The organism is Citricoccus sp. CH26A, from assembly GCF_000224415.1.
GTDB lineage: Bacteria > Actinomycetota > Actinomycetes > Actinomycetales > Micrococcaceae > Citricoccus.
The window spans coordinates 1-44,501 of sequence record NZ_AFXQ01000023.1 but is presented as its reverse complement, the minus strand read 5'-3'; the positions used below and the strand labels follow the sequence as shown (position 1 = coordinate 44,501).

The window sequence follows — 44,501 nt, the reverse complement described above, 5'->3', positions numbered from 1 at the left end:
ACCGTCCGGGCTGCGGCGGGATGCGGGGAAGGAGGATGCGTCAGGCATCGAGAGGGCGGCTCCGTCTCGGGAAGGCAACAGTCCGGTCGTCCGGACCACCCTCATTCTACGATGGGCCTATGACATCACCCGAGGACGCCGTCACCCCGTCACGAGGGCGCCTGGCCTCCCGGTTGCTGGCCGGGGGCAGGGAGCCCGACCCGCGGTTCACGCTGGCCAACGAGCGCACGTTCCTGGCCTGGATCCGCACCTCCCTGGCCCTGCTGGCCGGAGGGATCGCCGTCGAGGCCTTCACGGGGTCCGTGTTCGACCCGCTCACCCGAAAGGTGGCCGGGTCCGGGCTGCTGCTCATCGCGGCCCTGCTCGCCACCACGGCAGGATTCCGTTGGATGCGCGTGGAGCGGGCCATGCGCCAGGGACGTCCGCTGCCGTTGCCGCTGCTGGTGCCGGTCCTGGCCACCGGCGGGGCCGTCGTGGCGGTGGTGCTGTTCGTGTTCATCCTGATGCGGCCGGCCTGAGGCCGGCGGGACCACCGAGGTGACACTCTTCAGCGCCACCGCCCTGCACCAGGACCCGGGGCTGCAGCCGGAGCGGACCGTGATGAGCTGGGACCGCTCCCTGTTGGCGCTCATCGTCACGGCGGCGATGTTCCTGCGCTGGTACGGGGCCGTCGGCCCGTTGGCCCTGGCACCTGCCGTGCTGAGCGCGGTGGCCGCGCTCGTCATCCACTGGACCCAGCGGCACCGCTACGGGACACAGTCCGCCGGGATCGCCCGGGAACGGGTGCGGGCCGATGCCTGGGCCGTGCTGTGGCTCATGGCGCTCGTGACGGCCCTGGCCGTGCTGGGCATCGGGGCGATCTGGTGGGCCTGAGCGGTCAGGAGACGGTCACCCCCGGACGGAGCTCCTCGGTGGCGCCCTCGGTCCGGCGACGGCGCCAGGCCTCCAGCACCGAGGGGTGCGTCGGGCGGGTCAGCAGGCTGACGACGACGTAGACCAGGGCCGAGGACGCGAGCCCGACGTAGATCGGCTCGTTGGCGTAGACCCCGCCGAACGCCTCGGTGGCCTGGACCTCGAGGACGATCATGGTCGTCAGCGTGCCGACCGTGCCGGCGGCCATCGACCAGGCGGCCCCCGGTCCGGTCCCACGGGACCAGACCAGCCCGCCGAGGATGGCGACCAGCAGGCCGCCGACCAGGATGTCGTAGGCGATCGTCAGGGCCGCCACGACGTCCGGGACCAGGATGGCCAGCACCAGGACGAACAGGCCCAGCCCCAGGACCCACCAGCGGTTGGAGTTCACGTCCTCCTCGAAGTGCCGGGACTGCTCGGCCTCCTGCTCGGCCTCCCGGACGGCCTGCGCGGCGTCCAGTCGTTCCGGCCGCCGGCCGGCCGCGAGGTCGCGGACCAGGGGCACGACGTCGGCCCGGGCCACGGTGGCGGCGGCGATCAGGGCCCCGGAGGCGGTGGACATCATGGCGGCCACGGCGGCGGCGAGCGCGAGCCCGCCGATGCCGATGGGCAGGACGCCCAGGGCGACCGTGGCGAAGACGTCGTCCCGGACCTCGACCTGCGGCATCAGCACCGCGGCGGCCATGCCGATCACGGCCCCGGCCACGCCGTACAGGATGCAGTAGACGCCGGCCGTCGTGCCGCCCCAGCGGGCGACCTGGGGGGATCTCGCCGTGAAGACCCGCTGCCAGATGTCCTGGCCGATCAGCAGGCCGAGGGTGTAGATGACGAAGTAGGTGATGATCGACTGCAGGCCCATGCCGCCGAGGTCGAAGAACTCGGCGTCCAGCCGGGCGGTGAGCCCGCTCCAGCCGCCGGCGTTGGCGAGGGAGATGGGCAGCATCAGGGCGAACATCCCGACGGTCATGATGATGAACTGCGCCATGTCCGCCAGGGTGATGGACCACATCCCGCCGATCACGGCGTAGGCCAGGACGATCCCGCCGCCCACCAGGATGGACAGCCAGCGGTCCCAGCCGAACAGCACCACGAAGATCGAGGCGTAGGCGCCCGTGGAGGTGGCCGCCAGCATCAGGGTGTAGGCGAGCATGACGATCGAGGAGGCGCGCGTGGCCTCCGAGCCGTAGCGCAGGGTGAGCATCTGGGAGACCGTGTAGATCCGGAGCCGTTGCAGGGACGGGGCGAACAGCAGGCTCAGCAGCAGCACGCCGACGCCGATGGCCGTCACGAGCCACAGGCCCGAGATGCCGAACTCGTAGCCGAGCCCCACGCCGCCGACGGTCGAGGCCCCGCCCAGGACGACGGCGCTCATGGTGCCGGTGTAGAGCATGGGGCCCAGCCGGCGGCCGGCCACCAGGTAGTCCGAGGTGCCGCGGGTGCGTCGCCGACCCCACCAGCCGAACAGCAGCATGCTGGCGAGGTAGGCCGAGATGATGACGATGTTCAGGGTCTGCATGGGGTTCCTCGCGGCTCAGGAGTGTTGCGGGTCACACGTGTGGGGACTACGGTAAACACATGTTGCTCCACAGACAACCTCGGGGCCGTACCCGGCGCAGGAGACGGCCGTGAAGTCCCTGCCGATCCAGCCCACGGTCCCGGACCGTGCGATCGGCGGACGCCTGCGCGCGCTGCGGCAGGAGCGGCGGCTGACCATGGACCAGGTGGCCGAGTTCTCCGGACTGACCAAGGGCTTCCTCTCCCGCGTGGAGCGGGACCTCACCAGTCCGTCCGTCGCGAGCCTCGTGGCCATCTGCCAGGTGCTCGGCGTCTCGGCGGGGGAGATCCTGGACGCCCCGCAGACCGCCGTGGTCCGGCTGGAGAACGCACCGAGGGTCAACCTGGGCGGGGACGGCATCTCGGAGCAATTGCTGACGCCTCCCGGTCGGCGCGGGCTGCAGTTGATCCGCGCCGTGATCGCCCCCGGGGGCCGGGGGGACGCCGAGCTCTACACGGTGGACTGCGACGTCGAGTCGCTGCACGTGATCAGCGGCAGCCTCGTGTTCATCACCACCGGCGGCGAGGTCCGGCTCGAGGCGGGGGACACCGCCTCCTTCTCCGGCTCCGAGCCGCACAGCTGGTCCAATCCCGGTGAGCGCGAGGCCGTCGTGCTCTGGGCGCTGGCGGGCCGCCGCCTGAGCTGACGACGCCACCCTCCGCACGCCCCGCCAACCGCTCCCCGCTGCCACCCACCGCATCCACCGCCACCCACCGAGAGGTCACACCATGCTGGAGATCCCCCGCGTCACCGAGAACGGCAACATCGGCCCGGTGAACTCTGCCCTCGTGCCCCGCTTCGGCGGGGCCGCCACGTTCGCCCTGCTGCCCACGGACCAGGAGGCCGCCGCTGCCGGCCGGACCGCGGCCGTCAAGGTCGTCGGCGTCCCCTTCGACTCGGGGGTGTCCTACCGCCCGGGGGCCCGCTTCGGCCCCGGGCACGTCAGGCAGTCCTCCCGGCTGCTGCGGCCCTACAACCCCGCCACGGACACCTCCCCCTTCGCCCAGGTCCAGGTGGTGGACGCCGGGGACATGGCGGTGAACCCGTTCAACATCCACGAGGCGATCGAGGCGATCCAGGCCGACGCACTGGCACTGACACAGGACGGCGCCTCGCTCCTGACGATCGGCGGTGACCACACCATCGCCCTGCCGCTGCTGCGGGCCGCCGCCGAACGCGCCGGGCGGCCGCTCGCCCTGCTCCACTTCGACGCCCACCTGGACACCTGGGACACCTACTTCGGCGCCGAGTACACGCACGGCACCCCGTTCCGCCGCGCCGTGGAGGAGGGGATCCTCGACACGGACGCCCTCAGCCATGTCGGTACCCGCGGACCGCTGTACGGCCGCAAGGACCTCGAGGACGACCGGCGCTTCGGCTTCGGGATCGTCACCAGCGCGGACGTGTTCCGCCTGGGGGTGGACGAGGTGGTGGCCCGGCTCCGCGAGCGCATCGGCGACCGGCCGCTGTACGTCTCGGTGGACATCGACGTCCTCGATCCCGCCCACGCGCCGGGCACCGGCACCCCGGAGGCCGGCGGGATGACGAGCCGGGAACTGCTGGAGATCCTGCGCGGACTGCGCGGACTCGACCTGGTGGGGGCCGACGTCGTGGAGGTGGCTCCGGCCTACGACCACGCCGAACTGACCGGGGTGGCGGCCGCGCACGTGGCCTACGACCTCGTCGGGCTGATGGCCGACCTGCGGGCCTCGCGCGAGGGCACGGCATGACGCCCGGTCCCGGAGCCGGGAGCGGGGCGCGGGACGGGACCGCTAGGCGCAACGGCGGGGACCTGGTCGTCGAGACCCTGCACGCCCTGGGCGCCCGCACCGTCTTCGGGATCCCGGGCCAGCACGCCCTGGGCCTGTTCGACGCGCTGTCCCGTTCGGAGCTGGAGTTCGTCTCCAACCGGGTGGAGAACAACGCCGCGTTCGCCGCCGACGGCTACTCGCGGGCCACCGGTGAGGTCGGCGTGCTGTTCCTGTCCACCGGGCCCGGCGCGCTGACCGCCCTGGCGGGGCTGCAGGAGGCGTACGCCACCGCGGTGCCGATGGTCGTCGTCGCCTCCCAGATCCCCGTCTCGGGGCTGGGTGCTCGCCGGAAGGGCATGCTGCACCAGCTCGACGACCAGAAGGCCTCGGCGCAGAACGTGACGAAGGCTCAGGTCACCGTGCACCACGCCTCGGGCATCCCCTCGGCCATCCAGGACGCCTGGGCCCAGGCGATCACCGTGCCGCAGGGTCCGGTGTGGGTGGAGGTGCCCCAGGACGTGCTGCTGGGGGAGGTCCTCGTCCCGCCGGTGCAGGACGCGCTCGCCATCCCCTATGACCACCCGCCGCGGGAGGAGCTGGTGGCGGAGTCGGTGCGCTGGCTGGCCTCCTCGGCCCGCACCGCGATCGTGGCCGGCGGGGGAGTGCGGCGGTCCGGGCCCGGGGCGCTGCACGAGCTGCGCCGCGTGGCCGAGCTGCTGGACGCCCCGGTGGTGTGCAGCCCCGGTGGCAATTCGGCCTTCCCCGTGGACCACCCGCTCTCCCTGGGCTCCTGGGTGGAGGACCGGTACGTGACCGAGGTGCTCGAGGACGCCGAGGTGCTGCTCGTGATCGGCTCGTCCCTCGGTGAGGTCACCTCCAACTACTTCACCCTGGAACCGCGCGGCCGGCTCATCCAGGTCGACGCCGAGCCGCGCGTGCTCGAATCGAACTTCCCCACGCTCGGCGTGCGGGCGGACGCCGGCCAGGCGCTCGCGGCCCTCGCGCAGGCACTGGAGCGGTCGGCGGCGACCGTCGGGGGCCAGGAGACCGGCGCGCCCGGCGGCTGGGCCCGGTCCGACTGGCACGGCCGCGGCGCCGCACAGGTGGTGGCCGAGGTCAACCGCCGCGTCCAGGAGCGACTGGACGGCCAGGACCTGCACCGGGAACGGCGGTTCATGGCGGATGTCCGCGCCGCGGTGCCCGAGGCCATGCAGACCTACTGGGACATGACCATCGCCGCCTATTGGGCCTGGAACGTGTGGGACGCCAGGTCCGGGCAGTTCCACTCGGCCCAGGGCGCCGGCGGGCTGGGATACGCCTTCCCCGCCGCGTTCGGCGGGGCGATGGGCCTGGCGCGGCAGGGCAGGCGGGGGGCCGACGCGCGGGTGCTCGCGGTGGCCGGTGATGGTTCCGCCATGTACTCGATCGCCGAGCTGGCCGCGGCCCGCCAGCACCGCGCGCCGGTGACCTGGCTGATCGTGGACGACGGCGGGTACGGGATCCTGCGCGCCTACATGGAGGACACCTTTGGTCAGGCGACCGCCACCGAGCTGGACCGTCCCGACTTCGTGGCCCTCGCCGGGTCCTTCGGCATCCCGGCCGAGCAGGTGGCGGTGGAGGAGGTGGGCCCCGCGCTGGAACGCGCCCTAGCCGCGGAGGGGCCGAACGTCGTCGTGGTCCAGACCCGGTTGCGGATGTGGGCGCCGAGCCACGTGGAGGACGCGACGGGCTGATCCGGGCCCCGGACGCACCTGACCCCCGGCTAGCGCGTCAGCTGCCGGGGGTCAGGTGTTTTGGTGTCCATCCGGCTGCTACTCGAAGCGCTCTGGATGCTCACCGAAGACGAAGTGCCGACCGGTGACCCGGTTGACGTTGACCTCTACGTAGAAATCCTTATACGTCGGGACCCAGGGGTCAATACTCAGGGACTCGGCAAATTCGATCTCGTCGTCCTTCTCGAGCACCCGGGCGTGGCCGCGGGCCAGCACCGACCAGGCCTCGTCCGAGAGGATGCCGTCCGCCTCGAAGATGACCTTGGGGTTGATGGTCAGCTCCGCCAGCTTGTTGCCGGGTGCCGTCCGGAAGTAGATCCGCTTGTCCCGGGCCACGAAATTCACCGGGACCAGGTCGAGTTCGTCGTTCACCCGCAACCCGAGCCGGCCGTGCCGGGTGTTCTCCAGGACCCTCCAGCACTGATCCTCGTCCAGCACCAGGATCGGCTCGTCGTCGGCATGTTCGAACATCATGGCCCGGTCTCCTTCTTCCCTCTCGGGGTCAGCGCCCGCCCGGTGTCGTCCGGAGGGACTCTCAGGTCCCTGTCAGCGAGCACTTTCATTATCGTGCGCGGGCGGTTCCACGGCTAGGGCCGCGGTCACTCTCCGACCGGCCGTGGGCCAGGTCGGTCGTCCCCGTCCTGTTCACGGTCATGGCACACCCTAGGCACGCCGGACCGTCCGGCATCAAGGGGTGGATGCCCGGTCGACCCGGTCGGCCCGGACGCCGGCCGTCCGGTGGCCGGCCGCCCGGCGGGCCGTGACGGTCTCCTCCAGGACGCGCACCGCGGTCGGGGCCGTCCGCCCGGGGGCGACCGCCACGTAACACGGTGCCAGGTGGGGTTCGCGCCGCTCCGGTCCGTCGGTGTCGTAGAAGCGGGCCAGGTAGTGGCCGCCCGCCCGGCGCACCAGGAGCTGGCCGACGCCCACGTCCCACGGATTGGTGTCCATCCCCATCGTCACGTCCGCCCAGCCGATGGCCGTGTAGGCCAGTTCCAGGGCGCCGGAGACGGTGCGCCGCACGGTGGCGTAGGCGTCCACGAGCCGGCCGAAGCGCTCCAGCGCCACCGGTCCGTCGACGTCCAGCGCCTCGGCGGAGGGATAGGACGTCACCAGGTTCAGGGCATGCTCGTCCGGGGCGGGGGCCCCGACCGGCGCGACCGCGTCCTGCCCGCCGGGGCCGGCCGCGGGGGCCCCGGAACCCCGGGACCCGAACCGCTGCCCGTTGAGGTAGGCGCCGTCGTCGTCCGCGGAGAACTCCAGCCCGTTCACGGGGTCCAGCACGACGCCGGCCACCACCACGCCGTCCACGGCGGCGGCGACGGAGATCGAGAACATGGCGAAGCCGTGGGCGAAGTTCGCCGTGCCGTCGATCGGGTCGATGATCCACTCCAGGGTGTGCGTCGCGGCCGCCGCACCGGCCTCGACCAGCGTGAGGGCGTGATCGTCCACCCCGTCCGGCCCGCGCGCGCCGCCCTCCTCCCCGACGAACCGGCTGCCCGGGACGGCTGCGCCGAGCAACCGCACCAGCTCGTTCTCGGTCGCCCCGTCGTGCACGGTGACCAGGTCGTGGGTGTTCCGCTTGGTGGAGAGGTCGAGGTCGGCGGGAGTGGAGCGGAAGGCCCGGACGAGCCGTGGTGCGCAGGCGGCGGCCGCCTCGACGGCGACGCGGCGCAACTCGCGGGGGCGGGGACTGAGGTGGGCATGGCGCCAGCCTAGCGGGGGGCCTCCCGAGGCCCCGGCGTCCCTGCCCGCACGTGGTGAACCGCACGTGCGCGGGTGAGGGATACTGGATCCTATGGCCGATCGGACTCCTGCATCCCCGCCTGCCCCGGACGCCGTGCCGTCCCCGCTGATCGAGGACCGGGAGACCCTGGTCACCGAGCACATAGCGACGCTGGTCCAGGACCGGTGGCACCGCTTCCGCTACGCCGGCGCCCTGCGGCGCGGGCACGAGCCGACCGTGCTGTCCTTCACCGGGTACGGCACCACCTCCTGGATCCGGGTGTTCTCCCGCGTGGTGATGGCGCCGGACGACGCCTTCGAGAACGGCCGCCGGTTGTCCAGGGTGGTCGAGGACGGCCTGCGCGGATGGCACAATTTCACCTCCCCGCCCGTGCCCTACGCCGAGGTCAAGGTGCTGGCGGGCGGGAAGTCCTTCACCGTGCGCGCCGACCGCGGTGGCGTGGTGGACGCCCTCGTGGAGGTCGAGATGGAACCGGGCTGGCAGACGGTCACCCTCACCTCGGACGGCAGCGAGCCGGCCACCTCGGACGTCTACATCGTCGAGGACGGCACGGTCACCGGCGTGGTCTCGGACATCGACGACACGGTGGTGGTCACCTACCTGCCCCGGCCGATGCTGGCGGCCTGGAACTCCTTCGTCCTGGACGAGCACGCCCGCACCGCCACTCCCGGGATGGCCGTCATGCTGCACCGCCTCCTGGAACAGCAGCCCACCTCCCCGGTCGTCTACCTCTCCACCGGCGCGTGGAACGTGGCCCAGACCCTGTCCCGCTTCCTGTCCCGCAACCTGTACCCCTCCGGCCCGTTGCTGCTGACCAGCTGGGGTCCCACGGAGGACCGCTGGTTCCGCTCCGGGCTGGAGCACAAGGTCACCCAGCTGGACCGGCTGGCCCGGGAGTTCCCGGAGGTCCGCTGGCTGCTCATCGGCGACGACGGCCAGCACGACCCGGAGATCTACGCGGACTTCGCCCGCCGCCACCCGGACAGGGTGAAGGCGATCGTGATCCGTCAGCTGACGCCGTCCCAGGCCCTGCTGGCCGGTGGTCGCGCCACGGACACCCGCGAGACCACTCCCGGGGTGCCGTGGTGCTACGGCCCGGACGGGGCGGCGCTGTCCCGTCAGCTGGAGGAACTGGGCATCCTCGAGACCGGGCGCGCCGCGCTGCTGACCTGGCCGCGCAACGCCCAGGACCCAGGCCTGGACGCCGACTCCCGGGAGCTGGACGATGCCCGCTGAGCCGGGCCACGGGATGACCGGCCGGATCGAGGACCGTCCCGACGGTGGCGGGCCCGCCGTGCGCGTGGACGTGCCCGTGCGCTGGGGGGACATGGACGCCTACGGCCACGTCAACAACGTGCAGGTGGCGGCGATCCTCGAGGAGGTGCGCATCCTGGCGTTCGGGGTGCCTGCCGGGACCGGGGCGCCGGGCGCAGGGGCGCCGGTGAACCTGCTGGACGGGATGCCGGACAGCGTGCAGGTGCTGATCTCGGAACACCGCATCCGCTATCGGCGTCCGCTGGAGTACCGCAACGTCCCGGTGCGCGCGTGGGTCTGGGTGGCCGCCGCGAAGGGGGCCTCGATCGAGATCGCCTACTCGCTGCGCGACGGGGTGGACGGCACCGAGTGCGTCACCGCGACCTCCACGATGGTCTTCGTGGACTCAGCCACCGGCCGTCCGGTCCGGCTGAGCGAGGACCAGAAGCACACTCTCACGCACCTGGCCCCGTAGGGCCCCGGGGCTGCTCACGAGAGCGGCGGCCGGGGACTCCCCGGGTCTCGCGGTCAGCCGCGAGTGTCCCGGGGAGCCCCGGCCGCCGGTGGTCCGACCGTGCGAGGGTCAGATCACGCCCTGGGCGAGCATCGCGTCGGCGACCTTGACGAAACCGGCGATGTTCGCACCGACCACGTAATTGCCCGGGGTGCCGTAGCGGTCGGCGGTCTCGAGGCAGCGGTCGTGCAGGTCGGTCATGATCTGCTCGAGCTTGTCGTGGGTGTACTCGAAGCTCCAGGTGTCCCGGCTGGCGTTCTGCTGCATCTCCAGGGCGGAGGTGGCCACGCCGCCGGCATTGGCCGCCTTGCCCGGGCCGAACAGCACCCCGGCATGGATCATGTGCTCGGTGGCCTTCTGGGTGCAGGGCATGTTGGCGCCCTCGGCCAGGGCGACCAGCCCGTTGTCGATCAGGGTGAGCGCCGACTTGTCGTCCAGCTCGTTCTGCGTGGCCGAGGGGATGGCCACGGTGCCGGGCACGTCCCAGACACAGCCGTCGGCCACGAAACGGGACCGGCCGCCGCGCTCTTCGGCGTACTCGGCGATCCGGCCACGCCGGACCTCCTTGACCTGGCGCAGCAGCTCCAGGTCGATCCCGTCCTCGTCCACCACGTATCCCGAGGAGTCGGAGGCGGTCAGCACGGTGGCCCCCAGCTGCTGGGACTTGGCGATGGCGTTCAGCGCCACGTTGCCCGAACCGGAGACCAGGACGGTCTGCCCGTCCATGGAGGCACCCCGGGTGCGCAGCATCTGGTCCGCGAACATCACGGCGCCGTAGCCGGTGGCCTCCGGACGGACCAGGGACCCTCCCCAGGACATGCCCTTGCCGGTGAGCACGCCGGACTCGAAGCGATTGGTGATGCGCTTGTACTGGCCGAACAGGTAACCGATCTCCCGGGTGCCCACGCCGATGTCACCGGCAGGGACGTCGGTGTACTCGCCGATGTGGCGGTACAGCTCGGTCATGAAGGACTGGCAGAAGCGCATGATCTCGGCGTCCGTGCGGCCGGCCGGGTTGAAGTCGGACCCACCCTTGCCGCCGCCGATCGGCATGCCGGTCAGGGCGTTCTTGAAGATCTGCTCGAAGCCCAGGAACTTGATGATGCCCAGGTAGACCGAGGGGTGGAACCGCAGTCCGCCCTTGTACGGCCCCAGCGCGGAGTTGAACTCCACGCGGAAGCCACGGTTGATCTGCACGTGCCCGTTGTCGTCCACCCACGGCACGCGGAAGATGATCTGGCGCTCCGGTTCGCACATGCGGCGCAGGATCCCGGACTCGACGTATTCGGGATGGCGGTTGACGACCGGCCCGAGTGCTTCGAACACCTCGGTGACGGCCTGGTGGAACTCGCTTTCGCCGGGGTTGCGGCGGAAGACCTCGTCCCGCAGTTTCTCCAGACCAGGCTCCATGTCCGTCCTCGCTTTCCTCAGTGGCGTCCCCTCACCAGGAGGGCATCCCCAGGTAGGGACAGGCCGGGACTACTGTACCGGCCGGTTGGGCGGGGCCGGAAAGCATGACGATGCCGTCCCGGCGGGCGGCCCCATCGTGCGCCCGGCCCCCGGACGGGTCACCGCTGGACCAGCCAGCCGTCCCAGCCGGCCGACTGCTCCAGGTAGGTGCGCACGAACACGTCGTTCTGCCGGTCACGGACCCGGACGGCGCGCTCGTAGTATCCGACCAGTTGCTCGCACAGGACGGGCCAGGTCCGGCCCTGCACGGCCTGGTGCGCGGCCTCGGCGAACGCGGAGCGCTTGATGTCGTCGTAGACCAGGTCCCGGACCCGGTCCCGCAGCCCGGCCAGGTCGCCGGGCCGGTACAGCCACCCGGTGCGGGAGGGGTCCACCAGGTCCAGCGGTCCGCCGCGTCCCACCGCGACCACCGGGACGCCGGAGGCCATGGCCTCCTGGATCGTCTGGCAGAAGGTCTCCGACTCCCCGGGATGCACGAACAGGTCGAGGCTGGCCATGTGCCGGGCCAGGTCCTCTCCGCCCTGGAACCCGGCGAAGTGCGCCCCGGGCAGCCGGCGGGCCAGGGACCCCTTCAACGGGCCGGATCCGACGATCACCAGGCGGGTGCCGGGCAGGTCGCTGAGCACGGCCAGGTCCTCCACCTGTTTCTCCGAGGCCAGCCGCCCGACGAAGCCGATGAGCCGCTCCCCGTTCGGGGCCAGCTCGGCCCGCAGCGCCTCGTCCCGCCGGGCGGGGCAGAACCGGGTGGTGTCCACGCCCCGTCGCCACAGGTGCACCCGCTGGATCCCGCGGGCGTGCAGCTGGTCCACGCAGAAGCTCGAGGGGGCCACCGTGAGGGTGGCGTGGTCATGGATGCGTTCCACGTGCTGCCAGAGGACCTCCTCCAGCCACGGGACACCGTAGCGCGCCGCGTAATTGGGGACCTCGGTCTGGTAGACGCACACGCTCGGCACCCCGAGGGCGTTGGCGGCCTGCACCGCGCGCCAGCCCAGGACGAACGGGGAGGCGATGTGGACGACGTCGGGCGCGAAGTCCGCGATGACGCGACGGACCCGGTTGACGGTCCCGGCGGCCACCCGGACGTTCGTGTATCCCCTCAGGGGGATGGAGGGCAGCCGGTGGACGGGATATCCCTCGACCTCGGCGGGGGCCTCGTCGTCCATCCACGACGAGGACGGCGCGATCACCAGGACCTCGTCACCGCGGGAGCGCAGGTGGCGGATCACCTGCAGGATCGAGTGGGTGACACCGTTGATGTGGGGCAGGAACGATTCGGCGACGATGACTACTCTCACGCTCCCGGACGCTATGGTCCGTCCCTGTCAGCGGTGACTCGGCGCGGTGGCAGCCAGGTGGCGGGCGGGTGAACAGTCGGTATGCCCCCGCGTGGGGCGACGGGCGGTGCCGGGCCGCGCCGCTGCCGTCCGGCCCCCGGACCGGGTGGCACCATGGACGGTGACATGAATCCTCGCACTCCCCGCGCCCTGAAGCCGCTGCCCCTGCCCCTCTGGGTCCAGGGGGTGATCGAGACCCTGATCGCCGCGGTGGTCTCGGCCATCCTCGTCGTGGTGCCCCTGGTGGGCATCTGGTCCATGGCCGGCTTCGCGGCCACCCAGGTGGACTTCATCGCCCGGCTGGGCGGCCAGGCGTGGCTGGCGCTGCACGGCGTGCCGCTGCACCTGACCCTGGAGTCCCCGACGAGCAGCGCGGACACGCTGACGGGCACGTTCTGGTTCCTGCCCTGGGGCCTGGTCCTGATCCCGCTGGCCCTGGGCTGGCGGGCCGGACGGCGATTGGCGCGCGCGTCCTACCGGGACCAGATCTGGCAGCCCCTCGCCGGTGGGGCCGGTGCGTACGCCCTCTTCTGCCTGGGCACCTCGTTGCTGGTGCCGAGTGAGTCGGTGGCCATCAACCCGTTCCTGGGGACGCTGATCCCCACGGCGCTGATGGTGGTCGCCCTGCTGACCGGCGCCCGGAGGGAGGCCGGTTCGTGGGAACGGCTGATCGGGGTCGACGCGGCCGAGCGCATCGCCACCTGGTCACAGGCGTCCCGCTGGGCCGGGTCCTACGCCTGGTCCGTGGTGCGGGCCGGGTTCGTGGGCCTGATGGCCTCCTTCGCCCTGGCCTCGGTCCCGCTGTCCGTGCAGGTCGCCCTGAGTTGGGCGGACATCGCCCAGGTGTACCAGCAGGTGGACGCCGGCATCTGGGGCGGGGCCACCCTGACCGCGGTGCAGCTCGGGATCATGCCCAACCTGGCGATGTGGACGCTGGCCTGGACCACCGGGGCCGGGTTCTCCCTGGGGGCGGGGTCCACCGTCTCCCCGCTGATGACCGCGGTCGGCCCGCAGCCGGCCATCCCGGTGCTGACCGCCGTGCCGGTGGGCCTGGACCCAGCCTGGTCCTGGCTGTTCCTGCTCGTGCCGGTGGTCGGCGGCTTCATGGCCGGCTGGTGGCTGCTGCGGGAGGGGGAGAACCACTTCGACGAGTGGCTGGCCGTGCGGATCGAGTCCCGCTGGGCCTCGCTGACCGCCTCCACCCTGGTGCTGGGCCTGCTGGTGGCCCTGGCGACCGCCCTGTTGTCCCTGCTGCCGTTCGCCGTCTCCGGAGGGTCCCTGGGGGTGGGCCGGATGACGGGACTGGGCCCGAATCCCTGGGCCGCCGCCGGCCTGCTCGGCGTCCTCGTAGGCCTGGGGGCGATGATCGGCTACCTGGTGTCCCCGTGGTGGGAGCGGGACCGCTTCGTGCTGCCGGACGAGTGGCACGACGAGGCGGACGACGTCGACGGGTTCGAGGGCGACACGGACGCCGGGAGGACCCGGGGGCCCGAGGAGGACTAGGCACCCGGCTCTGGCACTCTCCGACCAAGAGTGCTAAATAATTGCCGAGGCCGTAGCCACGGCCCGCCGGCCCGGAAGGCCCGGGTCCGGTCACCGTATGGAGGTGATTTCTGTGGCCAACCATGTTGATCCCCTGCGCGAGATCGACCGGGTGCTGAACGGCGTCTTCGGGCAGATGGCATCGTCGGTGCGGACACAGGCGATGCCGATGGACCTGTATCGCAGTGAGGACCACTTCGTCCTGAAGGTGGACCTGCCGGGGGTGGACCCCAGGTCGATCGACGTCGACCTCGAGGGGCGGACGCTGACCATCCGCGCCGACCGGCAGGACGAGGAGACGGGCCAGATCCAGTGGCTTGCCCGGGAACGCACCACCGGCACCTTCGCGCGGCAGCTGACGCTCGGCGAGGGGCTGGCGACGGACAGGATCGACGCCTCGTACACCGACGGTGTGCTGACGCTGCAGATCCCCGTGGCCGAGGAGGCCAAGCCCCGCCGCATCGAGGTCTCGCACACCGCCAACCAGGGGGCGATCGGGCAGTCGGCCTGAGCCGTCCGCCGGCCTGACCCTCCCCGGCGGGTGTGCTCCGAGTCACGCCCGGATGACGCGTCTGCCATGCTGGGAGCCTTCGACGAGGCGAGGTGGCGGTAGATGCGCACGTTCGGTGTGGAGGAGGAGCTCCTGCTGGTGGCGGTTCCCTCCCTGGAACCGCTGCCCGCCGGGGAGGCGGTGGCGGGTCCGCGGTCCGAGGAGACGCCCTCCGGCCACCGGGTGACGGTGGAGCTGCAACAGGAACAGATCGAGGTCGACAACCCTCCGCAGACCACCCTGACCGGACAGTTCGCGGCCCTCCGGGCCGGGCGGGCCCTCGCCGAGGAGGCCGCCGTGCGGGCCGGCGGACGGGTCGCGGCGCTGGCCACGGCCCCGGGCGGCACGAGCCTCCACCTGACCCCGAAGGCGCGCTACCAGCGGATCGGCAGGGAGTTCGGGGTGATGGCCCTGGAGAACCTCACCAACGGCCTGCACGTCCACGTGGGCGTCTCCTCCCGGGACGAGGCCGTGACCGCCCTCGACCGGATCCGTGTCTGGCTCGCCCCCCTGCTGGCGCTCAGCGCCAACTCCCCGTACTGGCAGGGGGTGGACACCGGTTACGCCTCCTACCGCCACCGGGTGATGACCCGATGGCCCGTGAGCGGTCCGCCGGAGGTGTTCGGCTCGGCCGCCGGTTATGACCGGCACCGGGACCGGCTGCTGGCAACGCAGGTCCCCCTGGACGCCGGCATGATCTACTACGACGCCCGCCCCAGCGAGCGCTACCCCACGCTCGAGGTGCGCATCGCCGACGTCTGCACGGACCAGGCCGTGGCGGCCGTGATCGCCGCGCTGGTCAGGGCCCTGGTGGAGACCGCCGTCAGGGAGCCACGCCGGCCGGCTCCCGAGGTCCCCGCCTCGGAGCTGGGAGTGTGGACCTGGCTGGCCAGCCGCTCGGGTGTCGCGGGCCGGCTGATCGACCCGGCCACCGGGACTCCCGCCCCCGCGGCGGATGTCCTCGGCCGGCTGCTGGACGGCGTCCGGCCCGTCCTGGTCGACTACGGGGAGGAGGGGACGGTCGAGGCCGTCGTCACCCAGGTCTTGCGGCAGGGCACCGGCGCGCACCTCCAGCGCGAGGCCTTCGGCGCGCACCAGGACCTCCGGGACGTGGTCACCGTGGCCCTCGAGGCCACCCACCGTGTCTCGCCGCCGTCCGTGTGCGGGTGATCCGGGCCGGCGCGTACCCGTTACCGGGCACCGACCGGACCGGTGAACCCGGCCAGTTGCTCGGTGTACTCCTGGCTGCACCGCTCCAGCGCACGCTCGGTGATCGCGCCGGCGGTGCAGTCCTCGAACCGCGTGGTGGCGTCCCAGAACACGACCTGGGAGGCGGTGACGAACCCGAAGAGGGCGCAGCCGGCCATGCCCGCCACCGCGCCCACGCGCAGGAGCCACGGCGAGGGGATCCGGGCGGTGCGGACCAGGGCGAGGACGCCGAAGACGATGCCGGTGACGGCGAAGACCAGGGAGACGGCCTTCCACGGCAGGGTCAGGACGGAGGCCAGGTAGGTCAGCAGCAGCATCCCCGCCAGCCAGACCAGGGCGGTGCGCAGCGAGCGGTACCGCGTCAGTTCGGTGTCGGTCGATGCTCCGGGCGCGGTCTGGCTCACCGCTCCAGCCTACTGGGGTGTCAGGACAGTCCCTGACCGGCCAGCCAGGCCTGCGCGATGTCCTCGCTGGAGGCCTCCTTCTCGACGGACTCCCGGTTGAGGCCGATGAGCGCCTCCGGGGTGAGCTTCGCGTTGACCTTCTCGATGATCGCGGCGGCCTCCTCGTCCACGGCCTCGGAGGCGATCGGAGTGACGTTCTGCGGCAGGATCAGGTTCTCCGGGTCCTCCAGGGTCACCAGGTCCTCGGCCGCGATCGAGGGGTCGGCCGAGTAGATGTCGGCGAGCTGGACGTCCCCGTCCACCAGGGCCTTGACGGTCAGCGGGCCACCCGAGTCCTCCACGGGCACCACGGTCACGTCCACCCCGTAGGCCTCCTTGAGTCCCGCAGGACCGTAGGGACGGGTCTCGAACTCGGAGTTGGCGGCCACCTTCAGCGGCTCGTCCACGTTCTTCAGGTCCGCCAGGGACGTCAGGGAGTGCTTCTCGGCGAACGCGCGGGTGACGTTGTAGGAGTCCTGGTCCGTGGCCTCGGCCGGTTCCAGCGGACGCAGCCCCTGGGGCAGCACCTCGGTCAGCGCGGCCTGGATGTCCTCCGGCGAGGTGGCCGTGGCCTCGGCGTCGTAGTACTGGAGCAGGTTCCCGCCGTACTCGGGCATGACGTCGATGGCCCCGGACTCGACCTCCGGCAGGTACACCTCGCGCTGGCCGATCTGGTAGTCCCGCTCCACCGTGTACCCCTCGGCCTCGAGGGCCTGAGCGTAGAGCTCGGCGATGATCTCGTTCGAGTAGTACTGCTGGGACCCGATGACGAGGGCGTCCCCGCTCCCACCCGTGCCCCCCGTGGCCGACGATGAGCCGGAGGCGGTGTCCTGGCCGCCGAGCGGGTCGGAGCTGCCGCAGCCGGTCAGGGCGAGGGCGGCGACGGCGGCCAGGGCCAGGGCGGAACGGCGGGTGGGGTTCTTCATGGGGGTCCTCTTCCGGAGACGGGCGCTGTTCTGAAACCTACGCGTTGACCCCGCGGCGCGCCACTGTCACCCCACGTGGGACGGCGGCCCGTCCGGCCAGGGCGAACACCCCGTCCAGGACGAGGGCGAGGACGACGACGAGCAGGGAGGAGCCGAGCATCATGGCGTAGTCCTGGGTCTTCAGGCCCAGGAACAGGTAGCGGCCCAGCCCGCCGGCGCCGACGTAGGCGGCCAGGGTGGCGGTGGCCACCACCTGCAGCGCGGCCGAGCGCAGCCCGCCGACCAGCACGGGCAGCCCCAGGGGCACCTCGATCTGCCAGAGCACCTGGGCGCCGGTGTACCCCTGGGCCCGGGCGGCGTCGATCACGCGGCGGTCCACGGCCTCGAAGCCGGCATAGGCGGCGGCCAGGATGGACGGGACGGCCAGGATGACGAAGGCCGTCATCGGCCCCGCCAGCCCGATGCCCAGCAGCAGCGCGGTCAGGGTGAGCACCCCGAGGGTCGGCAGGGCGCGGGCGGCCCCGGAGAGCGCGACGGCGGCTCCGCGCCCCCTGCCCGTGTGGCCCACCCACCAGCCGATCGGCACGGCGATGGCGGCGGCGATCACCACGGCCAGCAGCGTGTAGCCGAGGTGCTCCAGGGACCGCGCGGCGATCCCGGACGGCCCGGTCCAGTGCGCGGGGTCCAGGCACCAGAGCACGGCCTCCCACAACTGGTTCATGCCCCCGCCTCCGCACGCGTCCAGGGCATGGCCAGCCGGCCCAGCACCACGAGCAATCGGTCCAGTGCCAGGGCGAGCACCACGGTCAGCACGATCCCGGTGAGGATCTCCGCCAGGATCCCGCGCTGGAACCCGTCCGTGAAGAGCAGCCCGAGCGACGGGATGCCCAAGACGGCCCCCACGGTGCACAGGGACACCGTGGAGACGGCCACCACCCGCAGCCCGGACAGGATCACCGGGCCGGCCAGGGGCAGGTCCACGGTCAGGAACCGGCGCAGCGGCGGATAGCCCAGGGCCACGGCGGCGCCGCGGGCCTCCGGCGGCACCCCGTCCAGCCCGTCGGCCACGCTGCGCACGAGCAGGGCCACCCCGTACAGGGTCAGGGCCACGACCACGTTCACCACGTCCCGCACGCCGGTGCCGATCAGCACCGGCAGCACGATGAACAGCGGCAGGGACGGGATGGCGTACATCAGTCCGGCGCCGGTCAGCACGGGGCCGTTCAGGATCCGGTAGCGGTGTGCCAGCCAGCCCAGCGGTACGGAGATCACCAGCGCGGCCAGGATGGCCGGCAGGGACGTGGCCAGGTGTGCCCACGTCCGGTCCGCGATCAGCGGCAGGTTGTCCAGGACCCAGTTCATGCGCCCGGCGCGTCCTGGATTCCCGGCCGGGGCCCGCCGTCGGCCGCGGCACCCGGGTGCGCGCCGTCGTCGGGCCGGCCGTCCGGTTCCGCGAGCACCCCGGCGGGCCGGCCGTGGGCGTCCACCACCACGATCGAGCCGTCCGCGGCGCGCTCGCGGTGCAGGGTGCGCTGGCCGCGGTCCAGTCCGAGGAAGGTCCGCACGAAGTCGTTGGCGGGCTCGGCGACGAATTCCCGCGGGGTGCCCTGCTGGGCGATGTCCGCGCCCGCGCGCAGCAGCACGATCTGGTCGCCGAGGGCCAGGGCCTCGTCCATGTCATGGGTGACGAACAGGATGGTGGTGCCGATCTGGCCGTGCAGCTGGCGCAGCTGGCGTTGCAGCTCGGAGCGCACGAGCGGGTCCACGGCCCCGAAGGGCTCGTCCATCAGGAGGATGTCCGGGTCGGCGGCCAGTCCGCGGGCCACCCCCACACGCTGTTGCTGGCCGCCGGAGAGCTGCGCCGGGTAGCGGTCGGCCAGCTTTGCGTCCAGGCCGACGAGTTCCATCATCTCCCCGGTGCGCCGCCGGGCCGCGCGGCGGTCCACGCCGTTGAGGCGCGGGACGGTGGCGATGTTCTGGGCGACGGTGCGGTGGGGCAGCAGTCCCGAGTTCTGCATGACGTACCCGATGCGCCGGCGCAGGGCGACCGGGTCCCGGCCGGCCACGTCCTCGCCGTCCACGAGCACCTGCCCGGAGGAGGGGTCGACCATCCGGTTGACCATGCGCATCAGGGTCGTCTTGCCGCAGCCCGAGGACCCCGCCAGGACGGTCAGGGTGCCGCGGGGGACGTCGAGGCTGAAGTCCTGGACCGCGACGGTGCCGTCGGCGAAGCGCTTGGTGACTGATCTGTAGGAGATCATGGGTTCACCCTACGTGGACCTACGATGGAAGCCATGCGCATCGTGGCCCTCGTCTCCGGATCCGGCACCAACCTGCAATCGGTGATTGACGCCGTCGTGGCCGGCCGGCTGGACGTGGAGATCGCCGCGGTGGGGGCGGACCGTCCCGACGCCGGCGGGCTGGCCCGCGCCTCGGCCGCCGGGATCGAGACGTTCGTGGTGGACTTCGCGCAGTTTCCCGACCGGGCGGCCTGGAACCACGCGCTGACCGTCCGGACGGCGTCGTACGCGCCGGACTACGTGCTCTCCTCCGGCTTCATGCGGATCGTCGGTGAGGAGTTCCTGGAGGCCTTCGGCGGACGGTACCTCAACACCCATCCGGCACTGCTGCCGGCCTTCCCGGGCGCCCACGGGGTCCGGGACGCCCTCCGGTACGGGGTCAAGGTCACCGGGTGCACCGTGCACATCGCCGATGCCGGCGTGGACACCGGGCCGATCCTGGCCCAAGCCGCCGTGCCGGTGCTCGCCACGGACACCGAGGAGGTCCTGCACGAGCGGATCAAGGTCCAGGAACGGCACCTACTGCTCGCGGTGCTCGGGGAGCTCGCCGCCGGGAAGCGGCCGGAGGACTACTTCGCGGTCAGCAGCCGCTGAACCTCGGGACGGTTCAGGATCGTCTGGCGGAAGTCCGCGCTGACGTTCTCCAGGTCCGTCCAGCCGCGCTCCGCGTCGGAGGAGGCGATGGCCTGCCGGGCGTAGACGACCTCGAAATCGTGGGCGAAGGCGTCCCGGCCGGTGGCCGAGACGCAGGACTCTGCGGTGACGCCGGCCAGCACGAGCCGGCGGACGCCGGCCTCACGCAGCTGCTCCACCAGGTCGGTGCCGAAGAACGCGCTGTCCCGCGTCTTGACCAGGTGGCGGGCCGGTTCCACGTCCAGCCCGTCGAGCAGGCTGGCCTGCCAGCTGCCCTCGAAGTTGAAGCCCTGGTCGTCCTCGAGCATCTTCAGCGTCCAGGTGGACTTGTCCTCCTGGTGCACCGTGTTGACCACGAACACCGCGTGGCCGCCCGCGTGGGCCTGGGCGGCGAGCCAGTTCGACTCCTCGACCAGCAGGGCACGGGTGTCCTGCAGGTCGGGGAACTCGAAGAAGCCCTCCTGCAGGTCGACGAAGAGGACGGCGGTGGGCACGCCGGGATCGGGGAGGTCTGTGGGATCGGGCATGGGGGCAGTCTAGGGGCGCGGGTCCCGGGGGCGAGAGGCCCGGCTACATCCAGGTGACGCCCTCGTCCTCGTACTCGCGCACCCGGGCCAGCATCATCCGCTCGAGCAGGTCGTGCGGCGCCGGCTGGCCGTAGAAGAGCTTCACCGAGCCCTTGCCCGTCTCGAAGTTGACCAGTTCGTCCTCGAAGGCCTCGCGCACGCTGGGCGTGAAGGTCATGTTGGCGTGGGCCTTGTGGCCGGAGAACTGGAACAGGATGGTCCCGCGCGGGTGGACGTAGGCCGGTTCGTTCCACTTCAGCGTCTCGGTGGCCTCGGGCACGACGGCCCGGGCCAGGTCGCGCAGTTCCCTCAACAGGGCGCGGGCCAGCTCGGGGAACCCGTCGATGTACGCGTCGACGTCGGCGGATCCGGGGGGACCAGGGACTGCGGGGCTGTCGGTGCCGGTCATGGACACAGCGTAAGCCGTGGACCGGGCAAGGCGAAGGCCCCGGCTGAGGGGACCGCCGGGGCCTTCTGTCATCATCACTCGCACCTTGTGACGCCCTCGACGGTACGGGCCGAACCTTGGCGGGGACTGTGCACCGGAGCAGAGAACCCTGCGCAGGCCGGACCCGTCCGGGCACCGGTCCGGTCGCCGGGCCGGGCACGGGCTGTGGACACGGGAGCCGCCGCCGTTCGGAGCCGGACGGCGGGGGCCGCAGTGTGGGATAGTCGATGAAGGCTGTCGTCGTGATCGCACCGTGATCTTCACTGGCGACCTGTCGTCCCCAAGGAGCCCATGAAGAAGCAACCGGCCCTCGGTGCCGTGCCGCTGCTGGCGGCCGTACTGACCCTGTCCGCCTGCCAGGCGCCGACCTCCGCACCGGCACCCGGAACGTCCTCCCCGGCTGCGCCGTCGTCGTCCGCCGGTGACACCGCGCGCCCCAGTCCCTCCGCGAGCGCGGAACCGCGCACCTCCCCGGCGGGCGCGGCCGCCCAGCTGGACCAGCACGGCGTCTCCGCCGCGCACCCGGAGGCCGTCGAAGCGGGGATGCAGGTCCTGGACGAGGGCGGCAACGCCGCGGATGCCGCCGTGGCCGTGGCCTTCGCCGTGGCCGTGGTGGAGCCCTACGCCTCCGGCATCGGCGGGGGTGGCTCGGCCCTCCTGGCGGCCCCGGGCGAGGAGGCCACGAGCTATGACTACCGCGAGGTGGTGGCCCAGGACGGGCGGATCCCGGACTCCGGCACCGGCGTCCCGGGACTGGTCGCGGGGCTCGCGCAGATCCATGCAGACCACGGGACGCTGGAGTGGGAGCAGCTGCTGCAGCCGGCGATCGGCCTGGCGCAGGAGGGCTTCCCCGTCTCCGACTTCCTGGCCCAGCGGATGCGCTCGGACTTCGGCCCGGTCTCCATCGAGGGCCTGGAGCACTACCACTCCGCCTCGGGTGAACCACTGGTCGCGGGGGAGACGCTGGTGCAGGAGGACCTGGCCCGGACCATGACCACGATCGCCGACCAGGGGCCCGAGGCGTTCTACACCGGCAGCATCGCGGATCGGCTCAGCGAGGTCGACGGGCTCGACGCCGCGTCCCTCGCGGCCTACGAGCCCGAGCAGGTGGAGCCGGTCAGCGGGGAATTCGGCGACTACGAGGTCCTCTCGGCCGCCCCGCCCCTGCCCGGCGCCGCCCTCGTCCAGCAGCTCCAGGTCGCCGAGGCCCTGGGGGTCGGCGAGCACGAACCGGGGACGGCCGGCTACGTGGACCGGTTGGCCGAGGCATGGATCGCGGCCGAGGGATCGGTCACCCACTTCCTCGGGGATCCCGACTTCGTGGACGTCCCGGTCGACCAGCTCACGGATCCGGCACGCAACGCCGGCATCGCCGACCGGGTGGGACTGCTGGCCGGCGGGACCGGTGCCGGGGCCACCGGAGCCGACGACGGCGCGGGCCCGGTGACGGCCACCGGCGTGGTGACCGCGGGCAACACGACCCACCTGACGGTCGTGGACCGGTCCGGGTTCACCGTCTCCATGACCAACACCCTGACGAGCTTCTGGGGCGGCAGCGAGTCGGCCTCCGTCGGCGGGTTCTTCCTCAACAACCAGCTCTCCCGCTTCGAGAGCGAGGCGTCCCCGGCGAACAGGCCCGAGCCCGGGCGCAAGTCCGTGAGCTGGTCCGCCCCCAGCATGGTGCTCGATGACGAGGGCCGTCCCGTGCTCGGGCTCGGCAGCCCGGGCGGGCACCAGATCCCCAACATCCTCTCCGGGGTCCTCGTCGCCTGGGCGCTGCAGGACGCCCCGCTGCAGGAGGCCGTCGACGCCCCGCGGTACCACCTCCAGGACGGCGTGCTGGCCGTGGAGCAGGAACCGTCCGGGGACCTCGCCCGGCTCATCGACGAGCGAAAGTGGGAGCTCCAGCGCACCGAGCGGGACCAGGCGATCTTCGGTTCGGTGCAGGCCCTGGAGATCGACTACGCCACCGGTGAGGTCACCGGGGCCACCGACAGCCGCCGGGAGGCCGACGTGGAGATCGCCGACGTCGCGGCCCCACAGGGTGAAGGATGACCCTCATGGGCGCCGTCCCATCCTCCTTCCAGCAATCCGACGACGACCGGCCGGCCGAGCGGCCCCCGGTCGGTGCCGGTGAGCCTGCCCCGAGGACCGGCCGCATGGTCGGCCTGGACGTGGCGCGGGCACTGGCGATCATCGGGATGATCGCCGTCAACGTCGGACCCCGGGGTGAGGGCGGCCTGTTCGGCACGCTCTACGACCTCCCGCTGGGACGGTCCTCCGTGCTGTTCATGCTGCTGGCCGGCGTGGGGATGTCCATCCTCACGCGTTCCTCGCGAGGGCCTTTAGGTGGCCCCCTGCCGTGGCAGACCGTGGTGTGGCGGGCGGCCCTGCTGCTCGTGGGCGGGCTGGCCCTGCAGATGGCCGGCCATGAGGCCAGCGTCATCCTGCCGGTCTACGGCCTGCTGTTCGTCGTGTGCCTGCCGCTGCTGAGGGCTCCGACGTGGCTGCTGGCCGCCCTGTCCGCCACCTTCCTCGTGGCGGGCCCGATCCTCTGGGTGGCCGTGCGGCGCGGCACGGATGCCTTCACCATCAAGGAACCCACCCTCGTGGACCCCCCGCCGGAGATCCTGGACGACATCCTGTTCTCCGGGTCCTACCCGGCCGTCGTGTGGGTGGCGCCGTTCCTGCTCGGGATGGTGATCGGCCGGCTGGACCTGCGGGACGGACGGCTTCAGCGCGTGTTCCTGGTGGGCGGTGCGGTGGCCGCCGTCGGGGCCTACGCCTTCTCCCGGTTCCTGGTCCTGCTGGTGGGAGAGCCCGGGCGGACGGTCGGCTGGGACCGGCTGGTGTCCGTGACCGGGCACTCCCAGATGCCGCTGTGGCTCATCTCGAGCATCGGTGCGGCCCTGTGCATCCTCGGTGCGTGCCTGGCGGCGGAGCGCTTCCTGACCCGATGGACACCGGCGCTGGCCGCCATGGGGCGGCTGTCCCTGACCGTCTACGTGGGCCACCTGCTGGCCCTGGCCGTGTTCGTCCGCCCCGGGCCCGGCTCGCTGGCCGGCGGTTACGCGGTCACCGCCGTGCTGTGCCTGGCGTCCCTGCTCTTCGCCTGGTTGTGGACCCGCCGGTTCGAGGTGGGCCCGCTCGAGGCGCTGATGCGCCTACCGCGCGGCCAGTAGGCCCTACGCGCCGCCGGCGATGAACTCGAGCACCGCCGGGGCCAGGCCGGCCCCGGTCTGCTCCTGGCTGCGCCGGTCCCGCGGCACCTTGAAGGAGTGGTCGGCCTCCGCCACCCGGCGCACGACGGCGTGGTCCCCGATGCGCCCGGCCACCGGTTCCAGCTCGCCGGGCAGGGCGAACGTGTCCCGGGATCCCTGCAGGAAGAGCATGGGCAGCGTGAGCCCGTAGAGGTGCTCGTCCCGCAGCTTCCCCGGTTTGCCCGGCGGGTGCAGCGGGTAGCCCAGGAAGACCAGTCCGGCGGCCTCCATGCCCTCCGCGACGGCCATCGAGGCCATCCTGCCGCCGAAGGACTTGCCCGCCGCCCAGACCTGAGCGCCCCCGGCTCGCTCGCGGGCCGCCGCCATCACCGCGCGCCAGGTGGCGACGGCCTTGGGCGCGCGGTCGGGGAACTTCTTCCCGGCCTCCGCGTAGGGGAAGTTGAAGCGCCAGGTGGCCACGCCGGCGTCGTTGAGGGCACCGGTGAAGCCGATGAGGAAGGGATGGTCCATGCCGGCCCCGGCACCGTGCGCGACCACCACGGTGGCGGTGGGGGAGCCGGGGCGGGCGCAGACGGCGGTGACGGTCTCCTCACCGACGGGGATGCTGAGCCGTTCGTCGCGGATGTCCATGGCGTCCATGGTCCTACACCGCACAACCTGCCGGGAGCACCGCCGCGACGTCCCGGGCCCCTCGTGACGCGTCCTCCAGGACCCCGCCCGGCACGCGGGGCGGACCTATCGTCTCACCGGGCCGGAGGCCCTGGCCTTCGACGAGGTCACCCGGATCATCTGCGAGGTGGAGGGGCCGAGGTGCGCTTCCACGACGAGACCGTGGAGGAGGCACACGCGTCCCGCCGGGCGTGGAACCCGCCGCCGTGGCAGGCCGATGCCTGGGTGTCGACCTACACGGCAATCGCCCGGGGTGAGCTGGACGTGGTCAGCGGGGACATCGAGGCGGTCACCGGGACGGCACCGATGACGTTCCGGGAGTTCCTGCGTCGTCGGGGGTGAGGGTCACCGGTCGGCCGCGGTGTGCTCCAGGATCGAGCGGGCCACGATCTGCCAGTCCGCCCGCTGCAGTCCATGGCCGGCCGCGTCGAGCGGTAGGAGTCGGGCCCCCAGAATCTCCTCGGCCAGGGCCCTCCCGTGGGCGGGCGGGAAGAGCGGATCGGCACCGCCATGGATGACCAGCGTGGGTGCGGTGATCGAGGACAGCGGCCCCCGGGGGCGTTCCTCGTCCGCCAGCAGGTCGTGGTTCTGGACCGTCCGGATGTCCCGGGAACGGGCGACGTCACGGGCCACGAGACCCTTCACCGCGGCCACGTCGACCGGGCGGTCCGGGCCGGTGAGCATCCGCTCGTACCCGACGAGGTAGTCGGCCACGGACGCGGGGTCGGACCAGTCGACGTCCACCGTGGAGGCGAAGTCCAGGACATCACGGGTCGGAGGCGGCAACCGGCGCTCCCCGGGGACCGCGGGGCTGGTGCTGATCAGGACCAGGGAGAGCACGCGGTCCGGGTGGTCGAGGGCGAGCAGCTGAGCCAACCCGCCACCCGCGGAGAGGCCGACCACGTGGGCGGCCGGGAGCCCGTAGGCGTCGAGGACACCGACGGCGTCGTCGACCAGGTCCTGGCCCGTGTACCCGGGGCGGCCGGGTGGGTAGGCCACCGAGCGACCGGTGTCCCGGTGGTCGTAGCGGATGACGAAGCGTCCGCCGTCGGCGAGCAGGCGGCAGAAGCCCTCGTCCCACCAGAGCATCGAGGCGCCCAGGCCCATGATGAGCAGCAGGGGCGGAGCCGCCGGGTCGCCGAAGGACTCGGTGCAGAGCTCGGCGCCGCGGGCCTGGATCATCCGTTCCGTCATCGGTCGCTCCTCATCCGCGGGCCGGTCCCCCACACGCTAGCCGGGGGAAGGCCCGAGACGAAGGGGGTCCCGGTGATCGAGACCCCCCGCCGTGGTTCCCACGGCGGGGGGCCAGGATCACCGGGACCCGGTCCGTCGGCCGGGGTGTCCGGCCACCGTCCCCTCGGAGGCGGGTGCCCGGTGACTACCCTGTGACCTCGAAGGTGATCTCCTCGGTGTACTCGCGACCGTGGACGTCGGTGGAGGTCACCTCGGCGGTGTGCTCCCCGGGCTCCATGGACGCCGGCAGCTCGAACTGCCACAGGTGCATGGTCCGGTCGGCGAGGGACCCGCCGTGGACCAGCTGCTCCTGCACGGCGGCCGGGTCGGACCACTGGGCGCCCACGCGCTGGCCCTCCCCGGTCAGGGACTGGGTGCGGACGGCCTCGACCGGGTCGGCGCCGTCGATCGAGACCTCGACCGTGGAGCCGGTGGACCCCATGAAGAAGTTCGTAGTCAGCCACGTGCGGTCCAGCAGGTCGTCGGGGGAGACCTGCAGCGGGTTCTCGAAGGCCGGGGCCTCTCCGCCGTTGTCCTTGTTCTCCTCGAACCAGGCCCGGTACCGCGGGGTGTTCAGGCTCAGCGTCTGCTGGAAGTCCTCGTCCTCCCCGCGGACGGTGAAGCGCTCCGTGACCTGCGTGCCCTTGAGGTCCAGGGTCAGCACGCCGGGATGGGCGCCATCACGCTGGACGGCCAGCGGGAAGCTGCCCTCCACGTCCCGTCCGCTGTACCAGTCCCCGGAGATGGCTCCCGCGGTGATGTGGGTGAAGGGCAGTTCCTCCACGCCGAACAGGTCCTTCCAGCCGGCCATCGAGTCCCCGGCCCGCAGGTTCTCCACGCTGTGCGTGTGCCCGCCCAGGGTGATCACCTCGCGGCCCTCGAGGATCTCGTAGATCTCCCGGACCTGGTCCACCTGGTGCTTCTGGCTGCCCTGGTCGGCGAAGTCCAGCAGCGGCACGTGTCCGGCCAGCACGATCAACCGGTCCTCGGGGGTGTTCTCGATGTCGTTGCGCAGCCACTGCATCTGCCGCTCGTCCAGGCTCCCGTTGTAGTCACCCTTGGCGGCGTCCTCGCGAGTGGGGAAGTCCAGGTTGCTGGTGGCGACCACGTGGGCGCGACCGACGTCGTAGGAGTAGTAGGCGGCACCCAGGTTCTCCCGGAAGGAATCGGTGCTGTGCTCGCGCTCGGTGGCGTCGAAGTCCAGGTCGTGGTTGCCGGGCAGGAAGCGGGCCGGGCCGTTGAGCATGGAGGCCAGCTCCCGCGTCTTCGGGTAGAGCGAGAGGTCGTCTCCCACCACGTCACCGATGAACAGGGCGCCGCAGCCGGCGTAGTCGGTGCGGTCGGCCAGGTCGGCGAAGGCCCCGCTGCGGGCGAACTCGACCTCCTCCTCGGTGTACGTCTGCACGTCACCGCCGATGACGCAATGCTGCGCGTTCGACTGGGTGGCCTTGCTCTTAGCCAGCGGGAAGTTCAGGGCCCCGGGGACCGGACCGGTCGGTTCGATCCCGCCGAACCGCAGCTCGGGGGACCCCTCGGGCAGGTGGTTGTAGGAGAACTGGGCCACGTTGTCCTCGTCCACGGGGACCTGGTAGCCGGACGGCTGGGTGACGAAGACGGTCATGTTGTCATAGACCGGCAGCTCGTAGTCGCCGTGGCGGTCCGTGGTGACGACGTCACGTCCGTTGGAGACCCGGACGCCCCGGATCCCGCGCTCGCGGCGGTCCTGGGTGGAGTTCTCGTTGCGGTCCTCGAAGACGGTCCCGGAGACGGTGGTGGCCCCGGCGTCCTCGCCCTCGACCACCTCCACCTGGCCGCGGAACGCCGTGCGCTCCCAGCTCGGGGACCTCTCGCCCCGGTCACGGTCACGGTCGCGGTCCCGGTCGCCGGCCGCGGCGGGCCCGGCCTTCCCGGCCGCCGGCTGGACGCCGGCCGGCGGCGCGGCTGCGGTCGAAGCCGGCGCGGCCAGGGCGCTGCCCTGAGCGAGGGTGGCGGCGACGACGACCGTCAGGGCGCCGGCGGCGACGCGGCGGCCGGTGTCCCGGCCGCGGGGGCGCCCGGGAGCCGTCTCGGGGTGGGGGTGGTGCTTATGCGAACCGCTGCTCTTCTTCACGTGTGTCCTCCGCTGGTCTGTTGAGCCGGGTTCATCCCTGGCCCGGCCCTGTCCACCCTGCGGGCACCGGATGACGTCCAGGTCACGATGCGGTGACGGGCAGGCAAGCACAGTGCGACAGCACGCCCACGGGAAGGCCGCACGCCGACGGTCCGGCCGGCGTCGTGACCGCCCCGGTCCCGGCGGCCCCGGCGCTCACGCCTCGGTGACCTCCAGCTCCCGGCCCCTGGTCTCCGGGGCCATGGCCATCATCAACACCACCGCCGCCACCACCAGCACGCCGGTCACCACGAAGGACCAGACCAGGCCCATGGCCGGGACCAGCCAGGCGACGAAGACCAGCGGGCCCACGCCGGCGGCGATCCGGGACACGGCCGAGGCCCAGCCGAAGCCGGACCCGCGCAGCTCGGTGGGGTAGAGCTCCGAGACGTAGGTGTAGAGCACGGGGATCGCCACCTGCACCACGAACCCGAAGGACAGCACGAGGGGCAGCACGGCGGCGGGCACGTCCAGCAGCGCCGCCAGCGCGGCCATCAGGAACGAGGAGACCACGGCGGTGACCGCCAGCAGCCACTTGCGGCCGGTCTTCTCCACCAGCCAGGCGGCCACGATCACGCCGAGCAACCCGACGGCGGCCATGGCGCCGGTCATGATGAACGCCCGGGCCTGCTCGTAGCCGGCGTCGATGAGGAAGGTCGGCAGCCACTGCAGGGCGATGTAGTAGACGAGCATGATGGTGAAGAACAGCGCCCAGGACACGAGGGTGACCTTGGCGGAGTACCGCCACAGCGAGGCCAGCTGTTCGCCCAGGGCGCCGACGGTCAGCGGCTTCGGCTTGGGCACGGGCGGCAGCACGTACTCGCGCGCCGGCTCGCCGGTGCGCCGGACCATCTCGTCGATCACCTTGCGCGCGTCGGCTTCGCGGCCCTGTTGGATCAGGAACAGGGGGGACTCGGGGACCATCAGCCGGACGAGGAACACCAGCAGCGCCGGCAGGATCATCACGAGCAGGGGCAGCCTCCAGTCGCCCCACGTGGCCACCAGCCAGGCGGACAGGAAGCCGCAGCCGGCCGCCCCGATCGGCCACCAGCCGTCCATGGCGGTCAACACGGTGCCCCGGTGCCTGCGCGGGGTGAACTCCCCGACCAGGGCGTAGTCGACGGGGATGCAACCGCCCAGGCCGAATCCGGCCAGGAACCGGAACAGCACGAACCAGCCGATGCCGCCGGTCAGGGCGCCGGCGAGGGTGAAGACCGAGAAGACCAACAGGGTGGCCGCGAAGGCCTTCTTGCGTCCGATCCGGTCCGCGACGGTGCCCCAGACGAAGGCCCCCAGGGCCATGCCGATGAGGTTCGCGGTGCCGATCCACGCGGCCTGGCCGGCGCTGAGGGCCCATTCCTCGCGCAGCAGCGGGATCAGCACGCCGTTGAGGGAGACGTCCCAGGCGTCGAACATGAATCCCAGGCCGCCGACGATGAAGACCCGGCCCTGGGTGTTCCACCGCCACGGCAGGTTCTGGACGATCTCCTCACCCGTGGGCAGGGTCGAGGCAGGACTGGTACGGGGATTCGAGGAACTGATGGCGGGCTTCGATTCTTCCGGGGTTTCGGCGCCGTGTCTGGGATCATGGTGCCATGAGTGACGCAGTCCATGTGGAGATCGAGCGGAAGTACGACGTCGACGGCCAGGCCTCCCTGCCCCGGCTCAACGGCGTGGGCGGTGTGGCCCAGGTCCGGTACCGCCCGCCGATGGCCCTGGAGGCGGTCTACTTCGACACCCCGGACCGGGTCCTCTCGGCCAACGGGGTGACCCTGCGCCGGCGCACCGGCGGGGCGGACGCCGGCTGGCACGTGAAGATCAAGTCCGGCGACCACCGCCTGGAACTGCAGTCCCCGCTGGACGCGGAGGACTGCACCGACGCCGCGCCCGGTCCCGAGGGCGTGCGCGTCCCGGACCGGATCCTGGACCTGGTGCAGGTCCACGTGCGCGGCAAGTCGCTCGGGCCGATCGCCCGGCTCAACACCCTGCGCTCGGTGGTGGACCTGATGGACTTCCACGGCCGCCAGCTCGCCGAGGTCTGCGACGACCAGGTGGCCGCCATGTCGGTGGGGTTCCGCTCCGAGTCCCGCGTCCAGCACTGGCGGGAGTGGGAGGTCGAAGTCGTCGACGCCGACCTGCTGGACTCCGCCCTGAAGGTCCGCGAGGTCGCGGGGGAGGGCCCGACGCCGGACGGGGCCGACCGCGCCGCCGAGGCGACCCCGCAGGAACCGGCCTCGGGCGCCGTGCGGTTCCTGGACGCCGTCGGGCAGGTCCTGCAGGACTCCGGAGCACGGCCCTCGGCAGCGGGCTCGAAGGTGGAGAAGGTGGTCGGCAAGGCGGCCGATCCGCTGGACCCTCGCGCGGTGGACGCCCCGGACGGGACCACCCCGGGACTGCACGCCGTGCTGACCAAGACCGTCCGCGCCGAGATGAAGGTGCTCAAGGGCTGGGATCCGCTGGTGCGCCGCGACGTGGAGGACTCCATCCACCAGTTCCGCGTGGTGTGCCGGACCCTGCGCTCCACCCTGCAGACCTACTCGCCGCTGCTGGACCCGGACGCCACCGCCGGGGTGAACAAGGACCTGCGCAGGCTGGGCCGGCTGCTCTCCGTGGCCCGGGACGCCGAGGTGGTCCGGGACCAGGTGGACGAGAGGATGGAGGACCTGCCCGGCGGGGCCTCCGGTCCGGTCGCGGGGACGGTCCCCGGCAAGACGGTCAAGCGGTTGCGCAAGGTCAAGGCCGAGGAGTACTCCGCGGCCCATGACGAGCTCCTGAAGCGGATGCGCACCCAGTGGTACTTCGACGTCCTGGACCGGCTGGACGCCTACGCCCGGGATGTGCCGCTGCACCCGGAGATCGACGAGGCGCAGGCCGCCGACGCCGCCGGGACCATGGAACCGCTGGCCGCCGAACAGGTCGACGCGGTGCTGGAGCTGGCCGAGCGGGCCGCCACCGAGGAGGACGCGGAGCGCCGGATCGAGCTGATGCACGAGGTCCGCAAGGAGGCCAAGCGCCTGCGCTACGCGGTCAAGGCCGTCCAGGACGCGACCGGACTGGACCTGGGCAGCCACCTGGTGGCCCGCATGAAGACCGCCAAGAAGCTGCAGGAGGCCCTGGGCGAGCACCGGGACTCCATCATGTTCCAGGAGCACGTGCTGCACACCGCGAAGAAGGCCGCCAAGGCCGGTGAGGACACGTTCGGCTACGGGGTGCTGTACGCCGCGGAGTTCGGCCTGCAGCGCCGGTCCGAGGAACGCGCCGGGAAGCTGGTGGAGCACCTGGCCCAGTCCCACGGCGAGTGAGGCACGGGCGCCTCCCCGGTCCGGGCGCCTCCCCGGCCCGGGGGGCCGTCCGGCCCCGACGCCGGGGTGGTCCCGGTCGTCCCCACCCGTCATCCCGGCCCGCCCCGCGCCGCCCCGACCTACACTGGATGCGGCGTCCGGCCCGGCCGGCACCCCTCACGCACTTCCGCCGTACCGGACCGAAGCACCCAGGAGCACACCAGTGACCATCCAGCTCGACCGGGTCCCGCTCAAGCGGGCCCTCATCTCCGTCTACGACAAGACCGGGCTCGAGGAGCTGGCCAGCGGCCTGCAGTCCGCCGGGGTCCAGATCGTCTCCACCGGCTCGACCGCGAAGCGGATCGCCGCGGCCGGGGTCCCGGTGACCGAGGTGTCCGAGGTGACCGGGTTCCAGGAGTGCCTGGACGGCCGGGTGAAGACGCTGCACCCGATGGTGCACGCCGGGATCCTCGCCGACCGCCGCCGCGAGGACCACGTGGCCCAGCTCGAGCAGCTCCACGTGCAGCCCTTCGACCTGGTGGTCGTGAACCTCTACCCGTTCGTGGACACCGTGCGTTCCGGCGCCGGCCAGGACGAGGTCGTCGAGCAGATCGACATCGGCGGGCCCTCCATGGTCCGCGCCGCGGCGAAGAACCACCCCTCCGTCGCGGTCGTCGTGGACCCGGCGAGGTACGGGGACGTGGTGAGCGCGGCGCAGTCCGGCGGTTTCGACCTGCGGACCCGGCGCCGGCTGGCCGCCCTCGCCTTCGCCCACACCGCCGCCTATGACAATGCCGTGGCCTCCTGGACCGCCGCGCAGTTCGAGGCCGACGACGACGTCGAGACCGACGCCGCGGTCACCGGCGCCGGTCAGGTCGCGCAGGACGTGCCAGCCCTGAGCCCGTCCGCGCCCGTCTTCCCGCCCTATGCCGGCGTGACGCTGCAGCGCGCCGAGACCCTGCGCTACGGCGAGAACCCGCACCAGAAGGCCGCCTTGTACGTGGAGGACGGCGCCGCCCCCGGCATCGCCCAGGCCGAGCTGCTGCACGGCAAACCGATGAGCTACAACAACTACGCCGACGCCGACGCCGCCCTGCGCGCCGCCTACGATTTCGACGTCCCGGCCGTGGCCATCGTCAAGCACGCCAACCCCTGCGGCGTGGCCGTGTCCGAGGAGGCGCCGGTCTCCGGCGCCCAGGGACACGATCCGATCGCCGAGGCCCACCGCAAGGCCCACGCCTGCGACCCGGTGTCCGCCTTCGGTGGCGTGATCGCCGCCAACCGCGAGGTCACCGCCGGCATGGCCGCCACCGTCAAGGACATCTTCACCGAGGTCGTCATCGCCCCGGCCTTCTCCGCCGAGGCCCTGGAGATCCTCTCCGCCAAGAAGAACCTTCGCCTGCTGCGCCTGCCCGAGGGCTACGCCCGGGACTCCGTGGAGTACAAGCAGGTCTCCGGGGGCATGCTGCTGCAGGCCCGGGACGCGATCGACGCCGCCGGTGACGACCCCGCCACCTGGACCCTGGCCGCCGGTCCCGCCGCGGACGGCCAGACCCTCGCCGACCTCGCCTTCGCCTGGCGCGCGGTGCGTGCCGCGAAGTCCAACGCCGTGCTGCTGGCCTCGGACGGGGCCACCGTCGGCGTTGGCATGGGGCAGGTCAACCGGCTGGACTCCTGCCGGCTGGCCGTCGAGCGCGCCAACACCCTGGGGGCCGCCGCGACCGGCGCCCAGGACGTGGGGACGGGCGCCGGGGCCGGAGGCGCCGAGATCACGACGGCGGGTGGTGCCGAGAACGTCACCGGCACCGGGGCGCCGGAACGGGCCCGCGGCGCGGTGGCCGCGTCCGATGCGTTCTTCCCGTTCGCGGACGGGCTGCAGATCCTGATCGACGCCGGCGTGCGCGCCGTGGTCCAGCCTGGTGGCTCCATCCGCGACGAGGAGGTCATCGCCGCCGCGGAGGCGGCCGGCATCACCATGTATTTCACCGGCGCCCGGCACTTCTTCCACGGCTGAGCGCCGGGAGGACGGTGCCGCCAGGTCCGGTCACCGGATCGGTGGACCGGGCGGCCTCCGGTAGATTAGGGCCGGATTGAACCATCACCACGACCCGGCGAGGCCGTCACCCGGTTGCGCCCTGTGAGGAGAGCGACGCTTCATGTCGAAGATCATCTACACCCATACCGACGAGGCACCCATGCTGGCCACCGGCTCGCTCCTGCCGCTGGTCCAGGCCTTCGCCTCGACCGCCGGTGTGGAGATGGAGACCCGGGACATCTCGCTGGCCGGCCGCATCCTGGCCGCCTTCAACGATGTGCTCCCCGAGGACCAGCGCGTCAGCGACGCCCTCGCCGAACTGGGTGAACTGGTCAAGACCGATGACGCCAACGTCATCAAGCTGCCGAACATCTCCGCCTCCGTGCCGCAGCTGAAGGCCGCGGTCGCCGAGCTGCAGTCCCACGGTTACGCCCTGCCGGCCTACCCGGACGAGCCGAAGACCGCGGAGGAGAAGGACGCGCGCGCCCGCTACGACAAGGTCAAGGGCTCCGCCGTGAACCCGGTGCTGCGTGAGGGCAACTCGGACCGTCGGGCCCCGCAGTCGGTGAAGAACTTCGCGAAGAAGCATCCCCACTCCATGGGCGCCTGGTCGGCCGACTCCCAGACCAAGGTCGCCTACATGAAGCGGGATGCGTTCTTCCACAACGAGAAGTCCGTGATCATCCCCGAGGACGGCACCATCCGCATCCAGTTCGTGGACGGCGAGGGTGAGACCACCGTGCTGAAGGACGACTTCAAGGTCCTGGCCGGGGAGATCGTGGACGGCACCTTCATGTCCGCCCAGGCCCTGGACGAGTTCCTCACCACCCAGATCAAGCGGGCCAAGGACGAGGGTGTGCTGTTCTCCACGCACCTGAAGGCCACCATGATGAAGGTGTCCGACCCGGTGATCTTCGGTCACGTGGTCAAGGCCTACTTCCCGGCAGTGTTCGAGAAGTACGGTGCTGAGCTGGACGCCGCCGGCCTGAGCGCCAATGACGGGCTCGCCGCCATCCTCTCCGGGCTGGACACGCTGGACCCCCAGGTGGCCGAGGGCGTGCGCGCCGAGATCGAGACCGCCTACGCGAACGGTCCGGACCTGGCCATGGTCAACTCGGACAAGGGCATCACCAACCTGCACGTGCCCTCGGACGTCATCGTGGACGCCTCCATGCCGGCCATGATCCGCTCGTCCGGGCACATGTGGAACAAGCACGGCCAGGAGCAGGACACCCTGGCCGTGCTTCCGGACCCCTCCTACGCGGGCATCTACCAGGTGGTCATCGATGACTGCAAGGCCAACGGTGCCTTCGATCCCACCACGATGGGCACCGTCCCGAACGTCGGGCTGATGGCCCAGAAGGCCGAGGAGTACGGGTCCCACGACAAGACCTTCATCCTCGAGGAGGCTGGCACCGTCCAGGTGGTCGACGGCTCCGGGGCCGTGCTGATCGAGCACCAGGTGCAGGCCGGGGACATCTGGCGTGCGTGCCAGACCAAGGACGTGCCGGTGCGCGACTGGGTCAAGCTGGCGGTCACGCGGGCTCGCGCCTCCCAGACCCCGGCCGTGTTCTGGCTGGACGAGAACCGCGCCCACGACGCGAACGTCATCGCCAAGGTCCGGCAGTACCTGACCGAGCACGACACCGTGGGGCTGCAGATCGAGATCATGGATCCCCAGGAGGCCACCCACTTCACCATCGACCGCCTGCGCCGGGGCCAGGACACCATCTCCGTGTCCGGCAACGTCCTGCGCGACTACCTGACGGACCTGTTCCCGATCCTGGAGCTGGGCACCTCCGCCAAGATGCTCTCGATCGTGCCGCTCATCAACGGCGGCGGGCTGTTCGAGACCGGGGCCGGCGGCTCGGCCCCGAAGCACGTCCAGCAGTTCGTGGCGGAGAACCACCTGCGCTGGGACTCCCTCGGCGAGTTCCTCGCCCTGGCAGTGTCCTTCGAGCACGAGGCCGTGTCCAACGGCAACGCCCGCGCCCAGGTGCTGGCCGAGACCCTGGACCGTGCCACCGGGACGTTCCTGGAAGAGGGGCGCAACCCGTCCCGCAAGGTCGGCGAGATCGACAACCGCGGCTCGCACTTCTACCTGGCCCTGTACTGGGCCCAGGAGCTGGCGCAGCAGTCCGACGACGCCGAGCTGGCCGCCAGCTTCACGGACATCGCCGCAGAGCTGGCCGAGAACGAGCAGGCCATCATGGACGAGCTCAACGCTGTCCAGGGGTCCCCGGTGGACATCGGCGGTTACTACCACCCGTCCCCGGAGAAGGTGTCCGAGGCCATGCGTCCCTCGGCCACCCTGAACGCGGTCGTCCAGAAGATCGTGGACAAGCTGGCGGTGTGATGCCCCTCCGCGGCTAGCGGACGGGACGGCCCCGTCCCATCTCGGCATCCGAGGCGGGACGGGGCCTTCCCGCGTTCCGGGCACTGCGCCCGCGGAACAGTGTCCGCGGGAGCGGATCAGATGTTGGGGTCCACCTGCGGTGCGGACGGGCCCTGGTCCTGGCCGCTGGTCTCGGTGGCGGTCGCCTGGATGTCCTGGGCGCCGTTGCCGGTGGACACCTTGACCTTGCGCGGCTGGGACTTCGGCGAGACCGGGATGGTCACCTTCAGCACGCCGTGGTCATAGGTGGCGGAGATGTTCTCCAGGTCCACGTCCTGGCCGAGGTTCAGCTGGCGGACGTAGCTGCCGGTCTCCCGCTCGCGGGTCATCCACTGCACGCCCTCGCGCTCGGTCACCGCCGCCTTGCGCTCGGCGCGGATGGTCAGCAGCTGGCCGTCCACGTCCACGTCGACACTGGAGGGGTCGACCCCGGGCAGGTCGGCCTCGACGATGTAGCGGTCGCCGTCCTTGTAGAGGTCCATCGGCATCTGCCGCAGGCCGCGCACCGGGCTCAGCAGCTGTCCGGCGAGGCGATCCAGTTCACGGAAGGGGTCGATACGAGTGGCCATGGGTTCTCCTTGGTCTGGTTGTGTTGACTGCGGCCGGCCCGGGCCCGCCGCAAAGGTGCTCCATGCCGGGCGGCTGGAGGTCCGGACCGTGCACCCTGCATAACACCTCGGACTTGAGCTTTATTCGCTCAAGTCTGTTGCGCGGTGCCCGGACCTCTGAGGATGGCCGCCGGTCTCCGGGCCCGTCAATGCCCCGGTGGCCGGGGCGGCAGGTGGTCGTCCTGGCCGATCAGGAGGTCCCCCACCGGCACTCCCTCCTCCCGGTTGGTCGCCTTGTTCACGAAGTGGGTGACCACCCAGAGGAGGATCCCGAGGATCATCAGGCCGCCGGCGATCTGGTAGACCACGGCATCGCGCTCCACCCAGGGTCCGGCCAGGTACAGCGAGAAGGCGCCGGCGACGTATGGCAGGATCCGGGGGGCGTTGAAGGCCGTCCGGTGTTCTGCCTCGTCCGGCCTCTGCCGCCGCTGGCGCCTCAGCACCACGCAGGCCACGTTCACCACCGCGAAGACGCATAGGAGCAACAGGGCGGTGGTGCTGGAGAGGTTCTGCACGATGTTGCTCTCCGGGTCGGAGGTGACGTACCAGATCAGGGCCATGGCCAGGACGGTGGTGAAGATGATCGCGGTCCAGGGCGTCCGCCGGTGCGGCAGGACCTTCCCCAGGGGTCGCGGCAGCACATTCTGCTTCGCCATGCCGTAGACCAGCCGACTGGCCATCAGCATGTTGATCAGGGCGGTGTTGGCCACGGCGAACACGGCCAGGAACGGGAAGATCCGGTCGATCGGGAAGTCCGGGGCGCCCTTCTGCACCACCTCCAGCAACGCCCGGCCCTCGGCCTCGCCGATCCGGGCCAGCTCGGTGGGGGTGAGCACGGCGACCGCGGAGACCGCCACCAGCATGTAGAACAGCACCGCGATCCCGAGCCCGGTGAGCATGGTGCGTGGGAAGATGCGCTGGGGGTCCTTGGTCTCCTCGACCATGTTGACGGCGTCCTCGAAGCCCACCATGGCGAAGAAGGCGATCGAGGTCGCGGCGGTGACCGCGAGGAAGAGTCCCTTGTCCCCGTTGTCCTGGAACACGACGAGCTGGCCCAGGTCCGCGCCGTTCTGGGCCATCGCGAAGAACCCGACGCCGATCACGATGCACAGCGCGGTGACCTCCACCAGCGTCAGCACCACGTTGAACTTGATGCTCTCGCCCACGCCCCGCAGGTTGACCAGGGCCAGCAGCACCATGAACCCGAGCGCGAGCGCCGTGACGGCCCCGCCCTCGACCGGTCCGCTCCAGCCGTTGACCTCGAGCCCGCCGAAGAAGTTCTGGGCGAGGACGTTGGCCGAGGTCGAGGCACTGGTGATGCCGGAGCACACCACCGCGAAGGCGACGAGGAACGTGAGGAAGTGGATGCCGAAGGCCTTGTGCGTGTACAGCGCGGCCCCGGCCGCGTGCGGGTAGTGCGTGACCAGCTCCAGGTAGGACAGGGCGGTCATGGTCGCCACCGCGAAGGCCAGCAGGAAGGGCAGCCAGAGGATGCCCCCGACCATCCCGGCCATCGGGCCGGTGACCGCGTACACCCCGGCACCGAGGATGTCGCCGACGATGAACAGCAGCAACAGCCTGGGCCCGAGGACGCGTCTGAGCTGTCCCTCCTCCTGACCCCTAGCGACATCCGGGACTTCATGCGAGGTGGTGCCCACGGGCCCTCCCGAGTTCGTCGAGGTCACACAGTCATCGCAGTTTGGACCCGGCGGGGTGCGGAGTCAAGGCGGTGGCCGTCAGGGAGGCCAGCCTTGCCTTTCTGGAAAGCCTGGCCCGCCTCAGGGAAACTACAGTCAGCGGAAGATGAGCTTCCGAGCGTCCGGAGAGGCGGCGGCATGAGGTTCTGGTCGATGGTGCGCTCCTATCCCTGGGTGGCTTCCACCCTGCTGGTGCTCGTGGCCACTCTCCTGCTCGAGTTCACCGGCATGACGGGCCCGGCGCGGTGGCTGGCGACCGGGTTCGGCGCCGTCATCGTGCTCTACACGGCCGCGGGCATGGTCCGGGACCTGGTGCGCGGTCACTGGGGCATCGACATCCTGGCCGTCACGGCGATCGGTGCGACCCTGCTGGTCGGGGAGTACCTCGCCGCCCTGGTGGTCTGCCTCATGCTCACCGGCGGGGAGGCCCTCGAGGGGTTCGCCGCCGGACGGGCGAAGCGGAGCCTGACGTCCCTGCTGGAGCGGGCCCCGCAGGTCGCGCACCGGCTGGATCCCGACGGCGGGGCGCAGGACGTGCCCCTGGAGCAGGTGGACGTGGGGGACCGGTTGCTGATCCGCCCGGCAGAGGTGGTCCCGGTGGACGGCATCCTCGTCGCCGGGGCCGACGGAGCGGACGTGCAGGCCGACTTCGACGAGTCGTCCCTGACGGGGGAGTCCCTGCCGGTGACGCGCCGGACCGGGGACCAGGTGCTCTCCGGCGCCCTCAACGGCCAGCAGGCGGTGGTCCTGCAGGCCACGGCCCGTCCCGAGGACTCCCAGTACGCGAGGATCCTGTCGCTGGTGCGGGAGGCCTCGGAGTCCCGGGCGCCCATGGTGCGCCTGGCCGACCGGTACGCGGTGCCGTTCACCCTGGTCGCCTACCTCATCGGCGGCATCGCCTGGTGGGTCTCCCAGGATCCGGTCCGCTTCGCCGAGGTCCTGGTGGTGGCCACTCCGTGCCCGCTGCTCATCGCCGCGCCCGTCGCCTTCCTCGGCGGGATGTCCCGGGCCGCGGCGAACGGGGTCATCGTCAAGTCCGGCGGCATCATCGAGGCGCTCGGCTCCGTCCGCACGGTGGCCTTCGACAAGACCGGGACCCTCACCTACGGCCGCCCGGAACTGCTCGAGACCCGGCCGGCCGGTGCCGTGGACGGAGCCGCGCGCCTGAGTGAGAAGGAGCTGCTGCGGCTGGCCGGGTCGGCGGAGCAGTACTCGGTGCACGTGCTGGCGGACTCCATCCGCCGGGCCGCGGAGGAACGCGGGCTCAGCCTGATCACCGCCTCGGAGGCCTGGGAGGAGGCAACCAACGGGGTCACCGCCGTCCTGGACGGACGGACGGTCATCGTGGGCAAGGCCGCCTACGTGCGGGAGCACGCCACCGGGCTGGACCTGGCCGAGCTCAGCCCGGGGGAGTCGGCCGTCTACGTGGGCGTGGACGGTGGCTTCGCCGGCACCCTCATCCTCTCGGACCGGCTCCGCGCCAACGCCGCGGACACCCTAACCGAGCTGGACCGGCTCGGGGTGAAGAACCGGATGATGCTCACCGGGGACGCCGTGGCCACCGGCCAGCACATCGCCGCCCAGGCCGGCATCACCGACGTCGAGGCGGAGCTGCTGCCCGAGGACAAGGTCCGGTTGGTCCGCCAGGCGCGGCCCGGACCGGTCATGATGGTCGGCGACGGCGTCAACGACGCGCCCGTGCTGGCCGTCGCGGACGTCGGGGTGGCGATGGGCGCGCGGGGATCGACGGCCGCCTCGGAGACGGCCGACGTCGTGATCATCCGGGACGACATCTCCCGGTCCGCCGTGGCCGTCTCGGTGGGCCAGCGCACCCTGCGCGTGGCCAAGGAGTCGATCTGGGCCGGGATCGCGCTGTCCCTGGTGCTGATGGTGACCGCCGCGTTCGGGGTGATCCCGGCGATCGTCGGCGCGCTGTTCCAGGAGGTCGTGGACGTGGTGGCGATCGCCAACTCGCTGCGGGCCATGCGGGCCGGGCGGAACGAGCTCCAGGACTTCGCGGCCCTGCGGGACGACTCCGCCGAGGCCCGGGCCGAGATCACGGTCGGCTGATCCGCCGGGCGGCCCGGGGGTTCAGTCGTTCCGGGCGCCGGACTCGCGGGTCATCTGCTCCACCGTGGTGTACGCGTCCCGGGCCAGGGCGGACCACAGCTTGATGGCCAGTTGCGGGTCGGTCTCCTCGAGGGAGGAGATCATCTGCGCGGTGAGCACCCGCGTGCTCACCGGCCCGACGGCGCGGACCGTGGTGATCTGCCGTCCGGCCTGGCCCAGGGCGATCTCGCCGAAGATCATCCCGGGGGACAGGAACACCTGCCGGTAGCGGCGTCCCCCGGCCCCCTGGCTGGTGAGCTCCACCTGTCCGGAGGTGATGAAGTAGATCCCGCCGAACGGCTGGCCGGCACGGCGGATGACCTGACCGGCCCGGAAGTCCCGGTTCTCCATCAGGGTGGACAGGGTCTGGGCGTCCTGCTCGTCGAACAGTTCCAGCAGCGGGGACCGGGCCGGCTCCTGCCGCCCGGCCGGCACCAGTTCGGGCGCGTGCCGGGACAGCACCCGCATCTCCATCCACTCCACCGCCAGGGACCGGGAGAGGAACAGGCGGAAGGAGGGCCCGGCGTCGGCCGGGTCCTGGGTGCGTCCGTCCGGTTCCCCGGCGTCCTCGAACGGGCTGGGCAGCGGGCCGTAGGAGGAGTCCTCGGCGTCCTGGACCATGGCCTCGGCCAACTGTCGGTCGTCGTCGACCAGGACCAGGTCCCGCCCCTCGGAGAGGTAGGCGCGCACCACCTGGTTGAACATCCGCACGGCGGCGCGGCCGAAGTCGTCCACCTTGGACACGTCCACCATCAGGGTGCGCGTGGACTCCGGCAGGTCGGTGGTGTAGCGCACGAAGGTCTCGGCCTCGGCGAAGCCGATGTCCCCGCCGATCTCCACGATGCGGCACTCCCCGCCGTGCCGCTCCAGCGTCTGCAGCGCCTCCACGCTGCGGGGGACGCCCGAGGGCGACTCCGCCAGGTCGTAGGAGGACCGGATGGTGGACCGGCCCACGGGCGGGGCGTCTCCGTAGTGCAGGCCGAGGTCGGTGGCCAGCCGCTTGATGGTGGCGGCTCCCCGCACGGAGGTGCCGTGGTGGTCCAGGGGCGGGGAGAACAGGCCGATCCCGATCTGGCCGGGCACCACCACCAGGACGCCACCGCCCACGCCGGACTTGCTCGGCAACCCGACCTCGATCGCCCAGGTGCCGGCGTCGTCGTACATCCCGCAGGTGGACAGCACCGAGAGCACCCAGCGCACCGTGCGCGGCGCGAACACCCGCTCGCCGGTCACCGGGTTCACGCCCTGGTTGGCCAGCGTGGCCGCCATCACGGCGAGGTCCTTCGCCGTCACGAGCACCGAGCACTGCCGGAAGTAGTCCAGCACGACCGGCTCGGGGTCCGACTCGATGATGTTGAAGGAGCGCAGCAGCCAGGCCAGCGCCCGGTTGCGGTGCCCGGCGCGGTCCTCCGAGCGGAAGACGGACTCGGAGACCTTGAGCTCGCGGCCGGCGGCGTCGGAGAAGGTGTTGAGGATCCGGCCCATCCGGTCGCGGCCGCCACGGCCCTTGATGAGCGCGGTCGTGGCGATGGCCCCGGCGTTGATCATCGGGTTGTCCGGCCGTCCGGTCTCGGCCTGCAGCGAGATCTCGTTGAACGGGTCACCGGAGGGCTCCACGTCGATCTTCTCCTGGACCTTCTCCGGGCCGAGGTCCTCGAGGGCCATGGCGTAGGTGAAGGCCTTGGAGATCGACTGGATCGAGAACTTCTGCTCGGTGTCCCCGGCGGCGTAGGAGTGCCCGTCCACGGTGGTCAGCGCCACCGCGAACAGTTCCGGGTCCATGTCCGCCGTGGACGGGATCGCCTGGTGGGGCACCCCGGCGTCCAGGGGCCGGATCTCGTCCAGCAGCCGATCGAGGTAGTCCTGCACCGGTGATCTCATGCCCCCAGCCTATGCGGGTCGGACCCGTCCGCCGTGACGGTCTGCGCTCAGTAACCGCCGACCGGGTCCACGCGGCCCTCCAGGGGTGCTCCGGTGGCCCGGGCCTCGAGGTTCCGCCCGATCCGGGCGTCCAACAGCGGGATGCACATCTCAGGGGTGTCCGCGGTGTGGGGTGTGATGACGCACCGCGGCTCGGCCCAGAGCGGGTGCCCCTCCGGCAGCGGTTCGGGGTCGGTCACGTCGAGGCCGGCGGCGTGGATCGAACCGGCGGCCAGGGCGGCCACGAGGGCGTCCGTGTCCACCAGCGTGCCGCGGGCGACGTTCACCAGGACGGCGTCCGGGTCCATGAGCTCCAACTGGCGGGCACCGATCATGCCCCGGGTGAGGTCGGTGGCCGCGGCGGCCACCATCACGACGCCGGCCCCGGGCAGGACCTCGTCCAGCCGGTCCTGGGTGACGGTGCGGTCGGCACCGGGGATATCACCGTCGTGGCGACGGACGATCGTGACACGCGTGTCCCAGGCCTTGAGCAGGCGCAGGTACTCGCGGGCGATCCCGCCGCCGCCGACGATCACGCAGTCCATGCCCTGCAGCGTCCTGCCCCCGGCCGGGCCCCAGTCGGTGGCGCGGATCCGGGTGGGCAGGTCCCGCAGCAGGGCCAGCGTGAGCATCAGGGCGTGCTCGGCGACCGGCGGGGCATAGGTGCCCTTGGCCGAGGTCCAGGTGATGTCGGACCGGGAACGGATCAGCGGCACGTAGGGCTCGATCCCGGCGAAGGGCAACTGGACCCAGCTCGTGCGCGGGTTGGCGGCCAGCGCCGCCTCGACCTGTTCGACCGGGATGGGCCGGACCAGCACGAGCGCGGTGGCCGAGCCGTCACCGTCGGGCTCCCGGGCGCTGTTCGCCACGACCGAGCCCCCGGCGCCGAGCGCGGCGCGGGTGGGGCCCTCATGGGCGTCGGCGTACGGGGTCCCGGTGCGCAGGTCGGTGGGCGGGAGGATCAGTACCCGGTCCGGCCCGGTGTGCCCGGCCGGGGCCGTGGAGAGCGGGGACGCGGCGTCGGCAGTGGTCATGGCCCCATGGTGCCATGACTTGTCAGGCCCTCCGCGGCGTCCCTAGGGTCGACCGCATGACCGATACCGAGAAGAACAGCAGCGCCGCCGACCACGCCACCGACGTGCGGAACCAGCTGGCCGACGGTGACCCCACCACCAAGTTCCCGAAGGTCTCCCCGCCCGAGCAGCACCAGCCCGAACCGGGGCTGGACGTGAGGACCGAACCGGTGCCGGACATCGGTTTGCAGAGCTATCGCGGCCTGGGCCGGTTGACGGGCCGCAAGGCCCTGGTGACCGGTGGCGACTCGGGTATCGGCGCCGCCGTCGCCGTGGCCTTCGCGCGCGAGGGGGCGGACGTGGCGATCGCCTACCTGCCGGCCGAGGAGGAGGACGCCCGGCGCGTGGTGCAGGCCGTCGAGGAGTCCGGTCGCACCGCCGTCGCCCTGCCCGGCGACCTGCTGGACGCCGACTACCGGAACGGCTTGGTGGACGCCGCCGCCGAGAGGCTGGGCGGACTGGACATCCTGGTGAACAACGCCGGCAAGCAGCTGATCAGCGAGTCCCTCGAGGAGCTCACCGACGAGCAGGTGGACCAGACCTTCCAGATCAACATCAAGTCGATGTTCACCCTCTCCCGGGCGGCCCTGCGCCACATGGGACCGGGATCCACGATCATCAACACCACCTCGGTCCAGGCCTACGAGCCGAACCCGATGCTGCTCGACTACGCGTCCACCAAGGCGGCCATCAACAACTTCACCAAGGGCCTGGCACAGCAGCTCGGCGAACGGGGCATCCGCGTGAACGCCGTGGCGCCCGGTCCCGTGTGGACGGTGTTGCAGGTCAGCGCCGGGCAGCCGAAGGACAAGCTGCCGGTGTTCGGCCACAACACCCCGCTGGGCCGCGCCGGACAGCCGGTGGAGATGGCCCCGGCCTACGTGTTCCTGGCCTCTGCGGAGTCCAGCTACGTCAACGGGGAGACGCTCAACGCCAACGGCGGCACCCCGACCCCCTGATCCGGCCTCTGCCGGGCACGCGAGAATGGAGGGATGACCACCGCCCCGGACCCGTGCCCTTCGACCTCGAGACCCTGGGTGCAGGTCTCGTCTTCGCCCAGTCGTTGCCCGGCCTGCTCCGGGTGCTGGCCGACGAGCGCGTCGCCGTGGTCCAGGCCCCGCCCGGTACCGGCAAGACCACGCTGGTCCCGCCGGCGGCGGCGAACCTGCTGGCCCTGCAGGCCGC

At 71.8% G+C, this 44,501-nt stretch carries 39 protein-coding genes; 19 read left to right on the top strand and 20 right to left on the bottom strand.

All coding sequences use genetic code 11. The features are described from left to right. Window positions 1-119: 119 nt before the first annotated feature. Window positions 120-518, top strand: coding sequence for a YidH family protein (locus tag CITRI_RS0112715; protein ID WP_010145236.1), 399 nt, complete (start codon window positions 120-122; stop codon window positions 516-518). 19 nt (window positions 519-537) lie between these two features. Beyond that, a complete protein-coding gene (locus CITRI_RS0112710; RefSeq protein WP_010145235.1) occupies window positions 538-873 on the top strand; it encodes a DUF202 domain-containing protein in 336 nt (111 codons plus the stop codon). 4 nt (window positions 874-877) lie between these two features. Here CITRI_RS0112710 and CITRI_RS0112705 read toward each other — a convergent pair whose 3' ends face one another. After that, window positions 878-2,428, bottom strand: coding sequence for a sodium:solute symporter (locus tag CITRI_RS0112705; RefSeq protein ID WP_010145233.1), 1,551 nt, complete (start codon window positions 2,426-2,428; stop codon window positions 878-880). 109 nt (window positions 2,429-2,537) lie between these two features. Here CITRI_RS0112705 and CITRI_RS0112700 point away from each other — a divergent pair, with 109 nt between their 5' ends. The 3 genes from CITRI_RS0112700 to CITRI_RS0112690 all read left to right on the top strand — a co-directional run bounded on the left by CITRI_RS0112700 (window position 2,538) and on the right by CITRI_RS0112690 (window position 5,951). Further along, complete coding sequence (locus tag CITRI_RS0112700) at window positions 2,538-3,113, top strand: helix-turn-helix domain-containing protein (protein WP_010145232.1); 576 nt, start codon at window positions 2,538-2,540, stop codon at window positions 3,111-3,113. A gap of 82 nt (window positions 3,114-3,195) precedes the next feature. Then, window positions 3,196-4,197, top strand: a complete 1,002-nt coding sequence (gene speB / locus CITRI_RS0112695) for an agmatinase (RefSeq protein ID WP_010145231.1) — start codon at window positions 3,196-3,198, stop codon at window positions 4,195-4,197. After that, the gene (locus CITRI_RS0112690; protein WP_010145230.1) at window positions 4,194-5,951 is read left to right on the top strand and encodes a thiamine pyrophosphate-binding protein; all 1,758 of its coding nucleotides are present in this window, start codon (window positions 4,194-4,196) and stop codon (window positions 5,949-5,951) included. Before speB ends, CITRI_RS0112690 begins: the two co-directional genes overlap by 4 nt. A 78-nt stretch (window positions 5,952-6,029) precedes the next feature. Here the strand turns inward: CITRI_RS0112690 and CITRI_RS0112685 are convergent, their stop codons facing one another. Both CITRI_RS0112685 and CITRI_RS17670 read right to left on the bottom strand, forming a co-directional pair. After that, on the bottom strand, window positions 6,030-6,464 hold the full coding sequence (locus CITRI_RS0112685; RefSeq protein ID WP_010145229.1) for a pyridoxamine 5'-phosphate oxidase family protein: 435 nt from the start codon (window positions 6,462-6,464) through the stop codon (window positions 6,030-6,032). A gap of 213 nt (window positions 6,465-6,677) precedes the next feature. Then, window positions 6,678-7,667, bottom strand: coding sequence for an inositol monophosphatase family protein (locus CITRI_RS17670; protein ID WP_010145228.1), 990 nt, complete (start codon window positions 7,665-7,667; stop codon window positions 6,678-6,680). 121 nt (window positions 7,668-7,788) lie between these two features. Between CITRI_RS17670 and CITRI_RS0112675 the strand changes: the two genes are divergently transcribed. Further along, entirely contained in the window at window positions 7,789-8,973 is a 1,185-nt protein-coding gene (locus CITRI_RS0112675) for an App1 family protein (protein ID WP_083843440.1), read from the top strand. Continuing rightward, window positions 8,963-9,466, top strand: a complete 504-nt coding sequence (locus tag CITRI_RS0112670; RefSeq protein ID WP_010145226.1) for a thioesterase family protein — start codon at window positions 8,963-8,965, stop codon at window positions 9,464-9,466. Before CITRI_RS0112675 ends, CITRI_RS0112670 begins: the two co-directional genes overlap by 11 nt. Window positions 9,467-9,574: 108 nt before the next feature. Here CITRI_RS0112670 and gdhA read toward each other — a convergent pair whose 3' ends face one another. Together gdhA and CITRI_RS17665 are read right to left on the bottom strand one after the other, a co-directional pair. Continuing rightward, window positions 9,575-10,915 carry an NADP-specific glutamate dehydrogenase gene (gdhA, locus tag CITRI_RS0112665; RefSeq protein ID WP_010145225.1) on the bottom strand — a complete coding sequence of 447 codons (1,341 nt, stop codon included), beginning with the start codon at window positions 10,913-10,915 and terminating at the stop codon, window positions 9,575-9,577. A 158-nt stretch (window positions 10,916-11,073) separates the two neighbouring features. Beyond that, a complete protein-coding gene (locus CITRI_RS17665; protein ID WP_010145224.1) occupies window positions 11,074-12,270 on the bottom strand; it encodes a glycosyltransferase family 1 protein in 1,197 nt (398 codons plus the stop codon). Between the two features lie 165 nt (window positions 12,271-12,435). Here CITRI_RS17665 and CITRI_RS0112655 point away from each other — a divergent pair, with 165 nt between their 5' ends. The 3 genes from CITRI_RS0112655 to CITRI_RS0112645 all read left to right on the top strand — a co-directional run bounded on the left by CITRI_RS0112655 (window position 12,436) and on the right by CITRI_RS0112645 (window position 15,571). Next, a complete protein-coding gene (locus CITRI_RS0112655) occupies window positions 12,436-13,812 on the top strand; it encodes a DUF6350 family protein (protein ID WP_010145223.1) in 1,377 nt (458 codons plus the stop codon). Window positions 13,813-13,924: 112 nt separating this feature from the next. After that, window positions 13,925-14,362 carry an Hsp20/alpha crystallin family protein gene (locus CITRI_RS0112650; protein WP_010145222.1) on the top strand — a complete coding sequence of 146 codons (438 nt, stop codon included), beginning with the start codon at window positions 13,925-13,927 and terminating at the stop codon, window positions 14,360-14,362. A 102-nt stretch (window positions 14,363-14,464) separates the two neighbouring features. Next, window positions 14,465-15,571 (top strand): glutamate--cysteine ligase, encoded by a 1,107-nt coding sequence (locus CITRI_RS0112645; protein WP_010145221.1) that lies wholly within the window; start codon window positions 14,465-14,467, stop codon window positions 15,569-15,571. A 20-nt stretch (window positions 15,572-15,591) separates the two neighbouring features. Here the strand turns inward: CITRI_RS0112645 and CITRI_RS0112640 are convergent, their stop codons facing one another. Genes CITRI_RS0112640 through CITRI_RS0112620 form a run of 5 tightly spaced genes read right to left on the bottom strand, consistent with a single transcriptional unit; the run spans window position 15,592 to window position 19,240 of the window. Then, window positions 15,592-16,014 (bottom strand): hypothetical protein, encoded by a 423-nt coding sequence (locus CITRI_RS0112640; RefSeq protein WP_010145220.1) that lies wholly within the window; start codon window positions 16,012-16,014, stop codon window positions 15,592-15,594. A gap of 20 nt (window positions 16,015-16,034) precedes the next feature. Beyond that, a complete protein-coding gene (locus tag CITRI_RS0112635) occupies window positions 16,035-16,979 on the bottom strand; it encodes an ABC transporter substrate-binding protein (protein WP_010145219.1) in 945 nt (314 codons plus the stop codon). Window positions 16,980-17,016: 37 nt separating this feature from the next. After that, on the bottom strand, window positions 17,017-17,700 hold the full coding sequence (locus tag CITRI_RS0112630) for an ABC transporter permease (protein ID WP_010145218.1): 684 nt from the start codon (window positions 17,698-17,700) through the stop codon (window positions 17,017-17,019). Beyond that, complete coding sequence (locus tag CITRI_RS0112625) at window positions 17,697-18,341, bottom strand: ABC transporter permease (protein ID WP_010145217.1); 645 nt, start codon at window positions 18,339-18,341, stop codon at window positions 17,697-17,699. The genes CITRI_RS0112630 and CITRI_RS0112625 overlap by 4 nt, the downstream gene beginning before the upstream one ends. Next, window positions 18,338-19,240 (bottom strand): ABC transporter ATP-binding protein, encoded by a 903-nt coding sequence (locus CITRI_RS0112620; RefSeq protein WP_010145216.1) that lies wholly within the window; start codon window positions 19,238-19,240, stop codon window positions 18,338-18,340. The genes CITRI_RS0112625 and CITRI_RS0112620 overlap by 4 nt, the downstream gene beginning before the upstream one ends. Before the next feature lie 33 nt (window positions 19,241-19,273). On the opposite strand from CITRI_RS0112620, the gene purN reads away from it, so the two are divergent. Further along, window positions 19,274-19,873: a phosphoribosylglycinamide formyltransferase gene (gene purN / locus CITRI_RS0112615; protein WP_010145215.1), complete on the top strand. Its 600-nt coding sequence runs from the start codon at window positions 19,274-19,276 to the stop codon at window positions 19,871-19,873. On the opposite strand, the gene CITRI_RS0112610 is transcribed toward purN, so the two are convergent. Together CITRI_RS0112610 and CITRI_RS0112605 are read right to left on the bottom strand one after the other, a co-directional pair. Next, on the bottom strand, window positions 19,849-20,439 hold the full coding sequence (locus CITRI_RS0112610) for an isochorismatase family cysteine hydrolase (RefSeq protein WP_010145214.1): 591 nt from the start codon (window positions 20,437-20,439) through the stop codon (window positions 19,849-19,851). The genes purN and CITRI_RS0112610 overlap by 25 nt on opposite strands. A gap of 43 nt (window positions 20,440-20,482) precedes the next feature. Next, window positions 20,483-20,887 (bottom strand): iron chaperone, encoded by a 405-nt coding sequence (locus CITRI_RS0112605; protein WP_050813689.1) that lies wholly within the window; start codon window positions 20,885-20,887, stop codon window positions 20,483-20,485. A 330-nt stretch (window positions 20,888-21,217) separates the two neighbouring features. Here CITRI_RS0112605 and CITRI_RS0112600 point away from each other — a divergent pair, with 330 nt between their 5' ends. Together CITRI_RS0112600 and CITRI_RS0112595 are read left to right on the top strand one after the other, a co-directional pair. After that, the gene (locus CITRI_RS0112600; RefSeq protein ID WP_010145211.1) at window positions 21,218-22,981 is read left to right on the top strand and encodes a gamma-glutamyltransferase; all 1,764 of its coding nucleotides are present in this window, start codon (window positions 21,218-21,220) and stop codon (window positions 22,979-22,981) included. A 5-nt stretch (window positions 22,982-22,986) separates the two neighbouring features. Then, window positions 22,987-24,108 (top strand): DUF418 domain-containing protein, encoded by a 1,122-nt coding sequence (locus CITRI_RS0112595; RefSeq protein WP_010145210.1) that lies wholly within the window; start codon window positions 22,987-22,989, stop codon window positions 24,106-24,108. A 3-nt stretch (window positions 24,109-24,111) separates the two neighbouring features. Here the strand turns inward: CITRI_RS0112595 and CITRI_RS0112590 are convergent, their stop codons facing one another. Beyond that, complete coding sequence (locus tag CITRI_RS0112590; protein ID WP_029139297.1) at window positions 24,112-24,777, bottom strand: alpha/beta family hydrolase; 666 nt, start codon at window positions 24,775-24,777, stop codon at window positions 24,112-24,114. Between the two features lie 180 nt (window positions 24,778-24,957). Between CITRI_RS0112590 and CITRI_RS17660 the strand changes: the two genes are divergently transcribed. Then, window positions 24,958-25,158, top strand: coding sequence for a hypothetical protein (locus CITRI_RS17660; protein ID WP_010145208.1), 201 nt, complete (start codon window positions 24,958-24,960; stop codon window positions 25,156-25,158). A 3-nt stretch (window positions 25,159-25,161) separates the two neighbouring features. Here the strand turns inward: CITRI_RS17660 and CITRI_RS0112580 are convergent, their stop codons facing one another. The 3 genes from CITRI_RS0112580 to CITRI_RS0112570 form a co-directional block, all read right to left on the bottom strand. Beyond that, on the bottom strand, window positions 25,162-26,010 hold the full coding sequence (locus tag CITRI_RS0112580; RefSeq protein WP_010145207.1) for an alpha/beta fold hydrolase: 849 nt from the start codon (window positions 26,008-26,010) through the stop codon (window positions 25,162-25,164). A 184-nt stretch (window positions 26,011-26,194) separates the two neighbouring features. Continuing rightward, the gene (locus CITRI_RS0112575) at window positions 26,195-28,159 is read right to left on the bottom strand and encodes a calcineurin-like phosphoesterase family protein (RefSeq protein ID WP_010145206.1); all 1,965 of its coding nucleotides are present in this window, start codon (window positions 28,157-28,159) and stop codon (window positions 26,195-26,197) included. Window positions 28,160-28,354: 195 nt separating this feature from the next. Then, window positions 28,355-29,614, bottom strand: coding sequence for an MFS transporter (locus tag CITRI_RS0112570; RefSeq protein WP_010145205.1), 1,260 nt, complete (start codon window positions 29,612-29,614; stop codon window positions 28,355-28,357). Window positions 29,615-29,793: 179 nt separating this feature from the next. Between CITRI_RS0112570 and CITRI_RS0112565 the strand changes: the two genes are divergently transcribed. The 3 genes from CITRI_RS0112565 (at window position 29,794) to CITRI_RS0112555 (ending at window position 35,870) form a co-directional block, all read left to right on the top strand. Beyond that, window positions 29,794-31,500, top strand: a complete 1,707-nt coding sequence (locus CITRI_RS0112565; protein WP_083843439.1) for a CYTH and CHAD domain-containing protein — start codon at window positions 29,794-29,796, stop codon at window positions 31,498-31,500. A gap of 202 nt (window positions 31,501-31,702) precedes the next feature. After that, window positions 31,703-33,493, top strand: a complete 1,791-nt coding sequence (purH, locus tag CITRI_RS0112560) for a bifunctional phosphoribosylaminoimidazolecarboxamide formyltransferase/IMP cyclohydrolase (RefSeq protein ID WP_010145203.1) — start codon at window positions 31,703-31,705, stop codon at window positions 33,491-33,493. 142 nt (window positions 33,494-33,635) lie between these two features. After that, window positions 33,636-35,870, top strand: coding sequence for an NADP-dependent isocitrate dehydrogenase (locus CITRI_RS0112555; protein ID WP_010145202.1), 2,235 nt, complete (start codon window positions 33,636-33,638; stop codon window positions 35,868-35,870). Between the two features lie 116 nt (window positions 35,871-35,986). Here the strand turns inward: CITRI_RS0112555 and CITRI_RS17655 are convergent, their stop codons facing one another. Continuing rightward, a complete protein-coding gene (locus tag CITRI_RS17655; protein WP_010145201.1) occupies window positions 35,987-36,478 on the bottom strand; it encodes an Hsp20/alpha crystallin family protein in 492 nt (163 codons plus the stop codon). A gap of 185 nt (window positions 36,479-36,663) precedes the next feature. Next, window positions 36,664-38,175, bottom strand: coding sequence for an APC family permease (locus tag CITRI_RS0112545; RefSeq protein ID WP_029139295.1), 1,512 nt, complete (start codon window positions 38,173-38,175; stop codon window positions 36,664-36,666). A 177-nt stretch (window positions 38,176-38,352) separates the two neighbouring features. Here CITRI_RS0112545 and CITRI_RS0112540 point away from each other — a divergent pair, with 177 nt between their 5' ends. Next, window positions 38,353-40,284 carry a heavy metal translocating P-type ATPase gene (locus CITRI_RS0112540; protein ID WP_141566103.1) on the top strand — a complete coding sequence of 644 codons (1,932 nt, stop codon included), beginning with the start codon at window positions 38,353-38,355 and terminating at the stop codon, window positions 40,282-40,284. A 21-nt stretch (window positions 40,285-40,305) separates the two neighbouring features. Here the strand turns inward: CITRI_RS0112540 and glsA are convergent, their stop codons facing one another. Then, on the bottom strand, window positions 40,306-42,204 hold the full coding sequence (gene glsA, locus CITRI_RS0112535; RefSeq protein ID WP_029139294.1) for a glutaminase A: 1,899 nt from the start codon (window positions 42,202-42,204) through the stop codon (window positions 40,306-40,308). A 47-nt stretch (window positions 42,205-42,251) separates the two neighbouring features. Then, a complete protein-coding gene (locus CITRI_RS0112530) occupies window positions 42,252-43,277 on the bottom strand; it encodes a D-isomer specific 2-hydroxyacid dehydrogenase family protein (protein ID WP_010145197.1) in 1,026 nt (341 codons plus the stop codon). A gap of 56 nt (window positions 43,278-43,333) precedes the next feature. Between CITRI_RS0112530 and CITRI_RS0112525 the strand changes: the two genes are divergently transcribed. Beyond that, a complete protein-coding gene (locus tag CITRI_RS0112525; protein ID WP_010145195.1) occupies window positions 43,334-44,275 on the top strand; it encodes an SDR family oxidoreductase in 942 nt (313 codons plus the stop codon). Window positions 44,276-44,501 lie beyond the last annotated feature (226 nt).

Bases quoted from the DNA above. Each gene is read 5' to 3' on its own strand.
- CITRI_RS0112715 (WP_010145236.1), top strand. From the start codon at position 120: ATGACATCACCCGAGGACGCCGTCACCCCGTCACGAGGGCGCCTGGCC.
- CITRI_RS0112705 (WP_010145233.1), bottom strand. From the start codon at position 2,428: ATGCAGACCCTGAACATCGTCATCATCTCGGCCTACCTCGCCAGCATG.
- speB (WP_010145231.1), top strand. From the start codon at position 3,196: ATGCTGGAGATCCCCCGCGTCACCGAGAACGGCAACATCGGCCCGGTG.
- CITRI_RS0112690 (WP_010145230.1), top strand. From the start codon at position 4,194: ATGACGCCCGGTCCCGGAGCCGGGAGCGGGGCGCGGGACGGGACCGCT.
- CITRI_RS0112685 (WP_010145229.1), bottom strand. From the start codon at position 6,464: ATGATGTTCGAACATGCCGACGACGAGCCGATCCTGGTGCTGGACGAG.
- CITRI_RS0112675 (WP_083843440.1), top strand. From the start codon at position 7,789: ATGGCCGATCGGACTCCTGCATCCCCGCCTGCCCCGGACGCCGTGCCG.
- CITRI_RS0112670 (WP_010145226.1), top strand. From the start codon at position 8,963: ATGCCCGCTGAGCCGGGCCACGGGATGACCGGCCGGATCGAGGACCGT.
- gdhA (WP_010145225.1), bottom strand. From the start codon at position 10,915: ATGGAGCCTGGTCTGGAGAAACTGCGGGACGAGGTCTTCCGCCGCAAC.
- CITRI_RS0112655 (WP_010145223.1), top strand. From the start codon at position 12,436: ATGAATCCTCGCACTCCCCGCGCCCTGAAGCCGCTGCCCCTGCCCCTC.
- CITRI_RS0112645 (WP_010145221.1), top strand. From the start codon at position 14,465: ATGCGCACGTTCGGTGTGGAGGAGGAGCTCCTGCTGGTGGCGGTTCCC.
- CITRI_RS0112635 (WP_010145219.1), bottom strand. From the start codon at position 16,979: ATGAAGAACCCCACCCGCCGTTCCGCCCTGGCCCTGGCCGCCGTCGCC.
- CITRI_RS0112630 (WP_010145218.1), bottom strand. From the start codon at position 17,700: ATGAACCAGTTGTGGGAGGCCGTGCTCTGGTGCCTGGACCCCGCGCAC.
- CITRI_RS0112625 (WP_010145217.1), bottom strand. From the start codon at position 18,341: ATGAACTGGGTCCTGGACAACCTGCCGCTGATCGCGGACCGGACGTGG.
- CITRI_RS0112620 (WP_010145216.1), bottom strand. From the start codon at position 19,240: ATGATCTCCTACAGATCAGTCACCAAGCGCTTCGCCGACGGCACCGTC.
- purN (WP_010145215.1), top strand. From the start codon at position 19,274: ATGCGCATCGTGGCCCTCGTCTCCGGATCCGGCACCAACCTGCAATCG.
- CITRI_RS0112610 (WP_010145214.1), bottom strand. From the start codon at position 20,439: ATGCCCGATCCCACAGACCTCCCCGATCCCGGCGTGCCCACCGCCGTC.
- CITRI_RS0112605 (WP_050813689.1), bottom strand. From the start codon at position 20,887: ATGACCGGCACCGACAGCCCCGCAGTCCCTGGTCCCCCCGGATCCGCC.
- CITRI_RS0112600 (WP_010145211.1), top strand. From the start codon at position 21,218: ATGAAGAAGCAACCGGCCCTCGGTGCCGTGCCGCTGCTGGCGGCCGTA.
- CITRI_RS0112595 (WP_010145210.1), top strand. From the start codon at position 22,987: ATGGGCGCCGTCCCATCCTCCTTCCAGCAATCCGACGACGACCGGCCG.
- CITRI_RS0112590 (WP_029139297.1), bottom strand. From the start codon at position 24,777: ATGGACATCCGCGACGAACGGCTCAGCATCCCCGTCGGTGAGGAGACC.
- CITRI_RS0112580 (WP_010145207.1), bottom strand. From the start codon at position 26,010: ATGACGGAACGGATGATCCAGGCCCGCGGCGCCGAGCTCTGCACCGAG.
- CITRI_RS0112570 (WP_010145205.1), bottom strand. From the start codon at position 29,614: ATGTTCGACGCCTGGGACGTCTCCCTCAACGGCGTGCTGATCCCGCTG.
- CITRI_RS0112565 (WP_083843439.1), top strand. From the start codon at position 29,794: ATGAGTGACGCAGTCCATGTGGAGATCGAGCGGAAGTACGACGTCGAC.
- CITRI_RS0112555 (WP_010145202.1), top strand. From the start codon at position 33,636: ATGTCGAAGATCATCTACACCCATACCGACGAGGCACCCATGCTGGCC.
- CITRI_RS17655 (WP_010145201.1), bottom strand. From the start codon at position 36,478: ATGGCCACTCGTATCGACCCCTTCCGTGAACTGGATCGCCTCGCCGGA.
- CITRI_RS0112540 (WP_141566103.1), top strand. From the start codon at position 38,353: ATGAGGTTCTGGTCGATGGTGCGCTCCTATCCCTGGGTGGCTTCCACC.
- glsA (WP_029139294.1), bottom strand. From the start codon at position 42,204: ATGAGATCACCGGTGCAGGACTACCTCGATCGGCTGCTGGACGAGATC.
- CITRI_RS0112530 (WP_010145197.1), bottom strand. From the start codon at position 43,277: ATGACCACTGCCGACGCCGCGTCCCCGCTCTCCACGGCCCCGGCCGGG.
- CITRI_RS0112525 (WP_010145195.1), top strand. From the start codon at position 43,334: ATGACCGATACCGAGAAGAACAGCAGCGCCGCCGACCACGCCACCGAC.